The following is a 55,724-nucleotide window of genomic DNA, read 5'->3' on the forward strand; positions in this document are numbered from 1 at the left end:
CCGATTGAGCCAGGTGTAGTCGTGCGCCCAGGCATCCGTGTAGACCACCATGCCGTGCAGGCGCTCATTGAGCACCTCGACGATCTCCAGCGGGCTGCGCCCACGTTGCTGCAACTGCTCACGCGTGATGTTGTGAACGGCGGCGGCATTGGGATCCCAATGCTGCCAGTCGTCCAGCGGTTTGACCAGGCTGCACCATGCCTGACCACAAGGTTGCACAAACCCGACCTCGATGGGATAGCTGCCCAGGCCAAAGCCTGAGGCCTCTATGTCCAATATGGCGGGTGGCGAAGCGGCCGAAGCCTGAGGGTAGAAAACCGACATCTGTTGCCCTGATTTCTGACGTGGTGCGTTTCGCCCGTGAGTGTCGCACTTCGTCAAGGCGGCTGGTCTGCGGGTTTGAACGGGCTTCGTTCGCCTAATTCCGTTTTGTATTGATCGATTCCCAGCGTTTCCCGCATCAGGAAATTGGCCACGGCCTCGCGCAGGCCTGCGTGTTGCAGCCAGTGCACAGACTGGGTCTGGACGGGCAGCAGGCCCCGCGTCAGCTTGTGCTCGCCTTGTGCGCCACCTTCAAAGCGGCGCATGCCCTTGGTGATGCACCACGACAGGGGCTGGTAGTAGCAGGCCTCGAAGTGCAGGCAGGACACCTCGGCCAAGGCGCCCCAGTAGCGCCCGTAGGCCACTTTCTGCACCGGGTCGATGGCCAGCAGGGCGGCCGCGATGCGTTGCCCGTTCTGGCTGGCCACGAACAGCACCCAGCAGTCGGGCAGGGCGCTCGCCACCTGTTGCCAGAAGCCTGGGGTGAGGTAGGGCTGCTGGCCCCGCTCGTGATAGGTCTGCGCATAACAGCGCGCAAAGAAATCCCAGTCAGGCGGCTGGATCTCTGGGCCTTGCAGCACCTCGAAGCTCACGCCGGCCTCGCGCACCTTGCGCCGCTCCTGCTGGATCTTCTTGCGCTTGTCCCGCTGCAGGCTGGCCAGGAAGTCATCGAAGTCGGCAAAGGGTTCAGGGACGCGGTTCTGCCAGTGAAACTGCACGCCCTGGCGCACCAGCCAGCCCTGCTCGCGCGCGACAGAAACCTCATCGTCAGACACAAACAGCACGTGCGCCGAAGACAGGCCCTGGGCCTCGCACCGCTCGGCCAGCGTTTGCAGCAGGCGCCGGCGCACGGCTTGTTGCTCCGATGCTGACAAGTCAGGATGCGTCAGCAAGCGCTGCCCCGGAATGGGTGAAAAAGGCACGGCGCTCAGCAGCTTGGGGTAATAGCGCTGGCCATGGCGGGCCAGTGCGCGGTCGTGTGCGTCGGCCCAGGCCCAGTCGAACACGTACTCGCCATATGAGTGGCTTTTGACGAACAAGGGGCAGGCGCCCAGGATGCGACCTTGTGCGTCCTGCAAGGTCAGAAACTGCGGTTGCCAGCCGGTTTCGCTACAGGCACTGCCGCTGTCCACCATGGCCTTGAGCAGCGCCATGCGCAGGAAAGGCGTGCCGCCATCCACGGTCGACACCAGTTCGTCCCATGCCTCTGCGGGGATCTGAGCCAGGTCATCGTGCCAATGCGCCGTCAGGCCCGGTACCATGCTGGCTTGCGCACCTGCATCGGCTCGCGCACCTACTGAATCGAATCTGTCCATGAACGCTGTGTCGTCTGTTGCCACGCCCGCCCAAGCGCTGGAAGTGGCTTTGCTGCAATTCAACCCTGTCGTGGGTGACCTCCAGGGCAATGCCCGGGCCATCATCGAAGGTAGTCGCCAAGCGTACGCGAATGGCGCGCGCCTGGTGGTGACGCCGGAAATGGCCTTGTGCGGTTATCCCCCGGAAGACTTGCTGCTGCGCCCCGCCTTCATGGCCGCTTGCGACGACGCCGTGGGCCAGATCGCGCAAGCCCTGGCTGATCTGCCCGACCTGCACCTGGTGCTGGGCCACCCCCGTACCGGCCCGGGCGACGATGTCCGCACGCGTTCCTGGTCGGTGCCGCGCCACCTCAATGCCGCCAGCCTGATCCGGGGTGGCCAACTGGTGGCCAGCTACGCCAAGCGCGAGCTGCCTAATTACCAGGTGTTCGACGAGCGACGCTACTTCGTCAGCGGTCGTGAAGCAGGGCTGGGCCCCGTGGTGGTGGATGTGCTGGGCTGGCGTGTGGGCCTGCTGGTCTGCGAAGACGCCTGGTTCGACGAGCCCGCGCAATCCGCCATGGCACAGGGCGCGCAAGCCCTGGTGGTGCTCAATGCCTCGCCTTTCCATGCGGGCAAGCGGGCCGAGCGTGAAGGCCGCATGGGTGACCGAGCCCGTCAACTGGGCCTGCCGCTGGTGTACGCCCACATGGTGGGTGGCCAGGATGAAGTCGTGTTCGACGGCGCCTCTTTCGCCGTGGACGCGCAAGGTCGGGTGGCCGCGCGCGCGCCCAGCTTTGAAGTGGCCATCTTGTCGGTCAGCCTGCAGCCTGGTGGCCAGGTTCGTGGCGCGCTGGCGCCGGCGCTGTCGCCGGAAGCCGAGATCTGGGCTGCCCTGGTGTGCGGTGTGCGCGACTATGTGGGCAAGAACGGTTTCCCCGGCGCCATCATTGGCCTGTCGGGCGGCATCGATTCGGCGCTGGTGCTCGCCATCGCCGTGGATGCCCTGGGCGCCGACAAGGTGCGCACCGTCATGATGCCGTCGCCCTACACGGCAGACATCTCCTGGATCGACGCGCGCGACATGGCCGACCGCCTGGGCGTGCAGCATGACGAGATCGCCATCGCCCCCATGTTCGAGGATTTCAACAAGTCCCTGGCGCCCTTGTTCGTCGGCCGCAAAGAAGACACCACGGAAGAGAACATCCAGGCCCGCATCCGCGGCACCTTGTTGATGGCGCTGTCCAACAAGACCGGCGCCATCGTGCTGACCACGGGCAACAAGAGCGAGATGGCCACGGGCTACTGCACGCTGTATGGCGACATGGCCGGTGGTTTTGCCGTCACCAAGGACCTGGCCAAGACCCTGGTCTACCGCCTGTCACGCTGGCGCAATGCCCAGGCGCTGGAGGCCGGGCACGTGGAGCCTATCCCTGAGCGCATCATCACGCGGCCGCCCTCGGCCGAGTTGCGCCCCGATCAGAAGGATCAGGACAGCCTGCCCGAATACGACGTGCTGGACGCGATCCTGGAGCGTTACATGGAGCTGGACCAGTCTATCGACGAGATCATCGCCGCCGGCTTTGACCGAGCCGATGTGGACAAGGTGACCCGCCTCATCAAGATCAACGAGTACAAGCGCAGGCAGGCGCCAGTGGGCATCCGCATCACGCACCGGGCCTTTGGCCGCGACTGGCGCTACCCCATCACTTCGCGATTCCGCGCCTGAGCCCGAGTTGCTTGCTTTTCCAGTGATCGGCATGTGCCGATCGGCCCTCAGACGTGCTTAAATAGCTGTAATGCGATGCAGCATCGCCCATTTATTCGCTGACTTTATTTCGGAGTTCCCGCCATGAAACAGATCACCGCCGTCATCAAACCTTTCAAGCTGGAAGAAGTCCGCGAAGCCCTGGCCGAAGTCGGTGTGACCGGCCTGACCGTCACCGAAGTCAAGGGTTTTGGCCGCCAGAAGGGCCACACCGAGCTGTACCGTGGTGCCGAGTACGTGGTGGATTTCCTGCCCAAGGTCAAGATCGAAGTGGTCGTCAAGACGGACGACGTCGAGCGCTGCATCGAGGCCATCATCAAGGCCGCCAAGACCGGCAAGATCGGTGACGGCAAGATCTTCGTGACGCCGGTCGAGCAAGTGGTACGCATCCGCACCGGTGAAACTGACGAAGCGGCTGTTTGAGCCCTTCGCATAGCACCACCCTATCAAGCAAACACCGCAGAGCCGGCTTCGCCGGGCTGCTGGTGTCGCCCCCTTGAGGGGGCTGAGCTTGGACTTGGACAGATCTGTCCAAGCCTGGCGAAGGGGCCTCCCGGAACGGGAGGGCGCGGGCTGCAAGTCCGCGTAGCGCGTAGGGGGGGCTTAAATCTCTTGTGCAACGCCGCCCGGGCCAGGTTGAACCAGGTCCGGCGGCGTTTGCGCTTTCAGGCGCGCAAATTCATCTTCGATGCGGTCGAGCAGGGCGTTGATGTCGGTGTCGACCAGCAGCAGTTCCTGCACATCAGGCCACAGGAAACCGCTGTCGCGGCTGCGGTCGATGAAGCGCAGCAGCTCGTCGTAGTAGCCGGCCACATTGAGCAGGCCCAGGGCCTTGCGGTGGTAGCCCAGCTGGCGCCAGGTCCACACCTCGAAGATTTCTTCCATGGTGCCGATGCCGCCGGGCAGGGCAATGAAGGCGTCCGACTGCATGGCCATCTTGTGCTTGCGCTCGTGCATGCTGTCGACGACCTGCAGTTCGGTCACGCCGCCGTGGCCCAGTTCCTTCTCGATCAGCCGGTGCGGGATCACGCCGATCACCTGGGCATTCTCCGCCAGCGCCGCATCAGCCACGGCACCCATCAGGCCTGTGCTGCCACCACCGTAGACCAGCCGCCAGCCGCGCAGGCCGATCTGCCGCCCGACCTCGCGGGCTGCCGCCAGATGGGCCGGGTCCAGGCCGTTGCGCGAACCGCAGTAGACACACAGTGACAGTGACATGGTTGGGCTTTTCAAATGTTCAGGCTCGGGTGTCGATCAGGCGAGTCTTGCAGATCACGTCGTGCAGGAACTGCTGCTGCGGCAATAGCCATGTCAACGCGGTGTAGATCAGGATCCAGACGCCCATGGCGCCATACAGCAGCTTGGATTGATGCCAGCCCGCCAGCCATGCGCCAGCCCAGGCTGGCATGAACCAGAGCCAGGAGGCCAGGTAGCGCTGCAAGGCCTGCTTGAGGGGCACAGGGCCACCAGCCTGGGTGACCACGCGGATGTGCCAGGTCTTCTGCGCCAGCGTCTGGCCGCCATGCGTCCAGAACCAGAGGAAGTAGGCAGACAGAGCCAGGAACTGCACGGCCATCATGCCTTCGCGGCCATGCAGACCATGCCGCTGGTTGGTGACAACGGAGTAGATGAAGCCCACCACCATGAACAAGCCGAACAGCAGCACGCCTTCGTAGATGAAAGCGGCCATGCGCCGCCGCAGTGAGGGTGCAGGGCCTTGCGCACGCTCAAGGCTGGCCGTGGCGCTCGGCCCGACCGGCGTCGAAGCAGGGGAAACCGTCATGGGATGAAGAAGGCGATCAACGAGGGCCGAACGATACACCAGCTTGGAGCGGGTGCCAGCCGGTTGTCAGCGGCGTTGCGGCCGATCGGTCGTTGCGGCAGCAGGCAGAGAAGCCATGGCGGCACTCTGGGCGCCCTTCTTGGGCAACATGGTGACCGGATCCACAAAGCCTTTGGTGGCTGCGATTTTGGTCAGACCCGTGTGCTGGTGCAGGGGCGGCGTGGGGCGCTGGCTGACCAGGCTGGTGGTGGCGCCGGCACCGGCCTTGACCATGGTCGGGCGGACCACGGTCTGCACAGGCGCCGTGGCGCTCAGGGCGTTGGGCACCACATTGGATTTTTTGTCGGAAACGACCTGGGCGCTGTTGCGCTTGTTGGCGTAGGCCTGGCGGGCTTCGCGCGGGCCCATCATGTTGTCGGCCAGAAAAACGGGCTTGGCCTTGCGCTTGGCCTGATGCGCCAGATCCCGACGGTCTTCGACGGGCAAGGCCTGGTAGGCTGCCCACTTCTGCTGGCGTTCATCAGCCGTCAGTTGCCGTGTCTGCTGAAAGCGCAGGCGAGCTTCCCCGCGTTCCTGCGGCGGCAGCTTGGCCCACTGGCTCATGCGCTCCTGGACGCGCTGCTGCTCGGCCGGCGACAACTTGTCAAATCGGTCGGCCACATTGATCCACTTGTCTCGTCCGGTGTCATCCATGGATGACCAGTGGCGTTGCAGTGGCATCAGCACCTTTTTCTGCGCCGGCGTGAGTTCATGCCATTCTGTCGGCGCGTCCACTTCAACGGCACTGTCGGCTTGGGCCTTGCGCACCAACCCATCTGCCTGGGCGGGCCCGTGGGCAAGCCACAGCATGCCGGCGACCACCAGGGTGGCGGGCAGGGGGCGGAGCAGGGCGTGGTACAGCGTCATGGAAGCCAAAGGTCAGGGCGTGGTCGAAGCGGGTGCCGTTTCGGTGGTTTGCAGATCGCCAGAGGCTTCGGGGGCTGTTTCATCAATGGGGCGTACCGTCGGCCCGGTATCCGAGCGCAGGAACTCGGCAAAGCCGGGGTCGGCATAGGCGCTCGGTGGCAGGTCGTCTGTCAGCAAGGCCATGTCCACATCGGTGGCGGCCTGGACCTGCTCGTGCTTGTAGTAACGGTGGATGCCCCACAGGCCGGCGACCAGGGCGATCACCGGCAGGGCCGAAGCGAGGCGCCAGCCCCAGGACGGTGGGCTGTCATCCAGGCGACGACCATGATCGTTGGAGCGGGCGTAACGGCTTTCGCTCCAGCCTGGGCCGACACGCATGCCACCGGCGCCAGCCGTGCTCAGGCCGGCCACGCTCACGTTGACCGTGGGTGCCGGCGCCATCACGGGCGCCAGTGCGGCCACGCGGGCTTCGCGACCCGCTCGGACGGCTTGTTCGCGCGCAACGCGCAAGCGCTCGGAAATATCGTAAGGAACAGATTGCGCACCCTCTTCCAGGCGCGCGCTCAGACGCATGGCAAAGCGCGCCTCAAGGGCTTCGCGTTGCGCTGGCGTCAGCGGGGTTGGGGGCCGGGTTTTCACAATGTAATTCCGCGAGATTGAAGAGCTTTGGCGAGGGATTGGACCGCGCGTGAGCAGTGCGTCTTCACGCTGCCCTCCGAGCAACCCATGGCTGCTGCCGTTTCTGCAACATCCAGTTCCTCCCAGTAACGCAGCAGGAACGCTTCTCGTTGACGCGCCGGCAATTTGCCGACTTCGTCTTCGATCTGAGCCAGTATTTCGGTTCTGGCGGCGGAATCATCAGCACCTTCGGTGCCACCGTTGTCAGATCTGAGCGATTCCAGCAGGTTGAAGTCCCCGCTGTCGTCGTCATCAACCGCGGCTTCCAGGTCGCCGATGTTCATGAACACCGCATTGCGAACTTTCTGGCGACGGAACCAGTCCAGCGTGGCGTTGGACAGAATGCGCTGGAACAGCATGGGCCACTCGTTCGAGGGGCGGTCGGCGTAGCTCTGGGTCAGGCGGATCATGGCGTCCTGCACGATGTCCAGGGCGGCCTCTTCGTCGCGCACGGCATAGACCGTGCGCTTGAAAGCACGTCGCTCGACGCTTTTCAGGAACTCGTTGAGTTCCTCTTCAAAGGAGGGACTGGGCAGGGGAGTCAAGACCGAATGAGCCGGTGGGCGAGCCATTTCGCCGGCGGATTATGGCATTGCCAGGTGAATGTGGGGTTTTGCATCTCAGGGTCTGCTTGAATTGACGCGAAGGGATGCGATAATGTTCGTCTTTGCGCCATCTCGATCTGGTCTGAATCTGGACAGCCCGACCCTTAAGTAGGCTCCGGTGGCAGACCGCGCAGGCTCCAAATCCGCCTCACAAGGGCGAGCACGCTGGCAATCCGTTGCCGCAGTGCTGTTGTTGCAGACCTCACAAAAGGCTGTGGCGATGTAGAGGGGCACCGATCGTTTTTCGTTAGAGAAATTCGGAAAGGTTCTTTCAATCATGGACATGTCTCCTGCGGACATCAAGCGCGCCGGCACGGCCGACGCCCACACCCAATCCCCCTCCGGCGAGATCCTCAACGGGTCCGACATCCTTGTGCGCTGCCTCCAGGCAGAAAACGTCAAGTACATGTGGGGCTACCCCGGTGGCGCGGTGCTCTACATTTACGACGCCCTGTACAAGCAGGACACCATCGAGCACGTGCTCGTGCGCCACGAACAGGCTGCCGTTCACGCCGCTGACGGCTACGCACGCGCCACGGGCGACGTCGGCGTGGCTCTGGTGACCTCCGGCCCTGGCGTGACGAACGCCATCACCGGCATCGCCACGGCGTACATGGACTCCATCCCCATGGTGATCATCACCGGCCAGGTGCCCACGCCTGCGATCGGCCTGGATGCCTTCCAGGAGTGCGACACCGTCGGTATCACCCGCCCGATCGTCAAACACAATTTCCTCGTCAAGGACGTGGCCGACCTGGCTGCGACCATGAAGAAGGCCTTCCACATCGCCCGCACCGGTCGCCCCGGTCCTGTGGTGGTGGACGTGCCCAAGGACGTGTCGCTCAAGACCACCGCCTTCCACTACCCCGAGACGGTGGAAATGCGCTCGTACAACCCGGTGCGCAAGGGCCACGGCGGCCAGATCCGCAAGGCCGTGCAACTGCTGCTGACGGCCAAGCGTCCCTACATCTACACCGGTGGCGGTGTGATCCTGGGTGAGGCTTCCAAAGAACTGCGCGAATTGGTTGACATGCTGGGCTACCCCAGCACCAGCACCCTGATGGGCCTGGGTGCCATCCCCGCATCTGACAAGACCTTCCTGGGCATGCTGGGCATGCATGGCACGTACGAAGCCAACATGACCATGCAGAACGCCGACGTGGTGATCGCCGTGGGCGCCCGCTTCGACGACCGCGTGATCGGCAACCCCAAGCACTTTGCCCAGGTCGAGCGCAAGATCATCCACATCGACATCGACCCCTCGTCGATCTCCAAGCGCGTCAAGGTCGACATCCCCATCGTGGGCGATGTGAAGGACGTGCTGCTGGAAATGATCTCGCAGATCAAGGAGTCGCCGCTCAAGCCTGACCAGAACGCGCTGGCCGCGTGGTGGAACCAGGTCAACGAGTGGAAGAAGCGCGAGTGCCTGAAGTACAAGACCTCGACCGAGGTGATCAAGCCTCAGTCCGTGGTCGAGAAGCTGGCTGAGCTGACCAAGGGCACCGACTACTACATCACGTCGGACGTCGGTCAGCACCAGATGTTCGCCGCGCAGTACAGCAAGTTTGAAGAGCCGCGTCGCTGGATCAACTCCGGTGGCCTGGGCACGATGGGTGTGGGCCTGCCTTACGCCATGGGCATCAAGCTGGCCAAGCCGGACGCCGATGTCTTCTGCATCACGGGCGAAGGCTCGATCCAGATGTGCATCCAGGAACTGTCGACCTGCCTGCAGTACAACACGCCGGTCAAGGTGCTGTCGCTCAACAACCGCTACCTGGGCATGGTGCGCCAGTGGCAGCAGCTGGACTACGGCGGCCGCTACTCGCACAGCTACATGGATGCGCTGCCCAACTTCGTGAAGCTGGCCGAGGCCTATGGCCACGTGGGCCTGCTGATCGAGCGCCCCGAGGACGTGGAAGGCGCGCTGCGCGAAGCCATCAAGCTCAAGGACCGCACCGTGTTCCTGGACATCCGCACCGACCCGACGGAAAACGTCTGGCCGATGGTTCAGGCCGGCAAGGGCATTTCCGAGATGCTGCTGGGTTCCGAAGACCTGTAATTCACAAAGGCCCGGCTTGAGCGGGGCAGGGTGCAGTCAGGCGCTTGCCGGTGCCTGACTGACGACCTTGAACGCACCTGCCGGGATCAACGCTAAAACCGATACCTGTCGCACTACGTGGCCACGGCCCCTGGGTTACCGCCCTCTGGCTAAAGAGCCCGCAAGGACGATCTTTATGAAACACATCATTGCCCTTCTGGTCGAGAACGAAGCTGGCGCGCTGTCGCGCGTGGTGGGCCTGTTCTCCGCACGCGGCTACAACATCGAGAGCCTGACGGTCGCCACGACCGAAGACCCTTCGCTGTCGCGCATGACCATCGTGACCACCGGTTCGGATGACGTGATCGAGCAGATCACCAAGCACCTCAACCGCCTGATCGAAGTCGTCAAGGTCGTGGACCTGTCCGAAGGCCCTTACACCGAGCGTGAGCTGATGCTCATCAAGGTGCGTGCCGTGGGCAAGGAGCGCGAAGAGATGAAGCGCATGGCGGACATCTTCCGCGGCCGCATCATCGACGTGACCGACAAGACCTACACCATCGAATTGACTGGCGACGCTGCCAAGCTCGATGCCTTCATTGAAGCCATCGACCGCGCCGCCATCCTTGAAACCGTGCGCACCGGGACCAGCGGGATCGGGCGCGGCGAGCGCATCTTGCGCGTCTGACTCACCGCAGTCTCTTTTCTCTTCCCGCTATTCCTGAATCCCTTGCCTGATTCGTTCAGGCATTCAACAGTTTTTCCGACGGAGATACAAACATGAAGGTCTATTACGACAAGGACGCCGATCTGAGCCTGATCAAGGGCAAGAACGTGGCCATCATCGGTTATGGCTCGCAAGGCCATGCCCACGCTCAAAACCTGCGTGATTCGGGCGTCAACGTGACGGTCGGTCTGCGCAAGGGTGGCGCTTCGTGGTCCAAGGTGGAAGCCGCCGGCATCAAGGTCGCTGAAGTCAATGACGCCGTGAAGAACGCCGACGTCGTGATGATCCTGTTGCCCGACGAGAACATCCCCGAGGTGTACAACAACAACGTCGCCCCCAACATCAAGCAAGGCGCCACGCTGGCTTTCGCTCACGGCTTCAACGTGCACTACAACCAGGTCGTGCCCCGCGCTGACCTGGACGTGATCATGGTCGCCCCCAAGGGCCCTGGCCACACCGTGCGTTCCGAGTACCTCAAGGGCGGCGGCGTGCCTTCGCTGATCGCTGTGTACCAGGACAAGTCCGGCAAGGCCCGTGACATCGCCCTGTCCTACGCTGCTGCCAACGGCGGCACCAAGGGTGGCGTGATCGAAACCAACTTCCGCGAAGAAACCGAAACCGACCTGTTCGGCGAACAAGCCGTGCTGTGCGGTGGTGCTGTCGAGCTGGTGAAGATGGGCTTCGAGACGCTGACCGAAGCTGGTTATGCGCCTGAAATGGCCTACTTCGAGTGCCTGCACGAGTTGAAGCTGATCGTTGACCTGATGTACGAGGGCGGCATCGCCAACATGAACTACTCGATCTCGAACAACGCCGAGTACGGCGAGTACGTGACGGGTACGGAAGTGATCAACGAGAAGTCGCGCGAAGCCATGCGCAACGCTCTGAAGCGCATCCAGACTGGCGAATACGCCAAGATGTTCATCCAGGAAGGCAAGACGAACTACCCGAGCATGACCGCTCGCCGTCGTCTGAACGCCGTGCACCCGATCGAGACCGTGGGTGCCGAGCTGCGCGCCATGATGCCTTGGATCGCCAAGAACAAGCTGGTTGACCAGTCGAAGAACTGATCCATCTGCCGGGCCTGGCCCGGTGGGATGATCGTTTGAATGAAAGCCGCCGGGGTGTGCAAGCCTCAGGCGGCTTTTTTCTTGGCGCCTGGCCTCACGGGGGCCTCCCAATGCAAGGTGCCGCACAGCTGGTCCATCAGCGGCAGCACGATGTTGAAGTTGTGCGTGTGCATGAGGTCGCGGCGGTGGTGCAGGCGGTGCAATTGGCGCATCTCGCGCAACCAGGGCAGACTGGTCAGCCAGTGGTCTTCCCGCAGGTGGTGGCAAGTGTGGAAGAACTCGTACAGCAGGTAGCCCAGCGTGGCATGGGCGCCGTAGATCCAGGCCACGTTGGCGTTGACGGTGGTGCTGATCAGCCAGATGGATGGCGCGACAAACGCCAGCAGGTACACCACGATCAGCCAGGGTGGGAACAGGATCACGCGCCAGTCTTGCCATTGCTCGTAGCTCATGGCTTGTTCACTGAAAAAGCTGTGGTGATCGCCCGTGTGGCGGGCGTAGAACAGGGCGGCCCAACTGCGCTTGTGGTGGCCCAGTTCGCGGTGCACCAGGTAGACGGCTGCGTTGAAAACGAGCAGGCCGATGGGCGCGGCCAGCCATTGCCAGGGCTGGCTGTCGTGGACCTGGCTGAGCAAGCCAACATAGGCCGCCAGGCCCAGGCCAAACACAAATGCCGCATGCAGCAGCGCGCTGTAGTGGGGGCTTACCTGGGTTCGGTAGCGCAGACGGAAGGCCTGGGTTGCGTCACGCATGTCGAGCCTCCTGTGTCGGACTGGATCAGGGGGTGCTGGCTGCGGCTGGCTTGTCTGGCACAGGTGTTGCCGTCCAACCGCCACCAATGGCTTTGTAGAGTAGCACGGTGGTCATGGCGCGTGCTGTCTGCGCCTGGATGAGCTCGTCTTCTCGTTGCAGCGCGCTGAGGCGCGCCTCCAGCACGGGTTGCAGCAGGCCGGTGCCTTCGTCAAACAGCTTTTGCGCGTGCAGGGCACCATCGGCAGACGTGCGCCAGGCCGTGGTCAGCTGCTGCGCGCGCTGGTCCAGTGCATGGCGTGCGCTGTAGGCGTTTTCGACATCTTCCAGCGCGGTGAGAACGGCTTGTTCGTACTGCGCCGCTGCAGCATCCAGCCGAGCGTCGCTGGCCTTGATGTTGGCCTGGATGCGGCCGCCTTCGAAGATGGGCAGCTTCACCCCGGCGCCCCATGCCGTGAAGCTGGAAGAGGCCGAGGGCAGGCTGCCGATCTCCAGGTGCCCATCGTTGGACAGGAAGCCCAGGTAGAACTTGGGCAGCACCTCGGCCTTGGCGCTGCCGAGGCGGGCCGCCATGGCGCGAACCACGTTGGCGCTGCCTCTCACATCCGGGCGGCGCTCCAGCACGTCGGAGGGCAGGATGCCGGGCAACTTGTCGGAGATGGCGCTGGCGTCAGCGGGGGCGCTGGCGGTGGGGCGGGGCAGGGTCTTGAGTGCTTCAGGCGCTTGCCCGGTCAGCACGGCCAGGCGGCGCAGTCGGGCGCCCAACAGGCTTTCCAGCGGGGCCTGCATGGCGCCCAAAGCCTCTACGGCGGCCTTGCTGCGGTCGATGTCATAGCGGGTGGCCTGGCCAGCGTCGAAGCGGCCTTGTGCATAGCGTTGAAGGCGCTGGGCCGTGGTGATGCTGCGCGCCAGCACGTCCATGCGGCGCTCCAGGCTGCGGGCTTCGATGTAGTTGCTGGCAATGTCACCGGCGACCATCATCTGGGCGCCGTGCAGCTTTTCTTCATAGGCCAGCGCGGCCTGGCGTGCGGCTTCTGCATCGCTGCGGCGCGAGCCGAAGATGTCCACCTCCCAGGCAGCGGCAAAGCCACTGCCGTTGAACGAGCTGATGGGGACGTTGACCGGCGGCAGGTTGATCGGAATCGGCAAGGGCACCGTGGGCGGGCTGACATCGTTGAACTTCTGCCGGCCGGTGGCGCCATAGGCCATCAGCGTGGGGTAGAGCGCGGACTCGGCGGTGGTGACCACGGTGCGGGCTTCACGAACGCGGGCAACGGCGGCGCGGATGTCGGGGTTGGCGGCCAGGCCCTGGTCGATCAGCTGGATCAGCGTGGGGTCCGGGATGGTGTGCCACCAGGCGGCAATGTCAGTGCTTGTTGCCGCGTCAGGGCTGGATGCCGTGGGCGCGTGATCGAAGGCCTTGGGCGTGGCCATGTTGGCGGGCACATCCACCTTGATGGTGGTGCACGCACCGAGTGTCAGGCACAGCATGGCCGCGAGGCTGCATGCACGCAGGGCCGGTGTGGGGATCATGAAGGGCTCACGAGGCATGCTGTTCATTGAAGGTGCGCGACAGGGTCGAGCCGGTCCTGGGCTTCGGACAGCAGCACGGCCAGCGCTGTGGAGGCCACGCGGGTGCGTGGGCTGTCGGCCTTGTCGATCAGGATCACCGGCACCAGGCTGCCGAGCACGATGCTGGCCACGTCGGCGTCAGCCAGGAAGCTCAGTTGCTTGACGAGCATGTCGCCGGTTTCGAGGTTGGGCACCACCAGCACATTGGCCTGGCCAGCCACGGGGGAGTCGGGGTTCTTTCGTTGGGCCACATCGGGGTTGATGGCGGCGTCAAAAGACAAGGGGCCGTCAACCAGCCCGCCTGTGATCTGGTGGCGCTCGACCATCTTGCACAAGGCTGCGGCATCCATGGATGAGGGCAGCGCGCTGGTGACGGCGTCGGCTGCCGACAGGATGGCCACGCGCGGCTCGTCGAAACCCAGGATGCGGGCCAGGTCGATCGCGTTCTGCACGATGTCGCGCTTGGTCTCCAGCGTTGGCTGGGCATGGATGGCCGCATCGGTCACGATGAAAGGGCGAGGGTAGTCGGGCACATCGGCCACATAGGCGTGGGTGAGTTCGCGGTGCTGTCTCAAGCCACCCTCGCGCGCGGTCACGGCCTGGAGCAGGGCGTCGCGAGTGATCTGCCCTTGCATGATGGCGGCCACATCGCCTTCGCGGGCCAGGGCCACGGCCTGCCAGGCTGCGGACGCGGCAGAGGAGGCCTCTTCCCACTCGCAGCCTGACAGATCCAGGCCATGCGCTTGAGCCAGGGCCTGCACGCGCTCACGAGGGCCAATCAGCAGGGGCTGGATCAGGCCGCAGCGGGCGCCATCCAGCGCGGCCATGAGGCTGTCGACCGAATCCGGGTAGACCACGGCGCAACGGATGGCGGCCAGCGGCTTGGTCAGGGCCATCAGCTGCGCAAAGCGTTCATGCCGATGCAGGTGCAGCTCAGGCAGACGCTGTGCCTCGCGCTGAACCTTCACGGCCGGCGCCATGACTTCGGCTTTGCCGGTGATGACGGGCTTGCCCAACTGGTTGCTGCACATGCAATCGAGCAGCACCATGTTCTTGTCGCGCTTTTCCTTGACCGTCACGGTGACGGTGATGACGTCTCCCAGGCCCACCGGCCGCACAAAACGCAATTGCTGGCCGACGTAGATGGTGCCGGGCCCGGGCAGCTTGGTGCCCAGCACGGTCGAGATCAGCGTGCCGCCCCACATGCCGTGTGCGATCACCTTGTGGAAAGGCGTGTCACGTGCGTAGGCCTCGTCCAGGTGCGCCGGGTTGACGTCGCCGCTGAGGATGGCGAACAGCTCGATGTCGTCCTTGGTCAGCACGCGCGTGAGGGATGCGCTGTCACCGACCTTCAACTCGTCGTAGCAGCGGTTCTCCAGCAGGACTGGTGTGTTGGCAATGGGGCTCATGTCCCGGCTCAGTTCATTGTTCGTGCACGTATTCACCGGGCGCATCGGCCAGCTTCTTTTTCTGGTTGGGCAAGCCCATGCGCGGGGGGGCGATCAGCCCGCTGGAGTGGCCCACCAGCCAGTTTTCCCAGGCCGGCCACCAGGAGCCTTCCTGGTGCGGCACCTCGGCCTGCCAGCGCTCGGGTGCGATGTAGCGCTCTTCGGGTGTGCGGCGGCGCAGCTGGAAGTGGCGGTTGGGATGCCCCGGCTCGCTGACGATGCCAGCGTTGTGGCCGCCACTGGTGAGCACGAAGGTGATGTCCAGCGGCAGCAGGTGCAGCTTGTAGACCGACTTCCAGGGCGCGACGTGGTCGCTGACCGTGCCCACTGCAAAACAGGGCACGCGGATGTCGGTGAACCAGATGGGCGCGCCATTGACCTCGTAGCGGCCGGTGGCCAGGTCGTTGTGCAGGAAGAGCTTGTGCAGGTATTCGGAATGCATGCGGGCGGGCATGCGGGTGGTATCGGCGTTCCAGGCCATCAGGTCGTTGGGCTTCTCGCGCTGGCCAAGCATGTAATCCTTGAGCGCGCGTGACCAAATCAGGTCACTGGTGTGCAGCAGCTTGAAGGCGCCGGCCATCTGCGAGCCTTGCAACACACCTTGCTCGGACATCATGGCCTCCAGCAGGTTGACCTGGCTGTGGTTGATGAACAGCAGCAGCTCACCGGCTTCGGTGAAGTCACCTTGTGCGGCAAACAGCGAGATGGACGCGAGGCGCTCATCGCCGTCTCGGCCCATGGTGGCGGCCGCGATCTCCAGCATGGTGCCGCCCAGGCAGTAGCCCACGCTGTGGATCTTGCGCTCGGGCAGGATCTGGCTGATGGTGTCGATGGCGGCCATCACGCCATCGGCGCGGTAGGTCTCCATGCTCATGTCGCGGTCGACCGAGGTCGGGTTCTTCCACGAGATCATGAACACGGTGTGGCCCTTGTCGACCAGGAACTTGACCATCGAGTTGTGAGGCGACAGATCCAGGATGTAGTACTTCATGATCCAGGCCGGCACGATGAGGATGGGCTCGGCATGGACCTTCTCGGTGCTGGGGCTGTACTGGATCAGCTCGATCAAATGGTTGCGGAAGACGACCTTGCCAGGCGTGATGGCCACGTTGTCGCCGGGCGTGAAAGCCTCCACGCCAGCGGGGGGCAGTTTGTGCACGATGCGGTGCAGGTCATCCAGCCAGTTGAGCGCGCCCCGGAACAGGTTCATGCCGTGCTCGTCCGCCGTGGCCTTGACCACGTCCGGGTTCATCCAGGGCACGTTGGACGGCGAGAACACGTCCATCCATTGGCGGGCGGCGAACGTGGCCACGTCTTCGTGCTTGTGGCTCACGCCGGGCACATCGCGCGTGGCGCGGTCCCAGGCACGTTCCATGACCTGGAAGGTCTGTGCGTACAGGTTGTAGGGCCAGTGCTGCCAGGCGGCAGAGGCAAAGCGTGGGTCAGTACAGCAGATGCCGCTTTGCCGATCCGGCTGCATGATGTTGGCCGCCGCTTCCTGCGCATCCTCCAGCGTGCCCTTGACCACATCGAGTTGTTTGCCCGGCGAGATGGCCAGGTGCGACAGCCAGTCCAGGTACACCAGCATGCTGTGGATGGGGGAGACGCCGCCCATCATCTGACCCATCTTGCCCTGGGTGTGGCGGTCGATCTTGTGGACCAGGTCCTGCCATTGTTCCGAGGGTGTCGGGAGCGTCTGAGTTTGTGCCTGTATCTGGTTGCTCATGTGGGTCACCTTGTTTGTCGTTATGTCAGCCTTGTCGGGCCAGCATGGAACGGAACCTTGTCAGGGCGATGAAAAGGAACAGCACACCGGCGGCAGCCACTGCCAGCAACTCGGGCCAGACGATGTCCAGCCCGGCACCACGGTACAGCACCGCCTGCGTCATCTTCACGAACTGTGTGGTGGGCGATACCTGAACGATACGCTGAATCAGCAAAGGCATGCTCTCGACCGGCGTCGCAGCGCCAGACAGCAGGTACAGCACCACGTACACCGGGGCGGCCAGCAAACCGAACTGTGGCATGGACGAGGCCAGCGTGGCCAGCAAGATGCCCAGGGCCGTGACGGCAAACAGGTACAGCGCCGTACCTGTGAGGAACAGCGGCACCGAGCCCAGCAAGGGCACGTGCAGCCATTCATGCACCACCAGCCACAGCGACAGGCTCACTGCCAGCAGGATCACGCCGCCATTGGCCAGGATCTTGGCCATGGCGATCTCGCTGGGGCGCACCGGCATGACCAGCAAATGCTCGATGGTGCCGTGCTCGCGTTCACGGATCACGGCTGCCCCTACCAGGATGATGGCCAGCACGGTCACATTGGTGACGATCTGCATGACGGATGTGAACCAGTGCGACTGGTTGTTCGGGTTGAACAGCACGTGCATCACCGGTGGCGCCGGCAGCATGGACTCGATGCCTTGCTGGTGGAAGAAGTCCAGCAACTCTTTCAGGAAGATCTGGTTGAGGTAGACCACACCCAGGCCGGCCTGCGTCATGGCGGTGGCGTCCACCGTGACCTGGATCGCGGGCGCGCGCCGGGCCAGCACATCGGCCTCGAAGCGCGGCGGGATGTCGATCACGAAGATGACGTCGCTGCTGTCCAGCGCCGGGCCGGCTTGCTGGTGGGTGATGTCGCGCGGCGGCTTGAAGTAGGGCGGGCGAATGGCATCGCGCAGTCGGCGCGACAGGGCCGAGTTGTCACTGTCGATGATGCCCACCGAGGCGTTGGCCACCTCCGCCTTGACGCCCTTGGCGGTGCTGTAGATGGCCACGGTGAAGGCGAAGATGATCAAGGCCATCAAGGGGACGTCGCCAAACAGGCTGCGCAATTCCTTGTTGGCCAGGCGGGCCACATTGCGGGTCCATTGCCATGCAGGCTTGTACATGGTCAACCCTCCTGCTTTCTGACCAGCACGCGTGCCAGCCCCAGGTACAGCAGGCCGAAGCCCATCAGTGCGGCATACATGGGCAGGAAGCTGCCAAAGCCCAGGCCTTTGGTGAAGGCGCCCAGGCTGATCAACTGGAACCAGGACGCCGGGAAGCCCTTGCCCACCCACAGCGCCGAGCCGGTCAAGGTGGACACCGGGTAGAGCAGGCCGGAGAAGTTCACCGACGGGATCAGGCAGATGATGGCCGAGGCAAATGAGGCGGCCACCTGTGTCTGCAGAAACGCCGAGATCAACAGGCCCAGCGCCGTGGTGGCGAACACGAAGGTCAGGGCACCCAGGGTCAGCGCGAAGAAGTCGCCTTTCAGGGGCACCTGCAGCAGCACGATGGTGAGGAACACCAAGGTCAGGAAGCTGGCCATGGCCAGCGCGATGTATGGCAGCTGCTTGCCCAGCAGGAACTGGCCCACGCTGGCGGGTGAGGCGTACAGGTTGATGATGGAGCCCATCTCCTTTTCGCGCACCACGCCCAGCGCCGTCAGCATCGCGGGGATGATGATCAGGCACAGCATCAGCAAGCCAGGCGTGGAGGCATAGATGCTGCGGAACTCCTGGTTGTAGGAGAAGCGCGGCTCCAGGCTGGCGGGCAGGGTGGGGGGCACCAGGCCAGGCTGCTCCTTGGCGAAGCGCATGGCGTGTTCCATCACGATGCCGGTGGCGTAACCACGCACGTTCTCGGCCGTGAAGGGGCCGGCACCATCGATGTAGAAGGCCACCTCGGGGTGACGCCCGCCGATCAGGTCGCGGCCGTAGTTGGGCGGGATCTCGACCACCAGGGATACATCGTGAGACTGCAGCGCCCGGTTGATGTCGGCCATGTCGCGCAAGGGCGGGTGTTCTTCGAAATACCGCGAGCCAGCGAAGTGTTCGATCAGCTGGCGGCTGTCGTAGCTCTGGTCATGGTCCAGCACCGAGAAGGCCACGTGCTCGATGTCGAACGAGATGCTCCAGGCCGCCGTCACCAGCAGGATGATGGGGCCCAGCAGGGCAAAGGTCAGGCGGATGGGGTCGCGCTTGAGCTCCATGGCTTCGCGCCGCGCGAAGGCCCAGGTGCGTGACAGCCACAAGAGCAGGCCGATGTGCTTGGCATGGGGCTGCGCTTCGCCTTGTGGCGCGTTGACAGAGCGGTCGGGCTCCACCGCGGGCGCCTGGGGTGCGGCTTTGACAGTGGCGGCAGCCTGCGCAGCCTGCACGGTGTCATCCGCTTCTTCCAGGTAGGCGATGAAGGCGGTCTCCAGCGAATCCGCCTGTTTGCTGTCACGCAAGGCCCGGGGCGAGCCCACGGCCAGCACGGTGCCGCGGTGCATCAACGAGATGCGGTCACAGCGTTCGGCCTCGTTCATGAAGTGCGTGGACACGAAGATGGTTACGTGCTCTTCGCGCGACAGCTTGGCCAGCTGGCGCCAGAACATGTCACGTGCGGCCGGGTCCACGCCCGAGGTGGGTTCGTCCAGGATCAGCACCTCGGGGCGGTGCAGGCACGCGGCAGCCAGTTGCAGACGCTGGCGCATGCCCAGTGAGAGCTGCATGGGCTTGGCGTCAGCATGGTCGACCAGATCAAAGCGCCGCAGGCCATCTTCGATGGCGGCTTCGGCGGCCGCGCCTTCCAACTGGTAAAGCCTGGCGTGCAGCGTCAGGTTCTGGCGCACGCTCAGCTCTTCGTACAGCGAGAAGGCCTGCGACATATAGCCCACCCGCATGCGCGTGCTCAAGTCATGGGCATCGATGGGCTGGCCCAGCAACATGGCCTCGCCTTCGCTGATGTCCAGCAAGCCCGTCAGCATCTTCATTGTGGTGGTCTTGCCGCAGCCGTTGGAGCCCAGAAAGCCGAAGATCTCGCCTCGCTCGATGCGAAAGCTCACGTTGTTGACGGCAATGAAATCGCCAAAGCGCCGGGTGAGGCCTTTGGCTTCGATGGCGGGTGGCCCTTCCGTGGCTTCGCGTGGCGGGATCACCAGTGCCTCACCACTGCCGCGCTTGTCGGGGGGCAGCATGGCGATGTAGGCCGCCTCCAGCGTCTTTTCGGGCGTGCGTGCCAGCACAGCCTGCGTATCGTCGAAGACCAGGATGCGGCCTTCGTCCATCGCGACCAGGTATTCAAAGCGCTCGGCTTCTTCCATATAGGCGGTGGCCACTATCACCGTCATGCCTGGGCGTTCCCGGCGCAAGGTTTCCACCAAGGACCAGAACTGGCGACGCGACAAGGGGTCCACGCCCGTGGTGGGCTCGTCCAGGATCAGCAGATCCGGGTCATGCACCAGCGAGCAACACAAGCCGAGCTTCTGCTTCATGCCGCCCGACAACTTGCCGGCCGGCCTGTCGCGGAAAGGGGCCAGGCCCGTGGCATCCATCAGGCGCTGGATGCGGGCTTCGCGCTCCGCTGCGCCCTGGCCAAAGAGCCTGGCGAAGAAGTCGATGTTCTCGGCCACGGACAGGGTGGGGTAGAGGTTGCGGCCCAGGCCCTGGGGCATGAAGGCCACACGTGGCGCCAGTTGCGCCCGGTTGTCGGCCTGGGCGATGTCCAGCCCGAGCACCTCGACCTGGCCATGCTGAAGGCGCTTGACGCCTGCGATGATGGCCAGCAGCGTGGACTTGCCCACGCCATCGGGCCCGACCAGGCCGATGGTCTTGCCCGCGGGCAAAGCCAGGTTGACGTGGTCCATGGCGCGTGTGGCGCCATAGGTGTGGCCCAGATCCGTGATGCGCACGGCCAGATCCTGGCGGGCATCCACGGTGGGGGCGGCTTGAGGCCGGGTCATGTTGCTGGCCTCGTGTCAGTTCTTCGCAGTGTCCACCGGCGGCAGCTTGACGGCCAGGTTGTCCGGCCACTTCACCGACTTGTCGGCGCGCACAAAGCCATAACCTGTCAGGCCCGCCTTCACGTAGGACGCGTACTGCATGGCCACCTCGGTGGGCACCTTGAGTTTGACGCGGTAGACCAGCTTGTCACGCTCGGAGGTCGTCTCCACATACTTGGGCGTGAACTGCGCCTCAGCCGCCACGAACGACACGCGCGCGGGAATGGTGAACTGTGTGGCCGCATCCAGCACGATGCGGGCCTCGTCGCCCACCTGCAGCTTGCCGGCGATCGAGGTGGGCAGGAACACCGTCATGTGCACATTGGAGGTGTCCAGCAGCGTCGCCACGCGCCCGCCGGACGGGATCACCGAGCCGGGTTCGACCACGCGGTATTCGATGCGGCCATTGACCGGCGCGCGCAGGCTCATGTCTTCAATGGCGATGTCCAGCCGCTTCATCTGCGCTTCGGCTTCGGACCGTGCCGCCGTGGCCTCGCCAATGGCCGCAGTGGCCACCTGCACACCGGCATTCTCGCCATCGCGCTGCGCTTGCCTGCGCTCGACTTCGGCACCAGATACGAGCGCGTCCTGCTTCAGCTTCGTGGTGTGATCCAGCTCCAGCTGCGCGATGCGGGCCTGCACCTTGCGGACCTCGGTCTCGGCGGACGCACGCGCCATGGCCTGGCTGGCACGCTGGCGAGCGGCCTCCACGGCGGCGCGTTGTGCGACCAGCTCGGTGCTGTCCTGTCGTGCGATCAAATCGCCTGCCTTGACCAGATCCCCTTCGTTGACCGGCAGTTCAATGATGCGCCCAGGGTATTTGGCGGCGATCTCGATGCGTTCGACCTCCAGCCGGCCATTGCTGCGGATCAGGCCTGCGGGGATCGGGTCGCGGTGGCTGTTGACCCACCAGGCCACGCCGCCCGCGGCACAGATGACAGCGGCCAGGATCAGCCAGGGGGTGGTTTTCTTGCTCATGGCGTGGAAGACAGGTTGGCGGCGCTCAGCAACTGGGCGCGAAGCGTCGGTGTGAGTACGTCCAGCAATTGCTCGACGCGCTGAGGGGTGATGGCGTCCCAGTCGAGCCGGCGCATCAGCACCGAGTCTGCAAGACGCAGGCAGATGAATTGATGAATCAGAAAAAAAGACAGGGTGCGCACATGAAAGTCCTCAGGGGCGCGTTGCATGATGCGCGCCAGCACCTGGTTGAGGCAGCACTGCACGGGCTCGACCACCTGTGCAAACACGCGCTCGAAGGCTTCACCGTGCTCGGCCTGCGCCCGCAGGAAGAACTGCACCCAGCTGGCGGGCACCTTGTCGGCCAGCAGCAAACGCGTTTCGTCCAACAGGAAGCTGACCATCAGATCGATCAGGCCCGGTGTGTCCGGCGTCTGTGCACTCTGTTCACGCAGCCTGGCCAGTGGTGCTGCCTGCGCCTGTTCGATGAAACTGGCCAGATGCCCGGCTGCCTGGGCGTACAGATCTTCCTTGGTGCCGAAGTAATAAGGAATGGCACCCAGGTTCATGGACGCCGCCTGCGCGATCATCCGTGTCGTGGTGGCGTCAAAGCCATGCCGGCCAAAGAGATCCAGCGCAGCCAGGATCATGCGCTCGCGTGCGTGAGCGCCTCGGCTGGCTTCTGTGGATCGCGGGGAGGGCATGGCCGGTGCGCGCTGAGTGGCGTCTCATGGATCTTGAGTTCAGTCGATCGTATGACTTTTGCATGACGCGAGTTTGATTCGGGTCAAGCTACTTCATGAAGTGATGGTGCGGCGCAGCATGAATGTGGCACCTTCACCGAAAGAGGCCAGCTTGGCCTCGCTGATCTGGTTCGCCGTGCCCCCGACCGGCTCGAAGCCGTGGCGGCGCCAGAAGGGCACGGAGCCCTGCACCGCAATCAGGCCCATGGCCCCCAGTCCCAGCGCCTGCGCCAGCTCGGTTGCCCTCTGCAGCATCAAGCTGGCCAGCCCGGTACCACGTGCATCGGGGTGGATCGCCAGGTCATGCAGGTATAGCCAGTTCGGGTCGGCTGGCCTAGTCCAATCGGGTGAATGCAGCGCGGGCAGCAGATCCCCCTCGATGGGTAGGCAAACCAGATACGCCAGCAGGCCAGAGGGCCCCGGCATGACCCAGCAACTCTCCGGGGCCGCCAGCAACTTGGACGCAAAAGATGCTTTCGGTTCGTTAAATTCAAGGCCGTAGCAGGTGGTTTGCAGGCTGATGACGGCATCCAGATCACCCTCCAGCATGAGGCGGGGTGACTGGTTGATGGGCATCAAAGGCTTCATGGGATTCGGCAAAGTGATGGAACGGGGTATGCGCCAGGCGTGCTGGCATGCCAGATGGCCCTCATCTACCGGGGGATGGTGGAATCCCGAATCAGGGTGGTACTTTTTACGTCAATGCTTACCCTGAGTTTGATGCTTTTGGGCCTCCTTTGAGGCCCTTGGATCCCCGAAGCAGGGGGGGTAGGAAAATCGGCGCGCAGGCAACATTAATCGCACATCAACACCGCTTCGCTCAATAGCAGCAAGCAACACCACTAGGAGCATCGAAATGCAAAAAGCCCTGTCGTTCCGCTCGATCGCTGTCGCAACCGCACTGGTCGCTGCCGGCGCGTCGGCTCACGCCAACCTGACCATCCCCGCCAACAGCCTGGTTGCCAACTCCGTTCAAGCCTTCTCGCAAGAATCCCTGGACGCCTTTGAAGTGGGCGGCGTGACCGTGACCCCCCTGGGCAACGCCACCGCTGTGGACGGCGTGGCTGGCGCCTTCAGCTTCCCCATCACCTCGATCACCATCAACAACCAGCTGAAGATCGCTTCTGGCGACGCCAAGGGCTCTGCGCTGGAAATCTCGCGTATCGCCCGTAACGTGGGCAAGGTCGGCGTCACGGTGGCCAACTTCACCATCAACTACACCACCAAGCAAGTGCTGGCTGACACCACCCCCCTGGGCGGCACCACGACCAAGCAAGCTCCCCTGTACAACTTCAACGTTGCTACGCCCCTGGGCATCAAGTACAAGTTCCCTCTGACCATCACTGGCCACGAAGTGCTGGACCAGCTGACCCTGACGCCTGAAATGAACGCCACGATGAAGTCTGCGCTGGCCCTGACGCCTGTTTTGGCCGCCGCGCTGGATTCCATCACCACCTTCGGCACGCTGACCCAGGACATCCTGGTCAAGCTGCGCGCCAAGCCCGTGTCGACCACGCTGTACGTGCCCCAGTAATTCTCGATCAATCGGATCACGTGGCAGGGGCTCTCCCCCTGCCTCTCTCTCGAGAAGCTCTTTGAGTCCTGCAAACGGTTGTATGGTTTGCAGGACTTGTTTTTTGGCAACGCCGATGGCGTGCGACGCCATGCGTCGGCTTGTTGGTGCAGACTGCGGGCATTCGGGTGCATGTTCGTAGAGGTTTCCCAAAGATGATCACGTATCAACGTTCTAAATCCTGGCAAATGGCGGCTGCGGGGCTGGCGATCGCGGTCGCTGGTGGTGCTACTTATTGGTGGTTTGGACAGAAGGATGGCGACAACCATGACGGTGTCGTGCTGGCCGATCACAAAGGGGCGCCCTCTGGTTGGCTGCAGCCAGGCGTGGGCAATGACGACCCGGTCGCGGCGCTCAAGCCCGCTGTGGCGTCCGATGGCCGCCCCTCCGACATCCAGCCAGATGACTGGACCATCCTCAACCAGGTGCTCGACAAGATGGGCGCACAGAAGTCCGAGGCGACGCGCATCGTGGGTTACCTGCGCTACCAGCACACCTTCGAGACCTGGCAAACCCTGGATGAAACCAAGGACGCCAAGAAGCGTCAGCGCATGGCGCAGGCCTTGCTGAGCGAGCTGCCAGATCGTCTGGCCGGTGGTGAATTCACGCCCATTGAAGCCAATCTGATGAGTGCGGTCCTGCTGGCCGACGTCGAGACAGACGAGGCCAGGCGCAACCAGCGCCTGGAAGAGCAGCAGGCCAAGCTCAACGCCATCATGCCGATGAGCGAAGACGAGCAGCAGATGCAGGCCAAGAACCGCCAGATCGAACTCAAACGCCGGCAGGCCACGGCTTTTGCCGAATGGCAGGCCAAGACCAATCCGGCCGAGCGCACCCAGGCCAAGCTGGAGCAAGCGATGGAAGAGGTCCGCCGCGCCTACAACAGCGGTGAGTTCTGAGCATCGGGTGCAACCTGATTGGGTTAGGTATTTGTGCTGGGTGCTTGGTAGAACCCCTGAGAAAACCCCCGCAAACATGCTAGGTGGCAACCCTAGGTTTGCGGGTTTTCTTCACGCTTTTCGTCACCCTTCCCCCCGAGGCGAGGGGGCTTGGGGAAAACGCGGGTGGGGCACCATTCTTACTACACCAACACGCCTTGCACGACGCAAGCAAACCGACCCGATTAGGAGTTCTCGAGATGCGTTTTTCTACCCTGTCCCTGCGCTCTGTTTCCATCGCAGCAGCGCTGGTTGCCGCCACGGCTTCGGCTCACGCCAGCCTGACGATCCCCACCAACGCGCTCGTGGCCAACTCGGTGCAGAAGTTCTCTTCCCTGGCCATGGATGCTTTCGGCCTGCAGGCCGTGTCGGTCAGCGCGCTGGGTAACGCCACGGCCGTGGGCGACGCCGGTGACACCTTCAACCTGCCTATCACCACGATCACCATCGGCTCCGGCCTGAAGATCGAAAAGGGTGATGCACGTGGTTCCGCTCTGCAGTTCGGCCGCACCTTCAAGGGCGTGGATTACGCTGTCACGCTGGCCAACTTCACCATCAACTACGTGAGCAAGCAAGTGCTGGCCGACGTGTCCATCAAAGGCACCGCTTCCACCACCGCCAGCCGCGTGGTTCAGCAAGCCATCTACAACTACAACACCGAGGCCCCCCTGGGCATCAAGTACAAGTTCCCCCTGACCATCACGGCTCACGAGGTGCTGGACAAGCTGTTCCTGACGGAAGAAACCAAGGACTCCTTCATGCTCGGCCTGAAGTTGCCTTCGTACAACCGCGCTGTGCTGGACGATACCGACTTCGGCACCCTGACGCAGGACATCGTCGTCAAGTTCCGCAGCAAGCCTGTGTCGATGACGCCCTACGTGCCCGCTCCCTGAATCGAATCGAGATTGATCTCTCCTTGTGCGTGCAACGCACCTGACTGAGTTCAGGTCGCCGAGCACGTTTCCCCTGCGTGGGGTGCAGCCTGCAGAATCCGGGTCTTCAAGCCTGGTGTTCTGCAGGCTGTTTTGTTTTGCGATAGTTTACGAAGCGGCAAGGCTGTTCTTGTCAGCCCCGGTGCTGCCGGGGGCGTTGTGGATTGCAGGCTTGTTGCCGGCGCCGCGAGGTATCGACCACGCGGGGCACCGTACTAGGGGTGTTGATGTCTTCTGTGAACTGGATTTGGCGCATGGCCCGTCGCTTCGGCGTGGTGGCGTTGTCGCTGGGGCTCACCGCTGGTCTGGGCGTGCCGCTGCCGGCTTGTGCCGCCAGCGAGGCCCGTATCCCGACCCTGGAGGGCCAGCAGTTCGAGCGCACCATGGGGCTGGCTGACCGCAACTTGCGTCTCAATGGCCTTGGCTTGCGCGGCGTGGCCTGGGTCAAGGCCTTCGTCGCTGGCTTGTACTTGTCTGCGCCGAGCAAGGATGCCGCCCAGATTCTGGCCATGCCTGGGCCCAAGCGGATTCGGCTCAAGATCATGCTCAACGCACCCAGTCATGAATTGACCCGCTCCCTGGTCGGTCGCATCGAGGACCATGAGTCGCAGGCCGTGCGCGACAGGCTGGGTGATCGCCTCACTGGGCTGGCGTCCCTGATCGACAGCGTGGGCGACCTCAAGCCCGGCGATACGCTGGATCTCGACTTCATTCCCGACAAGGGTGTCAGCCTGCGCCTCAATGACAAGGTGGTGGGCCAACCCGTCTCTGGCGACGACCTCTACCGCTGCGTGCTCAAGATTTTTGTAGGCGACCACCCGGTGGACCGTCGCATGAAGGAAGGCCTGCTGCGTGGTGGCTACTGACTTGGTGACAGACCCCCACCTGGATCGCTTTGTCGATGCCATCTGGCTGGAAGATGGCCTGAGCGCCAACACCCTGGCGGCCTACCGGCGCGATCTGCAAGGGCTCGGTGCCTGGTTGCTTGAACACGCAGAGGGGCGTTCGCTGGTGCATGCCCGCGAGACTGACCTGCAGGGGTACGCCGCCGCACGGCATGCCGGCTCACGGCCGTCATCCGCGGGAAGGCGCCTGAGCGTGTTCCGCCGCTTCTACCGCTGGGCCCTGCGAGAAGGGCTGTGCGCGGCTGATCCCACGGTGCGCATGGATGCACCCCGGCAGCGCATGCGCCTGCCCGGCACCTTGAGCGAACATCAGGTCGAGGCCTTGCTGGCTGCCCCCGACATCCATGAGCCGCTGGGCCTGCGGGACAGGGCGATGCTGGAATTGCTCTACGCCAGTGGCCTGCGCGTCAGTGAGCTGGTCGAGCTGAAATCCGTCCATGTCGGGCTGAACGAAGGGGTGTTGCGCATCATGGGCAAGGGCAGCAAGGAGCGGCTGGTGCCCTTTGGTGCCGAGGCCGGCGAGTGGTTGCAACGTTATCTGGACAAGGGCCGGCACATGATCCTGGGTAGTCAGGTCAGCGATGCCTTGTTTGTCACCGGCCGAGGTGGCCCCATGACGCGGCAGATGTTCTGGAAGCTCATCAAGAAATACGCCGTGCTGGCAGGCATCACCCAGCCGTTGTCGCCGCACACCTTGCGTCACGCCTTTGCCACGCACCTGCTCAACCACGGCGCCGATCTGCGCGTGGTGCAGATGCTGCTGGGGCATGCGGACATTTCCACCACGCAGGTCTACACCCATGTGGCGCGTGAGCGTTTGCGGCAGTTGCACGCGCGGCACCACCCGCGCGGCTGAGCAATTCAGTCCACCCCGAGCAGAAAGGCGAGTTCCTCGTCCGTGAAGCCCGCGGCCTTGCGCGCGGCTTCGTTGAAGGGTGGGCGCAGGCGAGGGGCCTCGTAGCGTTGCACCAGTTGCGGGTAGAGCGAGACGGCGTCTTCGCCCCGCGCCTGGCACAGGTGGTGAAACCAGCGGTTGCCGATGGCCACGTGCCCCACCTCGTCGCGCAGGATGATGTCCAGAATCTCGACCGCCCGTTGATCGCCCGCTCTGGTCAGCTTGTCCTGGATGAGCGGGGTGGCATCCAGCCCGCGGGCCTCCAGGGTGCGGGGCACCAGGGCCATGCGCGCCAGGATGTCGTCCTTGGTCTTGTCGCACATGGTCCAGAGGCCATCGTGGGCGTCGAAATCGCCGTAGTCGTAGCCCAGCGATTGCAGGTGCGCGCGCAGCAGATTGAAGTGCAGGGCTTCTTCGGCCGCCACCTTCAGCCAGTCACTGTAGAACGCGGCTGGCATGCCGGCAAAACGCCACACCGCGTCCAGCGCCAGGTTGATGGCATTGAACTCGATGTGGCAGATGGCGTGAAGCAGGGCCGCACGGCCTTCCAGGGTAAAGGGTGACCGAGACGGCACTTGCTTGGCTGGGACCAGCAAGGGGCGGGCAGGGCGGCCAGGCATGTGTGCGGCCTGCTCGGGCGTCAAGGCCAATGGCGCCTGTCGATCGGCTTCACTCAGCCAAGGGCCCGTGGCGCCTTGCAGGGCCTCCTGGCAGGCCAGCGCTGCCAGGGCTTTGTCTTGCGGATCACAGATCAGCAGGATCTGCAGGGCTTGGTCTCTCAGGCTCATGCCCGTATTGTGCGGTGAGCCTGCGATGCCCCAGCGATGCCCATGCAATCGCCCGCTGAAGGCCTCGCGATCTGCTGCCCTTGGGCGATCACTCCGCCCAGGTCATCCAGCCCATATTGGCCGACACCAGGATGAAGATGCCAAAGGCAATGCGGTACCAGGCAAAGGGCACGAAGTTGTGGCTGGACACATAACGGATCAGCCAGCGCACGCACAACCAGGCCGATACAAACGCGAAGACCAGGCCCACGCTGAACAAGGGCAGGTCATTCACCGACAGCAGCGCACGTTCCTTGTACAGGCTGTACACGCCAGCGCCGATCAGCGTCGGGATGCCCAGGAAAAAGCTGAAGTCGGTGGCCGCCTTGCGCGACAGCCCCATCAGCATGCCGCCAATGATGGTGGCACCGGAGCGGCTGGTGCCGGGTATCAAGGCCAGGCACTGGATCACGCCCACCTTGAAGGCGTCCATCAGGCTCATGTCGTCCACCGTCTGCACACGTTGCTGCGGGCGTTGGGCTGCAAAGCGCTCCGCAATCAGGATGATCACGCCCCCCAGGATGAAGGTCGTGGCGACCACAGTGGCGGTGAAGAAATGCGCCTTGATCGCCTTGCCAACGGCCAGGCCCATGACCACGGCTGGCAAAAAGCCGACGAACACATTCAGGGCAAAGCGCTGGGCCTTGGGGTCAGAGAACAGGCCGGTTACCGTGTCCTTGACGCGTTGCAGGTAGACCAGGATCACGGCGAAGATGGCGCCCGTCTGGATCGCGATCTCGAAGACCTTGGCCTTGTCGGCGCCGGTGCTGCGCGCAAAGTCCAGCAGGGAGTCCGCCAGGATCAGATGGCCAGTACTCGAGATGGGCAGGAACTCGGTGAGACCTTCCACAATGCCCATCAGGGCAGACTTCATGAACAGCACGATATCCACGTTCGACTTCCCGCTAGCGTCAATTGGTGCGGCATCTTAGGACAGCGTGGCGCAGCGATTAGCCGACCCCGCCCCAGGGACAGGGGGGCTTGTCTAAACTGCGCCACATGTCTGCAGCTTTGAATCCCCACCCTTTACAGAACTTTGCCTGGTCGCCCGACGCTGGCCATTGGCTCAACCGCTTCGTGCAACTGAGCGAGCAGACGCAAGCCCGATGCCAGGTGCCGCTGGGCGTCAACTGGCAGGGTGACCCTTTGCCCATGCCTCGCTGGGTGGCGGTGAACCAGGCGCTGGCCTGCGACATGGGCTGGCCCGAGGGGTGGCATCTGGGTGACGCGGATGGTGCGGCACAGCCGGCGCTGTCGGTGTTCAGCGGCAACGGCGTCTGGCCCGGCATGTCGCCTTTCACGTCCGTGTACAGCGGGCACCAGTTCGGCGTGTGGGCCGGGCAGTTGGGGGATGGCCGTGCCTTGCTGCTGGGCGAGATCGATTCGCCGATGGGGCCCCAGGAGATCCAGCTCAAGGGCGCCGGGGCCACGCCTTATTCGAGGCGCGCGGACGGTCGTGCGGTGCTGCGCTCATCCATTCGCGAGTACCTGTGCAGCGAGGCCATGCACGGGCTGGGCGTGCCCACCACGCGGGCACTGAGCCTGGTGGCGTCGCCCCAGCCGGTGCGGCGCGAGACGGTTGAAACCGCGGCCGTGGTGGCCCGTGTGGCGCCCAGCTTCATCCGCTTCGGGCACTTCGAGCACTTTGCCCACAGCGGTGAGCCTGGGCACCTGGACGCCTTGCAGGCCCTGGTGGACTTCGTGGTCGAGCACCATTACCCGCAAATGGCCGACAAGCCTCATCGTGCCTTGGCCTTGCTGGGTGCCGTGGTGGCGCGCACCGCCGAGCTGATGGCGCACTGGCAGTCTGTTGGGTTTTGCCATGGCGTGATGAACACGGACAACATGTCCATCCTGGGGCTGACCATCGACTACGGCCCCTTCGGTTTTCTGGATGCCTTCGACCCCAATCACATCTGCAACCACTCCGATGACCATGGGCGTTACTCATGGAACAACCAGCCCCAGATCGGCTACTGGAACCTGCGTGCATTGGCCCAGGGCTTGTTGCCCCTGATCCCTGAGGCCAAGGATGACACCCAGTTGGTCATCGACGTGCTGCAAACCTACGAGCAACGCTTCCCGCAGGCCATGCGGGCCCGCTGGCGCGCCAAGCTGGGCTTGCTGACCGAGCAGGAGGGCGATGGCGAGCTGGCCGTGGCCTTGCTGCAGACCATGGCGGCCAGCAAGGCGGACTTCACCATCACCTTTCGCCGCTTGTGCGACTACCGGGCTGACGTGTCACCAGATCACGCCGCCAATGCACCGGTGCGCGATCTGTTCATGGACCGTAACGCCTTTGATACCTGGGCGCAGCGTTATGCCGCACGGCTTCAGGCCGAAGGCAGTGTGGATGCCGAGCGCGCGCAACGCATGCGCCGGGTCAACCCGGTCTACGTCTTGCGCAATCACATGGCGGAGTTGGCCATCCAGCGTGCGCAAAAGGGGGACTACAGTGAGGTGCAGCGCTTGCATCAGCTTCTGCAAAGGCCGTTCGACGAACAGCCCGGCGCCGAGGCTGACGCAGGTTTTCCGCCCGAATGGGCCCAGGCCATCGAGGTGTCTTGTTCATCATGAGCGATTACAAAGTCAAAAAGACGGATGCCGAGTGGCGTGAGCAGCTCGCCCCGATGGACTACCAGGTCACGCGCCAGGCGGCCACCGAGCGGGCCTTCACCGGGCGTTATTGGGATCACTTCGAGAACGGTGCCTACAAGTGCATCTGCTGTGGGGCCAAGCTGTTCGAGTCCGACACCAAGTTCGATGCGGGCTGCGGCTGGCCCAGTTATTACCAGCCCGCTCAGGACGGCATCATCGAGCGCGTCATGGACCACAGTCATGGCATGGTCCGCGTGGAGGTGCGTTGCCAGAACTGTGGCGCGCACCTGGGGCATGTCTTCGACGATGGCCCTCACCCCACGGGTGAGCGCTTCTGCATCAACTCTGCCGCGCTAGACTTCGTGCCGCGCGACGCTTGATCGCGGTAACCCGCGGCCCCGTGCATGGGCTGCCATCGTCATGAAGATTTTTTTCGACCTGCTGCCCATCATCCTGTTCTTCGCCAGCTTCAAATGGGCTGAAGGGCACAAGGCACAAGCTGCCCTGTGGATGAACCAGTACCTGGGCTTTGCCGTGTCCGGCGGCACAGTGGGCGTCACCGAGGCGCCGGTGCTGCTGGCCACCGTGGTGGTCATCGTGATGACGCTGCTGCAGATCGTGGTGCTCAAGGCGCTGCGCAAGCCCGTGGACAAGATGCTCTGGGCGGGCCTGGTGATCGTGGTCGTGCTGGGTGGCCTGACCCTGTGGTTCCACGACGAGACCTTCATCAAATGGAAGCCCACCGTCATCTACTGGCTGATGGCCGGCGGCTTCTTTGTCACCGAGATCGTGCTGGGCCGCAAGATGCTGGCGCAGATGATGGGCGGGCAGATCGATGCCCCCGACACCGTCTGGCGAAACCTGGGCTGGGCCTGGGTGCTGTTCTTCGTGGGGATGGGCGTGCTCAACCTGTGGGTGGCGTTCAACTTCCCGCTGGACACCTGGGTGAACTTCAAGATGTGGGGCAGCCTGGGCCTCACCCTGGGATTTACCCTGGCGCAGGGCCTGTATCTGGGGCGCCACATGGTGCCCGAGAAGGCCGGTGAATCAGACTGAACTTATTGTCACGAAAGGGCTCCATCATGAGCAGTGCCTCCATCACCGCCAGCCAGCTGGAAGCCGCGCTGTGCAAGGCTTTGCAACCCGAAGCCTGCACCGTGACGGACGACAGCGCGCAGCACGCGGGGCATGCAGGCGCCAATGGCACGGGCTTTGGCACGCACTTTTCGGTGCATGTCCGGGCCCGTTGCTTCAACGGTTTGTCACACGTTCAGCGTCATCGGCTTGTGTATGATGCCCTGCGCGATTTGATTGCCCAGGGTGTTCATGCGCTGGTCATCAAAGCCGAGCCCGTCTGAATCTTTCTTAAAAGCTTTATCTGCTCACCATGAAGACTTCTCGTATCGCCAAGGCAGCCATGCTGGCCGTGTCGCTCTCGCTGGCTGCTCCGCTGGCGTTCGCGCAAAACATCGCAACCGTCAATGGCAAGGCCGTGCCCAAGGCACGCGTGGACGCCATGCTCGAACAGATCCTCAAGCAACAGCAGCCTGGCCAGCCCGCCACGCCCAAGACGCCTGAGCTGGAGCAGAAGGTCAAGGACGAAATCGTGCTGCGCGAAATCTTCCTGCAGGAAGCCGAGCGCCGTGGCCTGCAGGGCACCGCCGACTACAAGACCCAGATGGAGTTTGCCCGCCAGTCCATCCTGATCCGCGCGCTGTTCCAGGACTTCGAAAAGAAGAACCCCACGACCGACGCTGAAGCCAAGGCCGAGTACGACAAGATCAAGGCTGCCAACGGTGACAAGGAATACCGGGCTCGCCACATCCTGGTCGAGAAGGAAGAAGACGCCAAGGCCCTGATCGCTCAGATCAAGGCTGGTGCCAAGTTCGAAGACCTGGCCAAGAAGAACTCCAAGGACCCTGGCTCCGCCGAAAACGGTGGCGATCTGGATTGGGCCAACCCCGGCAACTACGTGCCTGAGTTCTCGCAAGCCCTGACCAAGCTGCAAAAGGGCCAGATGACCGACACCCCGGTCAAGTCGCAGTTCGGCTACCACATCATCAAGCTGGAAGATGTGCGCGAGACGAAGTTCCCCAGCTTCGACGAAGTCAAGGGCCAGATCATCCAGCGCCTGAACCAGGCCAAGCTGGCCAAGTTCCGCGAAGAGCTGAAGGGCAAGGCCAAGACGGACTACAAGTTCGGCAACTGATCTGACTGGCGCCCAAGAAAAAGCCTGCACCGATGTGCAGGCTTTTTTCATTTGGCTTTGCTGCGGTTCAGGCCTTCTTGCGGAAGACCAGATCCCACACGCCATGGCCCAGGCGCAGGCCTCGGTTCTCGAACTTGGTCAGCGGCCGGTAGGCGGGCTTGTCTGCGAAGCCTGATGCGGTGTTGACCAGCTCAGGATTGGCGCCAAGCACTTCCAGCATCTGCTGGGCATAGGGCTCCCAGTCGGTGGCGCAGTGCAGATAGCCACCGGGTGCCACGCGGGTCAGCAGTTTGGCCACAAACGGTGCCTGGATGAGCCGGCGCTTGTTGTGCTTCTTCTTGTGCCACGGGTCGGGGAAGAAAATGTGCACGCCAGCCAGCGAGTTCGGCGCGATCATGTGTTCCAGCACTTCAACCGCATCGTGGCGGACCAGGCGCAGGTTGTTCAAACCCATCTCGCCGATGTGCTTGAGCAGGGCGCCGACGCCTGGTTCATGCACTTCACAGCCGATGAAATCCGTGCCTGGCAAGGCTTGGGCAATCTTGGCCGTGGCGTCACCCATGCCGAAGCCGATTTCCAGCACGACCGGGGCTTGACGGCCAAAGGTCGCGGCGAAGTCCATGGGTTGAGCTGTGTAGGGCAGCACAAAGCGTGGGCCCAGTTCCGTCAGCGCACGTGCCTGGCCTTCGGTGGTGCGGCCTGCTCGCATCACATAACTGCGGATGGCTCGAGGGTGTGCCGGGCCGGCCTCGGCGACTTCAGTGGTGGCGTCTGCCGGTGGGGTGGTGGGGTCGCTGCTGGACATGCGCAAATCGGGTTCGAAAACAAGTCAAGGGCGAGAGTGTGCCTGAAGTCTTGACGTTCTCGTGCACCAGCTGCCTATGTGATTTATGCACGCTTGCATATTTTTCAGATTGCCCTTTCCCCTCATATATGGATTGATCGGGCCCTGTGCGTATTTCACGAGCGTTGCTTTTAATTGCAATTGATGGGGGTCTTCGCTAGGTATGGATGCCACCTGTTCAAGGGGAACCGATGCATGATTGATCCAACAGACACGCATTCGAGGAGTTATTCTCGTGAACACCATCAAATACTCGTTTAAGGCCGCCGGCATTGCTGCCGTCACCACCTTGGCCATGTCCACCTCGGCGCAGGCCTTGACGCTGGACACTACCTTCCTGCAGGCCAACTCTGTGTTTGCACTTTCGCAAGACGCGATGGACGCCATGGGTGCTGCCAGCACCAGCATGTCAGCGTTGGGCAATGCCACGGCAGCGAATTCAAGCTCCACGGCATTCAACTTGCCAGTGACCAAGGTGGATGTTTCGCTGGGCCTGCCACCGTTCTCGCCGCTGGTTTCGCCCAACTGGGGTGATGCAACCGGCTCCGCGTTGGCTATTACCCGCGGCTCACGGTCGGTGGTATTGGCCAATTTCGTGATCGATTACTCAAAGGACCTCGTTCTGGCCGATATTACGGCCAACGGCATCACGACCAAGAATACCTCCCTGTATTCATTCACGGCCACCGATTTGAAAATCGGGCTCAACGGCTTGACACTCAATATGCACCAGCAATTGAGCAACCTGGTATTTACCGATACGGCCCTGACGTCCTTCACATCGGGTTTGAACCTGAGCAAGGCACTGCTCACGCCACTCAAGACCATGGACTTCGGCACCATCACGATCGACATCAATGGTGCGCTGCGCTCGCCGGTCAATGCCACGCCCTACACGGCGGCCGTGCCTGAGGCGCCTCCCGCTGCGATGCTGGGCCTGGGGCTCTGCGGCATCGCAGTGGTCGCTCGTCGCAAGATGAAGGCCTGAAAACGACAGCCTGGAAAGCACCCGCCTGGCTTGGGGTAAACTGCGCAGCCATCGCGGGTGTCGTTCAATGGTAGGACTCTTGCTTCCCAAGCAAATAACGTGGGTTCGATTCCCATCACCCGCTCCAGATGCCAAAAGGCCGGTCAACTGACCGGCCTTTTTTCCGTCCATGACGCGCTCGTGTCGCTACCTCATTGGTTCAGGTATTCGCGCTTGTACAGACGCGGCAGGAAGTAGGGCAGCATCTGGAACTCGCGCAGCGCGTGGGAGCCCAGGTCGTCGTTGAAGGTGGGGTTGATGATGAGCGCCAGCGCCGTGTTGACAAAAGTGCTGGTCAGGATCACGCCATCGCCGCCGGCGTTCGGGCGCCATTGGTGCACCAGCGCGTTGCTGGGCAGGATGCCGGCGAGCAGTGTCAAGTCAGTTCGGGCATAGAAATAGGCCGGGTCGATGATGTCGGCCGGAGGTGCAATGGCCTTGGGGTCGGCGCCGGTGATGTTGAGTGTCATCGTGTGCTTGCCGATGTATTCCTTGGCTTTTTGCACGGCACCCACGTCGTACTGCAGGTCCGGGCTGTTGGGCGGCACCGTCCACTCGAAGGACACGTGATCGATCGGTTGCCACAGGCGGTAGCGGGCCGTGTTGCCGATGTGGTCCCACCACCAGGACAGCATCTGCGAGTCGATGCCCTTGATCTCCTGCACGATGGTCAGTTTCATGTTCAGGTTCTTGTCGATCGGGCCGGCGCTGTAGTAGCCGCGCTTTTTGAGCACCGCATTGAAGTAGCGCGTGTTGAGCGCATCCATCAGGTTGGGCTGCAGCCCGGCCAGCGTCTTGCGAACATGCGCCACATAGGCTTGGGCCAAGGCCGGGTCCGCTGCCATCGTGGCCTGGATCGTGAACAAGCTGTCGGCGAACGTGCTGCCGACGGGGTTGTACTGGATCAGCACGGTGAACGGTGGCTTACCGTCTACCGACACGTTCTGGGCGAGAAAGCTGTAGGGTTTGCTGCCCAGGAAATTGTCGGACGCCACCCGTCCACGCATGGTCTCCGGCTCGAGGTAGGTGACCTCCAGGCAGTGCGTGGCGCCGCCAAAGGCCTCAACCGAGCGGTAGCGCGCACCTGCGGAATAGCCCAGGTGCTCTGGGCTGGAGGGCGCCTGCAACCAGGAGAAGGACTTGTTCTCGCCGTTGGCGCCCACCAAAAGCGCCTCATCCATATTGTCCCAAAGCCAGCTGAAGGCCTCGGGGCGCACCGCCTTGACGGTGAACTGCGTGTAGGCGCCGCTTGACTGTGCTTGAGCCTCGCCTGGCAGCCCTTGCGCCAGGTAGGCTGGTTGAAACAGGCTGGCGGCTGCGCCCGCGACGAGGCAGCGTGCGGCGGTGGCCAAGGGGCGGGCTAAGATCGAAAGACGATGAGGGGTCAGCATGGGGGCTCCTGTTGCGGCTCTACTCTTGTAGAGGATGTCTGAACTCTACGTTTGTAGAGTTTGGCGTGCATCATTGCAAACCCTTGGTAGACCGCCGTTGAGCGGATGTTCTGAATGGAAAGAGACCGCAAGACCGTGATCGCCGACGCCGCCATTGCCTTGTTGGCGAGCGGTGGCTCAAAGGGGTTGACGCACCGGGCTGTGGATGCACAAGCAGGCCTGCCCGCGGGGTCAACTTCGTTTTATTGCCGCACCCGTCAGGAGTTGCTGACTCTGGCGCTGCTGCGGCATGCGGCGCTCGACATGGCTGACCTGCAGGCAGACGCGCAGCGGATGTCCCGGCTTGAGTGGCGCGCGGATGATTTCATCGATCTGCTGACCGAGCGTGTGGCGGATTGGTTGTCCCCGGCCAAGCGGACTCGGTTGTTGGCCCGCTTCGAACTGTTCATGATGGCCTCGCGAGACCCGGAGCTGGCGGCCATCGTGACGCAGCAGCGGCAGCATTTCCTGGCGGCCACCGAGGTGGCGCTGAGCCGGGCCGGGGTGGCTGATCCCGCCGGCCTGGCGCCCATGGTGCTGGTGACGGTGGATGCGCTCTTGCTCGATCAGATCAGCGCCAGTGGCCCCATGCTGTCACGCGCGCAGCAGCAAGCGATGTTCAGCATGGTTCTCAACAAGGGTGGGCTGCGCTAGGCTGGCTGGTGTGCCTCGCCCGCCTGGCGCAAAAGCTTACCGGTCGAGCCCGCCCAGGCAGATGTACTTGGCCTCGACGTAGTCGTCCATGCCCTGGCGCGCGCCTTCGCGGCCCAGGCCGGATTGTTTGACGCCGCCAAACGGCACCTCGCAGGTCGAGATCAGGCCTGTGTTGACGCCCACCATGCCGTACTCCAGCCCCTCGCTGACGCGGAAGATGCGGCCCACGTCACGACTGTAGAAGTAGCTGGCCAGGCCGAATTCGGTGTTGTTGGCCAGGGCGATGGCCTCGGCTTCGGTCTCGAACTTGAAGACCGGTGCCACGGGCCCGAAGATCTCTTCGCGGGCCAGGCGCATGTCGGCCGACACATTGGCCAGCACGGTGGGTTGGTAGAAATGGCCGCCTGGGATGTCCACGCGCGCACCACCGGTCACCACCTGGGCGCCCTTGCTCAGCGCATCCGCCACCAAGGTTTCAACCTTGGTCAGTGCCTCGGCTTCGATCAGCGGGCCTTGGGTCACGCCGGCTTCAAAGCCATTGCCCACCTTCATCTGCCTGACCTTCTCTGCGAGCTTGGCCACGAAGGCGTCGTAGACGCCGGCTTGCGCATACAGGCGGTTGGCACACACGCAAGTCTGGCCGGCGTTGCGGTATTTGCTGATCATGGCGCCCTCGACGGCCGCGTCCAGATCGGCGTCATTGAAGACGATGAAGGGCGCGTTGCCCCCCAGCTCGAGCCCGAGCTTCTTGACCGTGGGCGCGCATTGCTGCATCAGGATGCGGCCGACCTCGGTCGAGCCGGTGAAGGACAGATGGCGCACCGTGTCGCTGGCGCACAAGACCTTGCCCACGGCAATGGACTGGGTTGCGTCGGCGGTGATGATGTTGAGCACCCCGGCCGGCATGCCGGCGCGCTGGGCCAGTTCGGCCACCGCCAGGGCCGACAGCGGCGTGGCCTCGGCCGGCTTGATCACCACGGGGCAGCCGGCGGCCAGGGCAGGGGCCACCTTGCGGGTGATCATGGCAATGGGAAAGTTCCAGGGCGTGATGGCCGCGCACACGCCAATGGGCTGGCGGATCACGAGGAAACGCTTGCTCGGGTCGGTGCTGGGCACGGTTTCGCCGTACACGCGTCGGGCTTCTTCGGCAAACCATTCGATGAAGCTGGCGCCGTAGCCCACTTCACCCTTGGCCTCTGCCAGGGGCTTGCCTTGCTCGGCCGTCATGATGCGGGCCAGGTCATCGGCGTGCTGATTCAACAGGTGGAACCACTTCATCATGATCGCGGCGCGGGCCTTGGCCGTCATGGCGCGCCAGGCAGGCCAGGCGCGGTTGGCTGCGTCAATGGCCGCGTTGGTTTCGGCGGCGCCCAGGTTGGGCACTTCGGCCAGCCTGGCACCGGTAGCCGGGTCGGTCACGGCAAAGCGTGTGGCACCGTCCACCCATTGGCCGTCAATCAGGGCCTGGGTCTTCAGCAGGGAAGGGTCTTGCAGGGATGCCAGCGGCGAAGTGGTGTTGCTCATCTTGTCTGTCCTCGAATCCTTTGTGGGCCCCAGGTCCAACACGGGGTGGCCCGTTGCGAACGGCGTTGAAACGGGTCTGGTTTGATTCGCCATGATAGGGCGCCTCAAACCTATAATCTCGGGTTCCGCCCGTCTGCGCGCATGCGGTGGCTCGCACCCGCCACAAGCACCGCCCAGACTAAGGCAGCCCGACATCTGATTCGAGCGACAAGCAGAAAGCCCTCATGAAAGCCGCTGATATCCGCAAGACCTTCCTGGAGTACTTCCAGTCCAAGGGCCACACCATCGTGGCGTCCAGCCCCGTTGTGCCGGGTGATGACCCGACCCTGCTGTTCACCAATGCGGGTATGAACCAGTTCAAGGACGTGTTCCTGGGCTTTGACAAGCGCCCCTACAGCCGCGCCACCACCTCGCAGAAGTGCATCCGCGCGGGCGGCAAGCACAACGACCTGGACAACGTCGGCTACACGGCGCGTCACCACACCTTCTTCGAGATGCTGGGCAACTTCTCGTTTGGTGACTACTTCAAGCACGATGCCATCAGCTTCGCCTGGGAACTGCTGACCGAGAAGTTCAAGCTGCCCAAGGACAAGCTGTGGGTCACCGTCTATCAGGAAGACGACGAGGCTTACGAAATCTGGAACAATGTGGTGGGCGTGCCCGCCGAGCGCATCGTGCGCATCGGCGACAACAAGGGCGGCCGCTACATGTCCGACAACTTCTGGATGATGGGCGACACCGGCCCTTGCGGCCCTTGCACCGAGATCTTCTACGACCACGGCCCCGAGATTGCCGGCGGCCCTCCCGGTAGCCCTGATGAAGACGGTGACCGCTACATCGAGATCTGGAACAACGTCTTCATGCAGTTCAACCGCACCGAAGACGGCGTGATGCACCCGCTGCCCAAGCCATCGGTGGACACCGGCATGGGGCTGGAGCGCATTGCCACGGTGCTGCAAGGCAAGCACAGCAACTACGAGATCGACCTGTTCCAGGCGCTGCTGGCCGCGGCCAAGACGGCGGTGGACGCCGCTGGTGGTGGCGACGTGGATGCGTCCAGCCCCAGCCTGAAGGTGATCGCCGACCACATCCGCGCCTGCTCGTTCACGGTGGCCGATGGCGTCATCCCCAGCAACGAAGGTCGCGGCTACGTGCTGCGCCGCATCACCCGCCGCGCCATCCGCCACGGCTACAAGCTGGGCGCCCGTACCCCCTTCTTCCACAAGCTGGTGTCGGCCCTGGTTGAGCAGATGGGCGATGCTTACCCTGAGCTGCGCCAGAACGAAAAGCGCATCACCGATGTGCTGAAGACCGAAGAAGAACGCTTCTTCCAGACCATTGCCCACGGCATGGAAATCCTGGAAGGCGCGCTGGCATCGGGCGCCAAGCAGGTGGATGGCGAAACCGCCTTCAAGCTGCACGACACCTACGGCTTCCCCGTTGACCTGACCGCCGACGTCTGCCGCGAACGCGACGTCACCGTGGACCAGGCTGGCTTCGACGCCGCCATGGCCCGCCAGCGCGAGCAGGCCCGTGCCGCCGGCAAGTTCAAGATGGCAGCCGGCCTCGAATACAAGGGCGTGGCCACCGGCTTCCATGGCTACGAGCACCTGACGGTGGACGCAGCCAACGTGACGGCCATCTACGTGGACGGCGCTTCGGTGCAGCAAGCCAATGCTGGTGAAGACGCCGTCATCGTGCTGGACCACACCCCGTTCTACGCCGAGTCCGGCGGCCAATGTGGCGACAGTGGTGACCTGCGCAACGCCACCAGCCGCTTCATCGTGGAAGACACGCAGAAGATCCAGGCCGATGTGTTCGGCCACCACGGCCGCGTGGTTGAAGGCGCCATCAAGGTGGGCGACAAGCTCAATGCCAAGGTCGATGCCGAGCTGCGCGCCAAGACCGTACGCAACCACAGCGCCACCCACCTGATGCACAAGGCCCTGCGCGAAGTGCTGGGCGATCACGTGCAGCAAAAGGGCTCGCAGGTCACGGCCGACCGCACCCGTTTCGACTTCGCCCACAACGCCCCGATGACGGACGAAGAGATCCGCGAAGTGGAGGAGCTGGTCAACGCCGAGATCCTGGCCAACGCTGAGGCGCAAGCCCAGGTCATGGCCCTGGATGACGCCCAGAAGTCCGGCGCCATGATGCTGTTCGGCGAGAAGTATGGCGAGACCGTGCGCGTGCAGACCATCGGCTCCTCCAAGGAGCTGTGTGGCGGCACCCACGTCAAGCGGACCGGTGACATCGGCCTGTTCAAGATCGTGGCCGAAGGTGGTGTGGCCGCCGGTGTGCGCCGCGTCGAAGCCATCACGGGTGCCAGCGCGCTGGCCTATACCCAGAACCTGGAAACCACGCTCAACGGCGTGGCTGCCCTGATCAAGGCGACTCCGCACGAGGTGCCGGCCCGCGTGGCCGCCGCCATGGACCAGATCCGTGCGCTGGAAAAGGAAATCGCCGCGCTCAAGGGCAAGTTGGCCTCCAGCCAGGGCGACGAGCTCATGGCCCAGGCTGTCGATATCAAGGGTGTCAAGGTGCTGGCCGCTCAGCTGGAAGGCGCCGACGCCGCCACGCTGCGCAACACCATGGACAAGCTCAAGGACAAGCTCAAGACCGCTGCCATCGTGCTGGCTGCGGTAGAGGGCGGCAAGGTCCAGATCGCCGCGGGCGTGACGGCAGACACCATCGGCAAGATCAAGGCCGGCGAGTTGGTCAACTTCGTGGCCCAGCAAGTCGGTGGCAAGGGCGGTGGCAAGCCGGACATGGCCATGGCCGGTGGCACCGATGCAGCTGGCCTGCCCAAGGCGCTGGCCAGCGTGCAGGGCTGGGCCGCAGACAAGCTCTGATCGGCCTTGAATGGCGGTGTGGGGGCTGCCTGATCAGGCGGCGGCGCTGACCACCTGGTTGCGCCCGCCCGCCTTGCCCTGATACAGCGCCTCATCGGCGCGCACAATGGCTTGCTCGGCATCCTCGCCGGGCTCGATCGTGGCCACCCCCAGGGTCACCGTGATCTTGATGGGCGCCCCCCCATTGGCCTCGATCAACTGGCCTTCGACTTTGCGGCGAATGCGCTCGGCCACCAGCCGGGCGCCTTCCTGATTGGTGTCTGGCAGCACGGCCATAAACTCTTCGCCACCCCAGCGGGCGACGAAGTCGACGTCGCGCATGCAGCTTTCCAGCGTCCGGCTCACGGCCTTGAGCACAGCATTGCCGGCCTCATGCCCGGCGGATTCATTGACGGCCCTGAAGTGGTCCAGGTCGCACAGCACGAAGGACAGAGGGTGATCCCCGCGGCGCATGCGGCTCTCCTCACGGCGGATGGCCTCCGTGATGGCGCGGCGGTTCTTCAACTGGGTCAGCGCATCGGTCTGCGACATCTCGCGCAGCGCTGCGGCGGTCTTCTCCAGCAGGTAGAAGTAGTAGCCGGCAAACGAAATCAACATCACCATGATGCCGATCACGTTGAAGTAGTGCAGGCCTTCCACAACGAAGTCCGGCAGCACATTGGCTGGCGCACGGTGGCGCAAGACAATGTCCAGGCTCAGGTAGGTCAGCATCAGGCCCAGCACCGTACCGGCCTTGAGCGCCAGGGGGCGGATGGAGCTGATCACCGCGGCAGGGATCATCAGCAGGATGTAGTAGTGAAAGCCGGTGTCCCAACCGATCACGGTCACGGCGAGCACGGCATGTGCCAGCACGCTCAGCACAGTCACCGTCCAGGCCTGTGCAACCCGGTCACGGCGCGCCAGCTGGAATACAAAGCCATAGCTCAACACGCTGGCAACGCTCACATAAGCCAGCGCCGACACATCGGCCCAGAAGAACAGCGCGCAAAACGCAAGATGCGTCAGGCCGCAGATGAGGGCCACACCCTGCAGCAGGGAACGAAACGCGTCAGCCTGCATGGCATCCAAACCATGCCAGCTCTGGTGGGGGGGGGCCATGGTGGAGGAGGACAGGGCCATGCCGGGACTTTTTGCATTGAGCATCCCTGGATATCGGAATGTGGCAAGAGCGACTTGAGTCGCGCGGTTCGTGAGCTAAATCACGCATGCGCCATTGCGTTGGCGCACGAATGTGTGCGTTTGTCGCGGCGACACCCTTGCTGTCACACCCAATCCTGTGCGCATGAGGGTATGCAGGGCTAAATTAACAACACCGAAGAACCGATCTGAAGGTGATGAACATGAGCGCAAACAACACCAAACACGATGCCGTGCATCCCATCATTCCCCGCGAAAAGCTGGACTTTGGTCTGGATGGCGATGTGCCCAAGTACTGGTTCGGCGGCGACGCCTACAAGAGCCGTTTCTGGGACGCGTTGTCGGTCATCTTCCCTCCCGGCGAAAAGTTCTTCATGACCTGCGTGCGCGATTTCCGCGACCGCATCAGCGACCCCAAGCTGCTGGAAGACATCCAGGGCTTCAACCGTCAGGAAGCCCAGCACACCCTGGTGCACCGCCAGGACAACGACCGCCTGCGCCGCCAGGGTGTGGACGTCGACAAGCTCACCAAGTACGTCGACAAGATGCTCAACGTGGACTACCGCAAGAAGTACAGCCGCGAGTACACGCTGTCCATCACCTCGGCCCTGGAGCATTTCACCTCCATCATTGCCCACAGCCTGTTTGACAAGCGCGATGTGATGAAGGAAGCCGACCACCGCGTGCGCGCCATGTACGCCTGGCACGCCATCGAGGAAGTCGAGCACAAGGGCGTCGCATATGACGTGATGGAAGACTACGCCAAGGTGGGCTACTGGATGCGCATCTGGGGCTTGGTGCATGCCTCCGTCATGTTCCCGATCACGATCTTCACGATCCAGCGCCAGTTGCTGATCCATGACGGCTTCAACGCCTGGCAGCGCGCCAAGCTGATGGCCAAGGGCACCTGGTGGTTGTTCAAGCCGGGCGGCCTGCTGCAGCCCATGGCCAAGCACTACTGGACTTATTACAAGCCCGGCTACCACCCCTGGCAGGAAACCGAGCAGCACGGCTACGAAGAGTGGCTGGCCGCTTTCAATGGTTCCAAGGACCCGGTCAAGGCCAGCGAACAGATGCGCCACGATCTGGCCCTGTCCGCCTGACGAACGCGCCTGAATTGGGATGCAAAGGCCTCTTCGGAGGCCTTTTTCGTTTTGGTTTGATGTGTCCTGAAAAGCCCGGAAACCTGGTGGAAACACCGAGTCAGGGCTGTCGTGCAGGAAACCCTGCTGTCACGCCTCATCCTGTCGCCTGTCAGTGTCAATTTGTACAGTTCCTCTATCCCGGAGACACGAGGAGAGAGTTACAACATGGCAAAACATCCTGAAGCCCAGCACCCGATCATCCCCCGCGAGAAGCTGGATTTTGGTTTCGACAAGAGCATCCCCAAGTACTGGTTTGGGGGTGATGCTTTCAAGTCGCGCTTCTTTGACGCGCTGTCGGTGATCTTTCCCCCGGGCGAGAAGTTCTTCATGACTTCGGTGCGGGACTTCCGCGATCGCGTCAACGACCCCAAGCTGCTGCAGGACATCAAGGACTTCAACCGCCAGGAAGGCCAGCACACCCTGGTGCACAACCAGTACAACGATCACCTCAAGGATCAGGGCATCGACGTCGACTACCTGATCGACTGGCTCAACAAGCTGCTGTTCGACACCTACCGCAGCCGCTACAGCCGCGAATACACCCTGGGCATCACCTCGGCGTTGGAGCATTTCACCGCCCTGGGCGCCCATGCCTTGTTCGACAAGCGCGACGTGCTCAAGCAAGCCCACCCCAAGGTGCGCGCCATGTACGCCTGGCACGCCATCGAGGAAGTCGAGCACAAGGGCGTGGCTTACGACGTGATGGTCGATTACGCCAAGGTGGGCTACGCCCTGCGCATCTGGACGCTGCTGCACACCACCGTGATCTTCCCCCTGGTGATCTTCAAGTTCCTGAACTTCATGCTCAAGCAGGACGGGTTCAGCTGGTGGCAACGCGTGAAGCTCAATGCCGGCGGCATCTGGTGGTTGCTCAAGCCGGGTGGTTTTGTGGGCCCGCTCTACAGCCACTACTTCCTGTACTACAAGCCCGGTTACCACCCCTGGGACGAGACCGATCAGCCGGGCTACGAGGAGTGGCTGCAGGCGTTCGACCTGCATCGGGACCCGGTGGAAGCCAGTGAATTGATGCGCGCAGCGATGGCGCGTTGATATTTATTGCATTGACTGCCCTGTAGTTGGTTAGACTTCGGCACACTCCATGGGGGTGTGCCGATTTCGTTTATGCGTATTCCACTGCCACCACAAGCTGTCCTCGAGGCGATGGGCATCAAGCCCATTCCCTTGTTCATGTTGTCCGCCTGGATCAAGGCGGCTGCCAAATGCGGTTTCAATGTCCAGCCCCTGTTCAAGGAGGCCGGCATCAAGATCGACCTGATCCGACTGGAAGATGCCCGCGTCTCGCCTCTGCAGTTGATTTCGCTGCTGGAGCAATGCGTGGCCATGTCCCCGCCGGACAAGCACTTTCCGCTGGTGCTGGGCGACACCTTCGCCTTCGAGTCGCTGCCTGAATTCGAAACCCTGCTGACCACCAGCCCCACCTTGCGCGAGGCCTTGCGCGTGGCGGATCTGGCGCGGCGCATGGTCTTGCCCTGGTTGACGCTGGAGGTCAAGGAAGAGGGTGACCTGGCCAAGGTCATCGTGGGCTTTGATGTGCCCATTCCCAATCTGGCCGGCTACGGGCTGCCCTTGAGTCTGGTGTCCCAAGCCATCCTGGCGTGCATCCGCAAATTCGGCCGCACGCTGCAAGGCTCCGAGCAAGGCTTTGTGGGCGTGACCATGCAATGCCCACCGCCGCCTAATGCGGCGCAGTTCGAGCCCTTCTTTGGCGTGCCGGTCACCTTCAATGCGCCGCAGGACGCGTTGGTGTTTGAGCGCCGCATCCTGGACCAACCGCTGGAAGGTGCCTTCCCGGCCTTGCACGAGCAGGCGCACTTCCTGGCCGAGCAACGCCTGGGCAAGGAGGCGCGCCGCCAGGGTGTGGCCGCCGAGATCGAAGAGTTCATCACCCGCGACCCGAGCTTGCTCGCGCTGGGCGTGGAGGACATGGCCGACCGGCTCAACCTGCACCCCCGCACCCTGCAGCGCCGCCTGAAGGACGAGGGCGACAGCTACCTCCACGTGCAGGCGCGCATGCGCCACCGCCTGGCCTGCCAATGGCTGCGCCAGGGCGACGTGTCCATCGACGACATCAGCGCTCGCCTGGGCTTCTCGGATCGTCGAGCGTTCACCGCCGCGTTCAAGCGCTGGGAGGGGACCACACCCAGTGCCTGGCGGGAGCAGCAGGCTTGATTCTGTGCAGATGTGCTGTTTGACTTTCTAGAAAGTCAAATTGATGAGTTGACTGACATAAGGGGCCAGGTAATGGCCCCTTATTCTTGCTGCTCGCGGGTAAATGCTTGCCACAAAAGGGTTATGCCCTTCATTTTGATCAAGAAAATGTCGCGATTTCATCCTCCCGGATGACGTGCAATATTGCCTATCCAGGCCCCAGCCCATAGTCTGAACTGACTCGGACGCATCTCCGGGTTGCTGCAACAAGCGGGTTAATTTATTGATTACGAATGTTGTCAGATATGTTGTCGATGCTGGAACACAGGCTTGCTCACCATGCTTCAATCGCTGACCACCTCATCTGTTCCGTTGCCCGCGTTGGGCAGCTGGCGCCAGGCTGCCAACGTGTGCGGCTTCACCATCGAGCCGGTGTTTCGTGACGCCGGCATCGTGGCGAGCGAGACCCAGGCGCCCATGAGGGTGCCGCCCTTGAACCTGTTCAAGGCCTTCTCGATGTGCGTGGAACGCGCCAAGGGCCATCACTTCCCGTTTGCCCTGGGTGATTCCTTCGTCTTCGAACACTTCGCCGAGTTCGACGCCTTCATCGCCTCTTGCTCCACGCTGCGCGAGATGCTGGAGCTGGCGAGTTGGGCGCGAGAGCTGCTGGCTCCGTGGATGATCATCCACCTTGATGAGTTCGGTTCCGAGGCACATCTGCGCGTCGAAATGGCGGTGCCGGACCCCGATCCCCGCGCCCTTTGCCATGTGCGTGAAGTGGCCCTGTCGGCCATCAACCAGCTGATCCGCCGCGCCACCAAAGGCTCGCGCTGGCTGCTGTCGGTGCGCGTGGCCAGCACACCTCCCAGCCATCAACAGCAGTTCACCCAGCACTTTGGCGTGCCGGTGTTCTTTGGCGAGGCCGCCGACGCACTGGTGATGGACCGCCGCTGGCTGGACATGCCGCTCAACGCCTTCGTGCCCGAGGCGCACAACCAGGCTCGCATGATGATCGAGCGCCGCATGAGCCGGGAAGTGGGCGAGCGCCGCCTGGTCGAAGAGGTGCGCTGGGCGCTGGAGCGCCGCCCCGAGTTGCTGCGTGATGGCCTGGAGGCCACGGCCGCCGCGCTGGCGCTGCACCCGCGCACCCTGCAGCGCCGCCTGCAGGCCGAGGGCATCAAGTACGTGGACATCCAGTCCCAGGCCAAATGCCAGCGCGCGCAGACCATGCTCAAGCGCCGCGCCATCAGCATGGAGTCCATCAGCATGGAGCTGGGCTTCTCGGACCGCCGTGCCTTCACCTTCGCCTTCAAGCGCTGGACGGGCCTGTCGCCCAGCGCCTATCGCGACCAACTGGGGCAGAACAGCCGTTGAGCCCGCGCAGCATGGGCAGACCCTGATAGAGTCCGGCCCATGTCAGAACGTTCAGATCTTCAAGGCCGGCGCATCGTGCTGGGCCTGACGGGCGGGATCGCCTGCTACAAATCGGCCGAACTGGTGCGCCTGCTGACCAAGGCGGGCGCCACCGTGCAGGTGGTCATGACCGAGGCGGCCGAGGCCTTCATCACGCCGGTCACCATGCAGGCCTTGTCGGGCCGCGCGGTGGTGACCAGCCAGTGGGACGCTCGCGAACCCAACAACATGGCCCACATCAACCTCGGTCGAGAGGCCGATGCCGTGATGGTGGCGCCCGCCAGTGCCGACTTCATCGCCAAGCTGGCGCAAGGCCGGGCTGACGAGCTGCTCAGCCTGCTGTGCCTGGCGCGCCCGCGCGAGCGCTGCCCCTTGCTGGTGGCGCCGGCCATGAACCGCGAGATGTGGTCGCACCCGGCCACGCAACGCAATGTGGCCACGCTGGCGCAAGACGGCACGCTGATCCTCGGTCCCGGTTGCGGTGACCAGGCCTGCGGTGAAGTGGGCGACGGCCGCATGCTGGAGCCCACAGAGTTGCTCGACGAGCTGATCGCCTTCTTCCAGCCCAAGGTGCTGGCCGGCCGCCGCTTGCTGATCACGGCGGGCCCCACCTTCGAGCCCATCGACCCGGTGCGCGGCATCACCAACCATTCCAGCGGCAAGATGGGCTTCGCCCTGGCGCGCGCCGCGGTGGAAGCGGGCGCCGATGTGACCCTGGTGGCTGGCCCGGTGCACCTGTCCACGCCTCGCGGCGTCAAGCGCCAGAACGTGATGACGGCCGCCCAGATGTACGACGCCGTGGTGCCTTGCGCAGCCGATCACGATGTGTTCATCGCCACGGCTGCCGTGGCCGATTGGCGCCCCGCCAGCCTGAGCGAGCACAAGATCAAGAAGGAGGGCAAGAAGGTTGCGCCCACCTTCGAGCTGACTGAGAACCCCGACATCCTGGCCGCCGTGGCCGCTTTGCCCAAGCCACCTTATTGCGTGGGCTTTGCGGCCGAGAGCGAGAACCTGCTCGCGCACGCCCGCGCCAAGCTGCTGCGCAAGCGCATCCCGCTGATCATCGGCAACCTTGGGCCGGCCACTTTTGGCCGTGATGACAACGCCTTGCTGGTCGTGGACGCCCAGTCAGACCACGCGCTGCCAGCCGATGGTCGCCCCACCGACAAACTCACCCTGGCCCGCGCCCTGATGCAGGAGCTGGCCAACCGTCTTCAAGCAGTTCAAGCATGACCACCGTTGATATCCGTGTTCTCGACCCCCGTATGGCCGACAGCCTGCCCGCGTATGCCACGCCGGGCAGCGCAGGGCTGGATCTGCGTGCCTGCCTCGATGAACCTCTGGTGCTGGAGCCTGGGCAGGCTCAGTTGATCCCCACGGGCCTGGCCATGCACCTGGGTGACCCCGGGCTGGCCGCCATGATCCTGCCGCGTTCGGGCCTGGGCCACAAACATGGCATCGTGCTGGGCAATCTGGTCGGCCTGATCGATTCGGATTACCAGGGGCCCCTGATGGTCAGTTGCTGGAACCGTGGCAACACCGCCTTCACCGTGCAGCCCATGGAGCGCATCGCCCAGCTGGTGATCGTGCCGGTGGTGCAGGCTCAATTCCGCCAGGTTGACAGCTTCGAGGCCTCGCACCGGGGCGAGGGCGGTTTCGGGTCTACAGGTCGCGGCTGACCTGGCCTGGTCATGAGCCGCAGGCAGGCTCTGCACCGCGCCTCAGCGAGGCTGCTGTGCGGCCTCAGTGCAGGGTCTCGTCAGGCGGTGCCGACTGCATCAGGCTGAAAGGCGAGTCCGCCACCGAACCTTGCTCGACTTCCTCTTCGGTTGCCGGGCGCACGTCGCACACCTTCAAGGCCAGGCGCAGCGCCAGCCCTGCGAGCGGGTGGTTGCCGTCCAGCACCACGTGCGTTTCGTACACCTCGGTGACCGTGTAGATCGCGTCCTGAGGCAGATCAGGCGTGGTCGAGCCTTCAGGTGGACCTTCGAACTGCATGCCTTCCGACACTTCGGGCGGGAAGATGTCGCGGGTCTCGAAGAACACCAGCTCGGCGTCGTAATCGCCAAAGGCTTGTTCGGGCTCCAGGTACAGATTGGCTTCAAAGCCTTCGCTCTGGCCCAGCAGGGTTTCTTCCACTTTGGGCAACAGGTCTTCGCCGCCCAGCAGGAACTCCATCGGTTGGGTCAGTTCGTCTATCAATTGGCCCTGGGCGTCTTCCAGACGCCACATCAGGCTCACGACGCAAGGTGAGGAAATGATCATGCCGCGATCATCTCACGCCCGCGCCTCGTTGAGCCTGATCAGGGGTGGCCGGCCCGCGTTGGTCGCACAATGGCGGCATGAAAGCCTCCAAGACATCCGCACCGTCCTTGCCGCTGGACATCGACCAGATCACCCCTTTGCTCGGGGGCATCTCGCCAGCGACCTTCATGCGCAAGTACTGGCAGAAAAAGCCATTGCTGATCCGCCAGGCCATGCCCGGTGTGAAGCCGCCCATCGAGCGCAGCAAGCTGTTTGCCCTGGCCGAGAGCGACGAGGTGGAGTCCCGCCTGATCGTGCAGACCGCAGCGGAGGGCGCCAAAGCCAAGAAGCCTAAAAAGGCGGATGCCGGTTGGCGCCTGTCACACGGCCCGCTGAGCCGCCGCAGCCTGCCACCCATGACCCAGCCCGGCTGGACCTTGCTGGTGCAGGGGCTGGATCTGCATGTACCTGCTGCGTATGACCTGCTGCAGCAGTTCCGCTTCGTGCCCGATGCGCGCCTGGATGACCTGATGATTTCCTACGCCACGGACGGCGGCGGGGTGGGGCCGCATTTCGACTCCTACGACGTCTTCCTGTTGCAGGTGCACGGCCAGCGCCGCTGGCGCATCGGGCAGTTGAGCGACCCCACGCTGCAGGCCGACGTGCCCTTGAAGATCCTCACCAACTTCGTGCCTGAGCACGAGTGGGTGCTGGAGCCCGGTGACATGCTGTACCTGCCGCCGAAATGGGCGCATGACGGCATCGCGCAAGGCGAGTGCATGACCTGCTCCATCGGCTTTCGCGTGCCGGAAGAGACCGAGCTGGCGCGCGAGGTGCTGGTGCGCCTGGTCGAGGCTCTGGAGTGCCCGGCGCAGCCCCATCTGTACAAGGACCCCAGGCAGCCTGCCACGGCCACGCCTGGCCTGATCCCGGAGGCCTTGCAGGCCTTTGCCGCTGAAGCCATCGCCAAGGCCTTGAAGGACCCGGCTGCCTTGCGTTCAGCCCTGGGTGAGGTGCTGACCGAGCCCAAGCCGCGTGTGTGGTTCCATGCCAGCGAGCCTTTGCCGCAAGGGGTGGGGGTTCGGCTCGATCCGCGTACGCGCATGGTTTACGATGAAAAGCGGGTGTTCGCCAATGGCGAGTCCTGGGTGGCGGCGGGCAAGGATGCGCGCCATTTGCGCCAGTTGGCCGACCGCCGCCAGTTGTCTGCGGCCGACGTGGCCAAAGCCAGCCCGGCCTTGCGCGAGTTGCTGGACCAATGGGCTGAGGACGGCTGGCTGCATCCCTTGCCTTGAATGAAAGGGTTTTGCCATGGATCAGGTTTCCGTGACACAGCAGGACGGCGAGCAGTCCGGTCAGATCAGCAGCTGGCGAGACTTTCAGGACCGCTTCCGTGCGGCGATGGCCATGGCGGCGACCCTGGCCTGCGATCTGACCATGGTGGACACTGACTTTGTTCACTGGCCTTTGGGTGAGCGCAGCGTCATGGAAGCCTTGCACCAGTGGTCTTTGCTCGCAAAAGGCACGCATTGCCAGCTTTTGGCAGCACATTACGAGGCGTTTCCAAGGCAGCACCCTCGCTGGGTGGCCTGGCGGGGCACCTGGGCCCACCGTGTCAAATGCTGGGAGGCGCCTGACGAGCTGGCTGCCGGGCTGGTGCCCATGCTGGTCGTGCACGATTGCATCGGCCTGCGCCTGAACGAGCCCCTTCACGGCGCCGGCATCTGGACGCGGGACAAAGGGGTTTTGCGGACATGGTTGAGTGAGGTTGACGTAAATTTGCAACGCTCGCACGAGGCGATGCCTCCCACGACCCTGGGGCTATAGGGAATAGCCTTATACGACGTATAATCGTTGGCTGAATGTGGAGCAACGCCAGTTGCGATGCATCCTTTGCCCTTGTCTCGTATTGCTATGGGACTGTGGGCTCTGCACATAGTTCCAAGACCACGGTTTTATTGACACTCCTTTTGAGGACACAAGCATGAAAAAGTCGCTCCTGCTGGCTTCGCTGATCGCTGCTATGGCTCTGACCGCTTGCGGCAAAAAAGAAGAAGCTCCCGCTGCTGCTGAAGCCGCTTCCGCTGCTTCCGAAGTCGCACCTGCTGCTTCTGAAGCTGCTGCTCCCGCCGCTTCGGCTGCTTCTGAAGCTGCTTCGGCCGCTCCTGAAGCCGCTTCTGCTGCTGCCAGCGCTGCCTCGAACTAATTCCAGTTCGATGGTACAAAAAGCCGCTCTTCGGAGCGGCTTTTTTTCGTCCATATTTGGCGTAAATAACTGAGCGCCAGGATATTCAGGCGAAAAAAATCCCGGCTGGATTGGCCGGGATCCTGTGCGCGTCAAAGCGTGCTGTATCAGCTCAGTTCATCCAGCAGTTGCTTGGCAATGCGCTTGGCCGTGTTGGACGTCGTGGGTTGACCGTTGTCCTTCAGCACACTGACCAGGCTGCTCTTGCCCTGGCCCTGCACTTGAACGCGGTAGTGGCTCAGGCCGTCCTGGTTTTCAGCCTTGGCGCCAAACAGGCGGGCGAAGAAGCCTGGCTTGCTGGCTTCCGGGTCGCCGTCAGACAGGCGCACCTCGAACGAACCTTGTTTGCGGTCACGGTTCTCAACGGTGAAGCCGCTGCGATCCAGGGCCAGGCCCACGCGGCGCCAGGCGGTGTCGTAGTCGGCATCCACCGTCAGGGACAGGCCGTCAGCGTTCATGCGCGCCTGGCTGGCGACTGCAGGCGTGGCCGCCACTGGCTTGTCTGCCTTGGCTGCGGCTGCCGCTTCCTTGGGGGCGCCCAGCTTGAGCATCAGCCGTGACAACATTTCCGCTTCCAGGCCGGGGTCGCTAGGGCGAACGCGCCAGGTCGTGTGATCCTTCTTGGCGTCTTCGTACTCTTCAACCAGGCCTTTGTGGCTGATGTACACCTCGCAGCCCGTGGTCGTGCGCTCGATGCGGGTGCGGTACTGGTCGCGCTCGCCGGTGTCGTACAGCATGTCAAACACGCGACCCAGGGCCTTGCGCACCGTGCCGTCTTGCGGCACCTTGGCTCGGTTTTCAGACCAGTTGGTTTCCATCAGGCCCACATCGGGCTGATCGGTGGTGAGCTCGAAACCCATGTCGGCCCAGAAGCTGCGGACCTGGCCCCAGATCTGTTCGGGCGGCAGGTTGACGGCCAGCCAGCGCATCTGGCCTTGGCGTTCCAGGGTCACGCCGTTGCCCTTGCTGGGGGCCACGTTGCTGACGCTGGCATCAGGCTTGTCGCTGGCGCGCTGCAGGCTGGACGCGCTCACCACGGGCGCTGGCGCCTGGCCAAAGCGCGTCTGGCCGGGCAGCTGGCTCAGGTCGGGCGGCACGTCCAGGCGCACGCTCTGCGTGCCGGTGGTGCGGTAGTCGACCTTGTCGCCCGCCAGCGTGTCACTGATGGAGGAGCAGCCGGAGGTGACGAGCGTGGAGGCCAGCGCTGCACTCAGAACGAGGGTGGTCTGGTGACGTTGTTTGATCGACATGGGTAATGAGGTTCTGCTCCCGGCGCGAGCCGGGCGCGGTGTCGTAAGAGCCAAGTTTGTGTCAGAGCACGCCGGCGTCGCGCAAGGCGGCTTCGACCACCGTCTGGGCAGATTCGCTCAGCGGTGTCAGCGGCAGGCGCAGCGTACCACCAACCTTGCCCATGCGAGCCAGGGCCCATTTCACCGGGATCGGGTTGGGCTCGACGAACAGGTGCTTGTGCAGCGGCAGCAGCTTCATGTGCAGCTCGACCGCGGCCTTGGCATCCTGGGCCATGGCGGCCTTGCACAGGTCGGCCATGCCACGTGGTGCCACGTTGGCCGTCACGCTGATGTTGCCGTGCCCACCGAGCAGCATCAGGGCCACGGCGGTGGGGTCGTCACCGGAGTAGATCGAGAAGCCCTTGGGGGCTTGCTTGATCAGCCAGGCGGCGCGCTCGAGGTTGCCGGTGGCTTCCTTGACACCGATCACGCCGGGCAGCTGGGCCAGGCGCAGGGTGGTTTCAGGCAGCATGTCGGCCACGGTGCGGCCGGGCACGTTGTAGAGCACCACAGGGATGTCCACCGCTTCGACGATGGCCTTGAAGTGCTGGTAGATGCCTTCTTGCGTGGGCTTGTTGTAGTAGGGCACGACCTGCAGGGTGCAGTCGGCGCCGACCTTCTTGGCGTACTCGCTGAGCTCGATGGCTTCTTGTGTGGAGTTGGCACCCGCACCAGCCATGATGGGCACGCGCCCGGCGGCCTGTTCGACCGCTACGCGGATGATTTCGCGGTGCTCTTCGACGTTCACGGTGGGCGATTCGCCCGTGGTGCCGACCACGCCGATGCAGTTGGTGCCCTCGGCGATGTGCCATTCAATCAGTTTGCGCAGCGTGTCGTAGTCGACGCTGCCGTCTGCATGCATGGGCGTGACCAACGCAACGATGCTGCCAAAAATTGGTTTCATGCTGATTCCTTTGATCCCGAGATTCTACCGGCCATGACACATGCCTTGATCCCGGTGCGCTTTCAGTGAAAGCCCCAGATGCGACAACGGATGAGCGGGCAATCTGGTTGTCAGGACAGCAAAGCTCAATGAGGGCGCACTTCGCGCTTGAGGGCCGCCATGGCCAGCTTGTCGACCAGCTTGGGTGCAAGCAGCTTCATCCATCGGCTGAGCTTGCCCTTGGTGGACATCACGATGTCGCGCTCGCGCCGTGCCATGCCAACACGGATCAGGTGTGCGCAGGCCTCGACCGTCATGGCGCCGGACTCGTCCAGGCCACTCTTGCCAGCGGCCTGCCCGTGGGCATCGAAGCCTCGGTAGCGGATCTCGGTGGCGACCACGCCGGGGTAAGCGATGGTGACCGACACCCCGTACGGCGCCATTTCAACGCGCAGGGCCTCGAAGAAGCCTGTCATGGCGAACTTGGTTGAGCTGTAGGCTGTGCGCCCGGGGACCCCCACCAGCCCGGCCAGGCTGGAGACGGCCACGATGCGCCCCTGGCTTGCCTGGATGTAGGGCAGGGCAGCATGGGTGCACCAGGCGCTGCCCCACAGGTTGATGCGCATGAGTTGCTCGTACCAGGCCATGTCGGTGACCTCGCTGAGTTGTGCGTGCGCGGACATGCCTGCGTTGTTGACCAGCGTGTCGATGCGGCCGAACTGGGCAATGGTTTCGGCGATCAGGGCGCGGCAGTCAGCCTCCTGGCCGACGTCGGTCGGGCGCACCAGGACCTTGCTGCCGTGCGTGCGGCATTGCTGGGCGACCTGCTCCAGCTTGTCCTTGCTTCTGGCTGCCAGAACCAGCGCGACATGGCTGCCGCTTTCTTGAGCAAGCTGGCGGGCGAGTTCCGCGCCAATGCCATCGGATGCGCCCGTGATGATCACCACTTTTGTCGACATATCAGAAACAACTCCAGATGCGCGTGGCCAGGTCGAAGGCCAGTTCGGGGCGCCAATATAAACAGAACACGGCGCCCAGGGCTGACAAGATCGCGACAATCAGCGCGATTTGTCGCCAGCGGGTACGCACTGTCATGCAGCTACCACCTTGCGAGTCAGTGGCGTGCGTTGTTCCTGAATCGGCAGGTTGATTGTGGCGGCCAGCAAGCCCAAGGCGATGGCCAGCCACCAGACGACCTGGTAGCTGCCGGTGAAGTCATACAGGCGCCCGGCCAGCCAGACACCCAGGAATGAGCCGATCTGATGGGAGAAGAACACCACACCGCCCAGCATGGACAGGTGTTTGATGCCATGCATCTGCGCCACGATGGCGTTGGTCGGCGGGACGGTCGAGAGCCAGAGCGTGCCCATGGCGGCGGCAAACAGGCCGACGCTCCAGGTGGACAGCGGTGCCAGGATGAAGGCCAGCATGGCCATGGCGCGCAGGAAGTAGATGCTCGACAGGATCCAGTTCTTGCGTAGACGGGCACCAAGTGCGCCCGCTGCATAGCTGCCCAGCACGTTGAAAAGGCCGATCAAGGCCAGGGCGGTGGTGGCGGCCTGGGGTGGCAACTGGTGGTCC

At 63.4% G+C, this 55,724-nt stretch carries 55 protein-coding genes and 1 tRNA gene (2 of these 56 only partly in view); 28 read left to right on the forward strand and 28 right to left on the reverse strand.

Annotation, left to right across the window (positions count from 1 at the left end; all coding sequences use genetic code 11):
- Both JY96_RS19695 and JY96_RS19700 read right to left on the reverse strand, forming a co-directional pair.
- Nucleotides 1-324, reverse strand: partial view of a hypothetical protein gene (locus tag JY96_RS19695; RefSeq protein ID WP_035039999.1) — the 5' portion only. Its footprint begins 210 nt before the window's first position; the window shows 324 of its 534 coding nt (coding positions 1-324); the start codon lies at nt 322-324; the stop codon falls past the left edge of the window.
- A 53-nt stretch (nt 325-377) separates the two neighbouring features.
- Nucleotides 378-1,637, reverse strand: a complete 1,260-nt coding sequence (locus tag JY96_RS19700; RefSeq protein ID WP_235333989.1) for a GNAT family N-acetyltransferase — start codon at nt 1,635-1,637, stop codon at nt 378-380.
- On the opposite strand from JY96_RS19700, the gene JY96_RS19705 reads away from it, so the two are divergent.
- Both JY96_RS19705 and JY96_RS19710 read left to right on the forward strand, forming a co-directional pair.
- The gene (locus tag JY96_RS19705) at nt 1,636-3,345 is read left to right on the forward strand and encodes an NAD+ synthase (protein WP_052162775.1); all 1,710 of its coding nucleotides are present in this window, start codon (nt 1,636-1,638) and stop codon (nt 3,343-3,345) included. The two genes, JY96_RS19700 and JY96_RS19705, sit on opposite strands and share 2 nt — an antisense overlap.
- A 123-nt stretch (nt 3,346-3,468) precedes the next feature.
- Nucleotides 3,469-3,807: a P-II family nitrogen regulator gene (locus tag JY96_RS19710; RefSeq protein WP_035040001.1), complete on the forward strand. Its 339-nt coding sequence runs from the start codon at nt 3,469-3,471 to the stop codon at nt 3,805-3,807.
- Between the two features lie 180 nt (nt 3,808-3,987).
- Here the strand turns inward: JY96_RS19710 and JY96_RS19715 are convergent, their stop codons facing one another.
- From JY96_RS19715 to JY96_RS19735, 5 genes are all read right to left on the reverse strand, one after another.
- Entirely contained in the window at nt 3,988-4,602 is a 615-nt protein-coding gene (locus tag JY96_RS19715; protein ID WP_035040003.1) for a TIGR00730 family Rossman fold protein, read from the reverse strand.
- A gap of 19 nt (nt 4,603-4,621) precedes the next feature.
- On the reverse strand, nt 4,622-5,167 hold the full coding sequence (locus tag JY96_RS19720; RefSeq protein ID WP_035040005.1) for an RDD family protein: 546 nt from the start codon (nt 5,165-5,167) through the stop codon (nt 4,622-4,624).
- 66 nt (nt 5,168-5,233) lie between these two features.
- Entirely contained in the window at nt 5,234-6,073 is an 840-nt protein-coding gene (locus tag JY96_RS22580; RefSeq protein ID WP_052162776.1) for a DUF3106 domain-containing protein, read from the reverse strand.
- A gap of 12 nt (nt 6,074-6,085) precedes the next feature.
- Nucleotides 6,086-6,712 carry a DUF3619 family protein gene (locus JY96_RS19730; RefSeq protein WP_052162777.1) on the reverse strand — a complete coding sequence of 209 codons (627 nt, stop codon included), beginning with the start codon at nt 6,710-6,712 and terminating at the stop codon, nt 6,086-6,088.
- Nucleotides 6,709-7,296, reverse strand: coding sequence for an RNA polymerase sigma factor (locus tag JY96_RS19735; protein WP_235333991.1), 588 nt, complete (start codon nt 7,294-7,296; stop codon nt 6,709-6,711). The genes JY96_RS19730 and JY96_RS19735 overlap by 4 nt, the downstream gene beginning before the upstream one ends.
- 337 nt (nt 7,297-7,633) lie before the next feature.
- Here JY96_RS19735 and JY96_RS19740 point away from each other — a divergent pair, with 337 nt between their 5' ends.
- From JY96_RS19740 to ilvC, 3 genes are all read left to right on the forward strand, one after another.
- Nucleotides 7,634-9,415 (forward strand): acetolactate synthase 3 catalytic subunit, encoded by a 1,782-nt coding sequence (locus JY96_RS19740; protein ID WP_035040007.1) that lies wholly within the window; start codon nt 7,634-7,636, stop codon nt 9,413-9,415.
- Nucleotides 9,416-9,590: 175 nt separating this feature from the next.
- A complete protein-coding gene (ilvN, locus tag JY96_RS19745) occupies nt 9,591-10,082 on the forward strand; it encodes an acetolactate synthase small subunit (RefSeq protein WP_035040008.1) in 492 nt (163 codons plus the stop codon).
- Nucleotides 10,083-10,174: 92 nt separating this feature from the next.
- Entirely contained in the window at nt 10,175-11,191 is a 1,017-nt protein-coding gene (ilvC, locus tag JY96_RS19750; protein ID WP_035040010.1) for a ketol-acid reductoisomerase, read from the forward strand.
- 65 nt (nt 11,192-11,256) lie between these two features.
- Here the strand turns inward: ilvC and JY96_RS19755 are convergent, their stop codons facing one another.
- The 9 genes from JY96_RS19755 to JY96_RS19795 all read right to left on the reverse strand — a co-directional run bounded on the left by JY96_RS19755 (nt 11,257) and on the right by JY96_RS19795 (nt 22,986).
- Nucleotides 11,257-11,943 carry a sterol desaturase family protein gene (locus JY96_RS19755; RefSeq protein ID WP_035040012.1) on the reverse strand — a complete coding sequence of 229 codons (687 nt, stop codon included), beginning with the start codon at nt 11,941-11,943 and terminating at the stop codon, nt 11,257-11,259.
- A gap of 25 nt (nt 11,944-11,968) precedes the next feature.
- A complete protein-coding gene (locus tag JY96_RS19760) occupies nt 11,969-13,501 on the reverse strand; it encodes an efflux transporter outer membrane subunit (protein WP_052162779.1) in 1,533 nt (510 codons plus the stop codon).
- Nucleotides 13,498-14,922 carry a bifunctional enoyl-CoA hydratase/phosphate acetyltransferase gene (locus tag JY96_RS19765; protein WP_035040013.1) on the reverse strand — a complete coding sequence of 475 codons (1,425 nt, stop codon included), beginning with the start codon at nt 14,920-14,922 and terminating at the stop codon, nt 13,498-13,500. Before JY96_RS19765 ends, JY96_RS19760 begins: the two co-directional genes overlap by 4 nt.
- A gap of 13 nt (nt 14,923-14,935) precedes the next feature.
- The gene (locus JY96_RS19770) at nt 14,936-16,687 is read right to left on the reverse strand and encodes an alpha/beta hydrolase (RefSeq protein ID WP_081961469.1); all 1,752 of its coding nucleotides are present in this window, start codon (nt 16,685-16,687) and stop codon (nt 14,936-14,938) included.
- 25 nt (nt 16,688-16,712) lie between these two features.
- The gene (locus JY96_RS19775; protein WP_035040015.1) at nt 16,713-17,852 is read right to left on the reverse strand and encodes an ABC transporter permease; all 1,140 of its coding nucleotides are present in this window, start codon (nt 17,850-17,852) and stop codon (nt 16,713-16,715) included.
- A 2-nt stretch (nt 17,853-17,854) separates the two neighbouring features.
- The gene (gene rbbA, locus JY96_RS19780; protein WP_052162780.1) at nt 17,855-20,671 is read right to left on the reverse strand and encodes a ribosome-associated ATPase/putative transporter RbbA; all 2,817 of its coding nucleotides are present in this window, start codon (nt 20,669-20,671) and stop codon (nt 17,855-17,857) included.
- Nucleotides 20,672-20,686: 15 nt separating this feature from the next.
- A complete protein-coding gene (locus JY96_RS19785; RefSeq protein WP_035040016.1) occupies nt 20,687-21,688 on the reverse strand; it encodes an HlyD family secretion protein in 1,002 nt (333 codons plus the stop codon).
- Nucleotides 21,685-22,371: a CerR family C-terminal domain-containing protein gene (locus JY96_RS19790; protein WP_081961471.1), complete on the reverse strand. Its 687-nt coding sequence runs from the start codon at nt 22,369-22,371 to the stop codon at nt 21,685-21,687. Before JY96_RS19790 ends, JY96_RS19785 begins: the two co-directional genes overlap by 4 nt.
- Nucleotides 22,372-22,464: 93 nt before the next feature.
- A complete protein-coding gene (locus JY96_RS19795; protein WP_235333992.1) occupies nt 22,465-22,986 on the reverse strand; it encodes a GNAT family N-acetyltransferase in 522 nt (173 codons plus the stop codon).
- A gap of 280 nt (nt 22,987-23,266) precedes the next feature.
- Between JY96_RS19795 and JY96_RS19800 the strand changes: the two genes are divergently transcribed.
- The 5 genes from JY96_RS19800 (at nt 23,267) to xerD (ending at nt 27,614) form a co-directional block, all read left to right on the forward strand.
- Nucleotides 23,267-23,944, forward strand: coding sequence for a hypothetical protein (locus JY96_RS19800; protein WP_035040020.1), 678 nt, complete (start codon nt 23,267-23,269; stop codon nt 23,942-23,944).
- 194 nt (nt 23,945-24,138) lie between these two features.
- A complete protein-coding gene (locus tag JY96_RS19805; RefSeq protein ID WP_152606591.1) occupies nt 24,139-24,882 on the forward strand; it encodes a hypothetical protein in 744 nt (247 codons plus the stop codon).
- A gap of 239 nt (nt 24,883-25,121) precedes the next feature.
- On the forward strand, nt 25,122-25,814 hold the full coding sequence (locus JY96_RS19810) for a hypothetical protein (RefSeq protein ID WP_035040023.1): 693 nt from the start codon (nt 25,122-25,124) through the stop codon (nt 25,812-25,814).
- A gap of 293 nt (nt 25,815-26,107) precedes the next feature.
- The gene (locus JY96_RS19815; RefSeq protein WP_052162782.1) at nt 26,108-26,719 is read left to right on the forward strand and encodes a chalcone isomerase family protein; all 612 of its coding nucleotides are present in this window, start codon (nt 26,108-26,110) and stop codon (nt 26,717-26,719) included.
- Between the two features lie 4 nt (nt 26,720-26,723).
- Nucleotides 26,724-27,614, forward strand: a complete 891-nt coding sequence (xerD, locus tag JY96_RS19820) for a site-specific tyrosine recombinase XerD (protein ID WP_235333993.1) — start codon at nt 26,724-26,726, stop codon at nt 27,612-27,614.
- Nucleotides 27,615-27,619: 5 nt separating this feature from the next.
- Here the strand turns inward: xerD and JY96_RS19825 are convergent, their stop codons facing one another.
- Complete coding sequence (locus JY96_RS19825; RefSeq protein WP_035040028.1) at nt 27,620-28,441, reverse strand: ferritin-like domain-containing protein; 822 nt, start codon at nt 28,439-28,441, stop codon at nt 27,620-27,622.
- 88 nt (nt 28,442-28,529) lie between these two features.
- The gene (locus JY96_RS19830) at nt 28,530-29,372 is read right to left on the reverse strand and encodes an undecaprenyl-diphosphate phosphatase (RefSeq protein WP_035040031.1); all 843 of its coding nucleotides are present in this window, start codon (nt 29,370-29,372) and stop codon (nt 28,530-28,532) included.
- Between the two features lie 107 nt (nt 29,373-29,479).
- Here JY96_RS19830 and JY96_RS19835 point away from each other — a divergent pair, with 107 nt between their 5' ends.
- The 5 genes from JY96_RS19835 to JY96_RS19855 are packed head-to-tail and all read left to right on the forward strand — an operon-like array spanning nt 29,480 to nt 33,287.
- A complete protein-coding gene (locus JY96_RS19835; RefSeq protein WP_052162783.1) occupies nt 29,480-31,057 on the forward strand; it encodes a YdiU family protein in 1,578 nt (525 codons plus the stop codon).
- Nucleotides 31,054-31,458 carry a peptide-methionine (R)-S-oxide reductase MsrB gene (gene msrB, locus JY96_RS19840; protein WP_035040033.1) on the forward strand — a complete coding sequence of 135 codons (405 nt, stop codon included), beginning with the start codon at nt 31,054-31,056 and terminating at the stop codon, nt 31,456-31,458. Before JY96_RS19835 ends, msrB begins: the two co-directional genes overlap by 4 nt.
- Before the next feature lie 40 nt (nt 31,459-31,498).
- A complete protein-coding gene (locus tag JY96_RS19845; RefSeq protein ID WP_035040035.1) occupies nt 31,499-32,134 on the forward strand; it encodes a septation protein A in 636 nt (211 codons plus the stop codon).
- 26 nt (nt 32,135-32,160) lie between these two features.
- On the forward strand, nt 32,161-32,436 hold the full coding sequence (locus JY96_RS19850; RefSeq protein WP_035040037.1) for a BolA family transcriptional regulator: 276 nt from the start codon (nt 32,161-32,163) through the stop codon (nt 32,434-32,436).
- A gap of 29 nt (nt 32,437-32,465) precedes the next feature.
- Nucleotides 32,466-33,287, forward strand: coding sequence for a peptidylprolyl isomerase (locus tag JY96_RS19855; RefSeq protein WP_052162784.1), 822 nt, complete (start codon nt 32,466-32,468; stop codon nt 33,285-33,287).
- 67 nt (nt 33,288-33,354) lie between these two features.
- On the opposite strand, the gene trmB is transcribed toward JY96_RS19855, so the two are convergent.
- Nucleotides 33,355-34,092 carry a tRNA (guanosine(46)-N7)-methyltransferase TrmB gene (trmB, locus tag JY96_RS19860; RefSeq protein ID WP_035040039.1) on the reverse strand — a complete coding sequence of 246 codons (738 nt, stop codon included), beginning with the start codon at nt 34,090-34,092 and terminating at the stop codon, nt 33,355-33,357.
- A gap of 274 nt (nt 34,093-34,366) precedes the next feature.
- On the opposite strand from trmB, the gene JY96_RS19865 reads away from it, so the two are divergent.
- Together JY96_RS19865 and JY96_RS19870 are read left to right on the forward strand one after the other, a co-directional pair.
- On the forward strand, nt 34,367-35,119 hold the full coding sequence (locus JY96_RS19865; protein ID WP_035040042.1) for a hypothetical protein: 753 nt from the start codon (nt 34,367-34,369) through the stop codon (nt 35,117-35,119).
- Nucleotides 35,120-35,172: 53 nt separating this feature from the next.
- A tRNA-Gly gene (locus tag JY96_RS19870) sits at nt 35,173-35,246 on the forward strand.
- Nucleotides 35,247-35,310: 64 nt separating this feature from the next.
- Here the strand turns inward: JY96_RS19870 and JY96_RS19875 are convergent.
- On the reverse strand, nt 35,311-36,549 hold the full coding sequence (locus tag JY96_RS19875; RefSeq protein WP_152606592.1) for a DAPG hydrolase family protein: 1,239 nt from the start codon (nt 36,547-36,549) through the stop codon (nt 35,311-35,313).
- Nucleotides 36,550-36,663: 114 nt separating this feature from the next.
- On the opposite strand from JY96_RS19875, the gene JY96_RS19880 reads away from it, so the two are divergent.
- Entirely contained in the window at nt 36,664-37,242 is a 579-nt protein-coding gene (locus JY96_RS19880) for a TetR/AcrR family transcriptional regulator (RefSeq protein ID WP_035040047.1), read from the forward strand.
- A gap of 36 nt (nt 37,243-37,278) precedes the next feature.
- On the opposite strand, the gene JY96_RS19885 is transcribed toward JY96_RS19880, so the two are convergent.
- On the reverse strand, nt 37,279-38,766 hold the full coding sequence (locus tag JY96_RS19885) for an NAD-dependent succinate-semialdehyde dehydrogenase (protein ID WP_035040049.1): 1,488 nt from the start codon (nt 38,764-38,766) through the stop codon (nt 37,279-37,281).
- A 224-nt stretch (nt 38,767-38,990) separates the two neighbouring features.
- Between JY96_RS19885 and alaS the strand changes: the two genes are divergently transcribed.
- Entirely contained in the window at nt 38,991-41,618 is a 2,628-nt protein-coding gene (gene alaS / locus JY96_RS19890; RefSeq protein WP_035040051.1) for an alanine--tRNA ligase, read from the forward strand.
- A 33-nt stretch (nt 41,619-41,651) separates the two neighbouring features.
- Here the strand turns inward: alaS and JY96_RS19895 are convergent, their stop codons facing one another.
- Nucleotides 41,652-42,737, reverse strand: coding sequence for a diguanylate cyclase (locus JY96_RS19895; RefSeq protein WP_052162785.1), 1,086 nt, complete (start codon nt 42,735-42,737; stop codon nt 41,652-41,654).
- 221 nt (nt 42,738-42,958) lie between these two features.
- On the opposite strand from JY96_RS19895, the gene JY96_RS19900 reads away from it, so the two are divergent.
- The 6 genes from JY96_RS19900 to dut all read left to right on the forward strand — a co-directional run bounded on the left by JY96_RS19900 (nt 42,959) and on the right by dut (nt 49,161).
- Nucleotides 42,959-43,858: a metal-dependent hydrolase gene (locus JY96_RS19900; protein WP_035043788.1), complete on the forward strand. Its 900-nt coding sequence runs from the start codon at nt 42,959-42,961 to the stop codon at nt 43,856-43,858.
- Between the two features lie 207 nt (nt 43,859-44,065).
- The gene (locus tag JY96_RS19905) at nt 44,066-44,950 is read left to right on the forward strand and encodes a metal-dependent hydrolase (protein ID WP_035040053.1); all 885 of its coding nucleotides are present in this window, start codon (nt 44,066-44,068) and stop codon (nt 44,948-44,950) included.
- A gap of 72 nt (nt 44,951-45,022) precedes the next feature.
- Nucleotides 45,023-46,090 (forward strand): AraC family transcriptional regulator, encoded by a 1,068-nt coding sequence (locus JY96_RS19910; protein ID WP_081961476.1) that lies wholly within the window; start codon nt 45,023-45,025, stop codon nt 46,088-46,090.
- Nucleotides 46,091-46,408: 318 nt separating this feature from the next.
- On the forward strand, nt 46,409-47,443 hold the full coding sequence (locus tag JY96_RS19915) for an AraC family transcriptional regulator (RefSeq protein WP_152606593.1): 1,035 nt from the start codon (nt 46,409-46,411) through the stop codon (nt 47,441-47,443).
- A gap of 39 nt (nt 47,444-47,482) precedes the next feature.
- Nucleotides 47,483-48,715: a bifunctional phosphopantothenoylcysteine decarboxylase/phosphopantothenate--cysteine ligase CoaBC gene (coaBC, locus tag JY96_RS19920; protein WP_035040061.1), complete on the forward strand. Its 1,233-nt coding sequence runs from the start codon at nt 47,483-47,485 to the stop codon at nt 48,713-48,715.
- On the forward strand, nt 48,712-49,161 hold the full coding sequence (dut, locus tag JY96_RS19925) for a dUTP diphosphatase (protein WP_035040064.1): 450 nt from the start codon (nt 48,712-48,714) through the stop codon (nt 49,159-49,161). Before coaBC ends, dut begins: the two co-directional genes overlap by 4 nt.
- Before the next feature lie 64 nt (nt 49,162-49,225).
- Here the strand turns inward: dut and JY96_RS19930 are convergent, their stop codons facing one another.
- Nucleotides 49,226-49,747, reverse strand: coding sequence for a peptidylprolyl isomerase (locus tag JY96_RS19930; RefSeq protein ID WP_035040068.1), 522 nt, complete (start codon nt 49,745-49,747; stop codon nt 49,226-49,228).
- 77 nt (nt 49,748-49,824) lie between these two features.
- Between JY96_RS19930 and JY96_RS19935 the strand changes: the two genes are divergently transcribed.
- From JY96_RS19935 to JY96_RS22985, 3 genes are all read left to right on the forward strand, one after another.
- On the forward strand, nt 49,825-51,021 hold the full coding sequence (locus tag JY96_RS19935) for a JmjC domain-containing protein (protein WP_235333994.1): 1,197 nt from the start codon (nt 49,825-49,827) through the stop codon (nt 51,019-51,021).
- A 16-nt stretch (nt 51,022-51,037) separates the two neighbouring features.
- Complete coding sequence (locus tag JY96_RS22585) at nt 51,038-51,553, forward strand: hypothetical protein (protein ID WP_052162787.1); 516 nt, start codon at nt 51,038-51,040, stop codon at nt 51,551-51,553.
- Nucleotides 51,554-51,710: 157 nt separating this feature from the next.
- Nucleotides 51,711-51,932: a hypothetical protein gene (locus JY96_RS22985; protein ID WP_035040070.1), complete on the forward strand. Its 222-nt coding sequence runs from the start codon at nt 51,711-51,713 to the stop codon at nt 51,930-51,932.
- A gap of 146 nt (nt 51,933-52,078) precedes the next feature.
- On the opposite strand, the gene bamC is transcribed toward JY96_RS22985, so the two are convergent.
- From bamC to JY96_RS19965, 5 genes are all read right to left on the reverse strand, one after another.
- Nucleotides 52,079-53,221 carry an outer membrane protein assembly factor BamC gene (gene bamC, locus JY96_RS19950; RefSeq protein ID WP_035040072.1) on the reverse strand — a complete coding sequence of 381 codons (1,143 nt, stop codon included), beginning with the start codon at nt 53,219-53,221 and terminating at the stop codon, nt 52,079-52,081.
- A gap of 61 nt (nt 53,222-53,282) precedes the next feature.
- Complete coding sequence (dapA, locus tag JY96_RS19955) at nt 53,283-54,164, reverse strand: 4-hydroxy-tetrahydrodipicolinate synthase (RefSeq protein ID WP_035040075.1); 882 nt, start codon at nt 54,162-54,164, stop codon at nt 53,283-53,285.
- A 125-nt stretch (nt 54,165-54,289) separates the two neighbouring features.
- Complete coding sequence (locus JY96_RS19960; RefSeq protein ID WP_035040078.1) at nt 54,290-55,102, reverse strand: SDR family oxidoreductase; 813 nt, start codon at nt 55,100-55,102, stop codon at nt 54,290-54,292.
- Between the two features lies 1 nt (nt 55,103).
- Complete coding sequence (locus tag JY96_RS24170; protein ID WP_255352706.1) at nt 55,104-55,238, reverse strand: hypothetical protein; 135 nt, start codon at nt 55,236-55,238, stop codon at nt 55,104-55,106.
- On the reverse strand, nt 55,235-55,724 hold the final stretch of the coding sequence (locus tag JY96_RS19965; RefSeq protein ID WP_235333995.1) for an MFS transporter. The gene runs 770 nt beyond the window's last position; only the last 490 of its 1,260 coding nucleotides appear in the window; the start codon falls outside the window, past its right edge; its stop codon occupies nt 55,235-55,237. The genes JY96_RS24170 and JY96_RS19965 overlap by 4 nt, the downstream gene beginning before the upstream one ends.

The sequence above is a fragment of the Aquabacterium sp. NJ1 genome (genome assembly GCF_000768065.1).
GTDB lineage: Bacteria > Pseudomonadota > Gammaproteobacteria > Burkholderiales > Burkholderiaceae_C > Aquabacterium.

Bases quoted from the DNA above. Each gene is read 5' to 3' on its own strand.
- JY96_RS19705 (WP_052162775.1), top strand. From the start codon at position 1,636: ATGAACGCTGTGTCGTCTGTTGCCACGCCCGCCCAAGCGCTGGAAGTG.
- JY96_RS19700 (WP_235333989.1), bottom strand. From the start codon at position 1,637: ATGGACAGATTCGATTCAGTAGGTGCGCGAGCCGATGCAGGTGCGCAA.
- JY96_RS19710 (WP_035040001.1), top strand. From the start codon at position 3,469: ATGAAACAGATCACCGCCGTCATCAAACCTTTCAAGCTGGAAGAAGTC.
- JY96_RS19715 (WP_035040003.1), bottom strand. From the start codon at position 4,602: ATGTCACTGTCACTGTGTGTCTACTGCGGTTCGCGCAACGGCCTGGAC.
- JY96_RS19720 (WP_035040005.1), bottom strand. From the start codon at position 5,167: ATGACGGTTTCCCCTGCTTCGACGCCGGTCGGGCCGAGCGCCACGGCC.
- JY96_RS22580 (WP_052162776.1), bottom strand. From the start codon at position 6,073: ATGACGCTGTACCACGCCCTGCTCCGCCCCCTGCCCGCCACCCTGGTG.
- JY96_RS19740 (WP_035040007.1), top strand. From the start codon at position 7,634: ATGGACATGTCTCCTGCGGACATCAAGCGCGCCGGCACGGCCGACGCC.
- ilvN (WP_035040008.1), top strand. From the start codon at position 9,591: ATGAAACACATCATTGCCCTTCTGGTCGAGAACGAAGCTGGCGCGCTG.
- ilvC (WP_035040010.1), top strand. From the start codon at position 10,175: ATGAAGGTCTATTACGACAAGGACGCCGATCTGAGCCTGATCAAGGGC.
- JY96_RS19755 (WP_035040012.1), bottom strand. From the start codon at position 11,943: ATGCGTGACGCAACCCAGGCCTTCCGTCTGCGCTACCGAACCCAGGTA.
- JY96_RS19760 (WP_052162779.1), bottom strand. From the start codon at position 13,501: ATGAACAGCATGCCTCGTGAGCCCTTCATGATCCCCACACCGGCCCTG.
- JY96_RS19765 (WP_035040013.1), bottom strand. From the start codon at position 14,922: ATGAGCCCCATTGCCAACACACCAGTCCTGCTGGAGAACCGCTGCTAC.
- JY96_RS19770 (WP_081961469.1), bottom strand. From the start codon at position 16,687: ATGAGCAACCAGATACAGGCACAAACTCAGACGCTCCCGACACCCTCG.
- JY96_RS19775 (WP_035040015.1), bottom strand. From the start codon at position 17,852: ATGTACAAGCCTGCATGGCAATGGACCCGCAATGTGGCCCGCCTGGCC.
- rbbA (WP_052162780.1), bottom strand. From the start codon at position 20,671: ATGACCCGGCCTCAAGCCGCCCCCACCGTGGATGCCCGCCAGGATCTG.
- JY96_RS19785 (WP_035040016.1), bottom strand. From the start codon at position 21,688: ATGAGCAAGAAAACCACCCCCTGGCTGATCCTGGCCGCTGTCATCTGT.
- JY96_RS19790 (WP_081961471.1), bottom strand. From the start codon at position 22,371: ATGCCCTCCCCGCGATCCACAGAAGCCAGCCGAGGCGCTCACGCACGC.
- JY96_RS19795 (WP_235333992.1), bottom strand. From the start codon at position 22,986: ATGCCCATCAACCAGTCACCCCGCCTCATGCTGGAGGGTGATCTGGAT.
- JY96_RS19800 (WP_035040020.1), top strand. From the start codon at position 23,267: ATGCAAAAAGCCCTGTCGTTCCGCTCGATCGCTGTCGCAACCGCACTG.
- JY96_RS19805 (WP_152606591.1), top strand. From the start codon at position 24,139: ATGATCACGTATCAACGTTCTAAATCCTGGCAAATGGCGGCTGCGGGG.
- JY96_RS19810 (WP_035040023.1), top strand. From the start codon at position 25,122: ATGCGTTTTTCTACCCTGTCCCTGCGCTCTGTTTCCATCGCAGCAGCG.
- JY96_RS19815 (WP_052162782.1), top strand. From the start codon at position 26,108: ATGGCCCGTCGCTTCGGCGTGGTGGCGTTGTCGCTGGGGCTCACCGCT.
- JY96_RS19825 (WP_035040028.1), bottom strand. From the start codon at position 28,441: ATGAGCCTGAGAGACCAAGCCCTGCAGATCCTGCTGATCTGTGATCCG.
- JY96_RS19835 (WP_052162783.1), top strand. From the start codon at position 29,480: ATGTCTGCAGCTTTGAATCCCCACCCTTTACAGAACTTTGCCTGGTCG.
- msrB (WP_035040033.1), top strand. From the start codon at position 31,054: ATGAGCGATTACAAAGTCAAAAAGACGGATGCCGAGTGGCGTGAGCAG.
- JY96_RS19845 (WP_035040035.1), top strand. From the start codon at position 31,499: ATGAAGATTTTTTTCGACCTGCTGCCCATCATCCTGTTCTTCGCCAGC.
- JY96_RS19850 (WP_035040037.1), top strand. From the start codon at position 32,161: ATGAGCAGTGCCTCCATCACCGCCAGCCAGCTGGAAGCCGCGCTGTGC.
- JY96_RS19855 (WP_052162784.1), top strand. From the start codon at position 32,466: ATGAAGACTTCTCGTATCGCCAAGGCAGCCATGCTGGCCGTGTCGCTC.
- trmB (WP_035040039.1), bottom strand. From the start codon at position 34,092: ATGTCCAGCAGCGACCCCACCACCCCACCGGCAGACGCCACCACTGAA.
- JY96_RS19875 (WP_152606592.1), bottom strand. From the start codon at position 36,549: ATGCTGACCCCTCATCGTCTTTCGATCTTAGCCCGCCCCTTGGCCACC.
- JY96_RS19880 (WP_035040047.1), top strand. From the start codon at position 36,664: ATGGAAAGAGACCGCAAGACCGTGATCGCCGACGCCGCCATTGCCTTG.
- JY96_RS19885 (WP_035040049.1), bottom strand. From the start codon at position 38,766: ATGAGCAACACCACTTCGCCGCTGGCATCCCTGCAAGACCCTTCCCTG.
- alaS (WP_035040051.1), top strand. From the start codon at position 38,991: ATGAAAGCCGCTGATATCCGCAAGACCTTCCTGGAGTACTTCCAGTCC.
- JY96_RS19895 (WP_052162785.1), bottom strand. From the start codon at position 42,737: ATGGCCCTGTCCTCCTCCACCATGGCCCCCCCCCACCAGAGCTGGCAT.
- JY96_RS19900 (WP_035043788.1), top strand. From the start codon at position 42,959: ATGAGCGCAAACAACACCAAACACGATGCCGTGCATCCCATCATTCCC.
- JY96_RS19905 (WP_035040053.1), top strand. From the start codon at position 44,066: ATGGCAAAACATCCTGAAGCCCAGCACCCGATCATCCCCCGCGAGAAG.
- JY96_RS19910 (WP_081961476.1), top strand. From the start codon at position 45,023: ATGCGTATTCCACTGCCACCACAAGCTGTCCTCGAGGCGATGGGCATC.
- JY96_RS19915 (WP_152606593.1), top strand. From the start codon at position 46,409: ATGCTTCAATCGCTGACCACCTCATCTGTTCCGTTGCCCGCGTTGGGC.
- coaBC (WP_035040061.1), top strand. From the start codon at position 47,483: ATGTCAGAACGTTCAGATCTTCAAGGCCGGCGCATCGTGCTGGGCCTG.
- dut (WP_035040064.1), top strand. From the start codon at position 48,712: ATGACCACCGTTGATATCCGTGTTCTCGACCCCCGTATGGCCGACAGC.
- JY96_RS19930 (WP_035040068.1), bottom strand. From the start codon at position 49,747: ATGATCATTTCCTCACCTTGCGTCGTGAGCCTGATGTGGCGTCTGGAA.
- JY96_RS19935 (WP_235333994.1), top strand. From the start codon at position 49,825: ATGAAAGCCTCCAAGACATCCGCACCGTCCTTGCCGCTGGACATCGAC.
- JY96_RS22585 (WP_052162787.1), top strand. From the start codon at position 51,038: ATGGATCAGGTTTCCGTGACACAGCAGGACGGCGAGCAGTCCGGTCAG.
- JY96_RS22985 (WP_035040070.1), top strand. From the start codon at position 51,711: ATGAAAAAGTCGCTCCTGCTGGCTTCGCTGATCGCTGCTATGGCTCTG.
- bamC (WP_035040072.1), bottom strand. From the start codon at position 53,221: ATGTCGATCAAACAACGTCACCAGACCACCCTCGTTCTGAGTGCAGCG.
- dapA (WP_035040075.1), bottom strand. From the start codon at position 54,164: ATGAAACCAATTTTTGGCAGCATCGTTGCGTTGGTCACGCCCATGCAT.
- JY96_RS19960 (WP_035040078.1), bottom strand. From the start codon at position 55,102: ATGTCGACAAAAGTGGTGATCATCACGGGCGCATCCGATGGCATTGGC.
- JY96_RS24170 (WP_255352706.1), bottom strand. From the start codon at position 55,238: ATGACAGTGCGTACCCGCTGGCGACAAATCGCGCTGATTGTCGCGATC.